This window comes from Bradyrhizobium sp. 132, assembly GCF_023074185.1.
GTDB lineage: Bacteria > Pseudomonadota > Alphaproteobacteria > Rhizobiales > Xanthobacteraceae > Bradyrhizobium.
In genome coordinates this window covers 115344-173014 of the sequence record NZ_JADPKY010000132.1, presented here as the reverse complement: position 1 = coordinate 173014, position 57671 = coordinate 115344, and the positions used below count along the sequence as shown (strand labels likewise).

General features: G+C 64.0%; 46 protein-coding genes (2 of these 46 cut by a window edge). 13 read left to right on the top strand and 33 right to left on the bottom strand.

Translation table 11 applies throughout. The annotated features are described in order from the left end of the window. The 4 genes from IVA74_RS28770 to IVA74_RS28755 form a co-directional block, all read right to left on the bottom strand. On the bottom strand, positions 1-869 hold the 5' end (the start) of the coding sequence (locus IVA74_RS28770; RefSeq protein WP_247349841.1) for an MMPL family transporter. It extends 1498 nt beyond the left edge of the window; 869 of the gene's 2367 nt are visible here — the first part of the coding sequence; the start codon lies at positions 867-869; the stop codon falls past the left edge of the window. A gap of 204 nt (positions 870-1073) precedes the next feature. After that, complete coding sequence (gene eutC / locus IVA74_RS28765) at positions 1074-1859, bottom strand: ethanolamine ammonia-lyase subunit EutC (protein ID WP_247349840.1); 786 nt, start codon at positions 1857-1859, stop codon at positions 1074-1076. A 6-nt stretch (positions 1860-1865) separates the two neighbouring features. After that, complete coding sequence (locus IVA74_RS28760; RefSeq protein WP_247349839.1) at positions 1866-3452, bottom strand: B12-binding domain-containing radical SAM protein; 1587 nt, start codon at positions 3450-3452, stop codon at positions 1866-1868. Positions 3453-3603: 151 nt separating this feature from the next. Further along, on the bottom strand, positions 3604-4986 hold the full coding sequence (locus tag IVA74_RS28755; RefSeq protein WP_247349838.1) for an ethanolamine ammonia-lyase subunit EutB: 1383 nt from the start codon (positions 4984-4986) through the stop codon (positions 3604-3606). Positions 4987-5228: 242 nt separating this feature from the next. On the opposite strand from IVA74_RS28755, the gene IVA74_RS28750 reads away from it, so the two are divergent. Then, positions 5229-6968, top strand: a complete 1740-nt coding sequence (locus IVA74_RS28750) for a HAMP domain-containing methyl-accepting chemotaxis protein (RefSeq protein ID WP_247349837.1) — start codon at positions 5229-5231, stop codon at positions 6966-6968. Positions 6969-7331: 363 nt separating this feature from the next. Here the strand turns inward: IVA74_RS28750 and IVA74_RS28745 are convergent, their stop codons facing one another. Beyond that, complete coding sequence (locus IVA74_RS28745) at positions 7332-8126, bottom strand: hypothetical protein (RefSeq protein ID WP_247349836.1); 795 nt, start codon at positions 8124-8126, stop codon at positions 7332-7334. A 150-nt stretch (positions 8127-8276) separates the two neighbouring features. Then, entirely contained in the window at positions 8277-9506 is a 1230-nt protein-coding gene (locus IVA74_RS28740) for an MFS transporter (protein ID WP_247349835.1), read from the bottom strand. A 130-nt stretch (positions 9507-9636) separates the two neighbouring features. Here IVA74_RS28740 and IVA74_RS28735 point away from each other — a divergent pair, with 130 nt between their 5' ends. Continuing rightward, positions 9637-10545 carry a LysR family transcriptional regulator gene (locus IVA74_RS28735; RefSeq protein ID WP_247349834.1) on the top strand — a complete coding sequence of 303 codons (909 nt, stop codon included), beginning with the start codon at positions 9637-9639 and terminating at the stop codon, positions 10543-10545. A gap of 57 nt (positions 10546-10602) precedes the next feature. Here the strand turns inward: IVA74_RS28735 and IVA74_RS28730 are convergent, their stop codons facing one another. The 18 genes from IVA74_RS28730 to hpaR all read right to left on the bottom strand — a co-directional run bounded on the left by IVA74_RS28730 (position 10603) and on the right by hpaR (position 34583). Then, positions 10603-11094, bottom strand: coding sequence for a septal ring lytic transglycosylase RlpA family protein (locus tag IVA74_RS28730; RefSeq protein ID WP_247349833.1), 492 nt, complete (start codon positions 11092-11094; stop codon positions 10603-10605). A gap of 336 nt (positions 11095-11430) precedes the next feature. Further along, positions 11431-12651: an acyl-CoA dehydrogenase family protein gene (locus IVA74_RS28725; protein WP_247349832.1), complete on the bottom strand. Its 1221-nt coding sequence runs from the start codon at positions 12649-12651 to the stop codon at positions 11431-11433. Between the two features lie 224 nt (positions 12652-12875). Then, positions 12876-14084 carry an ABC transporter substrate-binding protein gene (locus IVA74_RS28720; RefSeq protein WP_247349830.1) on the bottom strand — a complete coding sequence of 403 codons (1209 nt, stop codon included), beginning with the start codon at positions 14082-14084 and terminating at the stop codon, positions 12876-12878. A gap of 194 nt (positions 14085-14278) precedes the next feature. Further along, the gene (locus IVA74_RS28715) at positions 14279-15802 is read right to left on the bottom strand and encodes an FAD-dependent oxidoreductase (protein ID WP_247349829.1); all 1524 of its coding nucleotides are present in this window, start codon (positions 15800-15802) and stop codon (positions 14279-14281) included. Positions 15803-15829: 27 nt separating this feature from the next. Beyond that, complete coding sequence (folE, locus tag IVA74_RS28710; protein WP_247349828.1) at positions 15830-16456, bottom strand: GTP cyclohydrolase I FolE; 627 nt, start codon at positions 16454-16456, stop codon at positions 15830-15832. Positions 16457-16592: 136 nt separating this feature from the next. Beyond that, complete coding sequence (locus tag IVA74_RS28705) at positions 16593-17483, bottom strand: alpha/beta hydrolase (RefSeq protein ID WP_247349827.1); 891 nt, start codon at positions 17481-17483, stop codon at positions 16593-16595. 47 nt (positions 17484-17530) lie between these two features. Continuing rightward, positions 17531-18358 carry a metal-dependent phosphohydrolase gene (locus IVA74_RS28700; protein ID WP_247349826.1) on the bottom strand — a complete coding sequence of 276 codons (828 nt, stop codon included), beginning with the start codon at positions 18356-18358 and terminating at the stop codon, positions 17531-17533. Between the two features lie 218 nt (positions 18359-18576). Then, positions 18577-19455: a transglutaminase family protein gene (locus IVA74_RS28695; RefSeq protein ID WP_247349825.1), complete on the bottom strand. Its 879-nt coding sequence runs from the start codon at positions 19453-19455 to the stop codon at positions 18577-18579. Then, positions 19452-21989, bottom strand: coding sequence for a circularly permuted type 2 ATP-grasp protein (locus tag IVA74_RS28690; RefSeq protein ID WP_247349824.1), 2538 nt, complete (start codon positions 21987-21989; stop codon positions 19452-19454). The genes IVA74_RS28695 and IVA74_RS28690 overlap by 4 nt, the downstream gene beginning before the upstream one ends. Positions 21990-22016: 27 nt before the next feature. Beyond that, positions 22017-25292, bottom strand: coding sequence for a transglutaminase family protein (locus IVA74_RS28685; RefSeq protein WP_247349823.1), 3276 nt, complete (start codon positions 25290-25292; stop codon positions 22017-22019). A 118-nt stretch (positions 25293-25410) separates the two neighbouring features. Beyond that, positions 25411-26934 (bottom strand): altronate dehydratase family protein, encoded by a 1524-nt coding sequence (locus IVA74_RS28680; protein WP_247349822.1) that lies wholly within the window; start codon positions 26932-26934, stop codon positions 25411-25413. A 159-nt stretch (positions 26935-27093) separates the two neighbouring features. Next, positions 27094-27870, bottom strand: a complete 777-nt coding sequence (locus IVA74_RS28675; protein ID WP_247349821.1) for an aldolase/citrate lyase family protein — start codon at positions 27868-27870, stop codon at positions 27094-27096. A gap of 143 nt (positions 27871-28013) precedes the next feature. Continuing rightward, positions 28014-29099 (bottom strand): malate/lactate/ureidoglycolate dehydrogenase, encoded by a 1086-nt coding sequence (locus IVA74_RS28670; protein WP_247349820.1) that lies wholly within the window; start codon positions 29097-29099, stop codon positions 28014-28016. Positions 29100-29171: 72 nt separating this feature from the next. Beyond that, positions 29172-29900 (bottom strand): ABC transporter ATP-binding protein, encoded by a 729-nt coding sequence (locus tag IVA74_RS28665; protein ID WP_148774473.1) that lies wholly within the window; start codon positions 29898-29900, stop codon positions 29172-29174. Continuing rightward, the gene (locus tag IVA74_RS28660; RefSeq protein ID WP_247349817.1) at positions 29900-31678 is read right to left on the bottom strand and encodes a branched-chain amino acid ABC transporter ATP-binding protein/permease; all 1779 of its coding nucleotides are present in this window, start codon (positions 31676-31678) and stop codon (positions 29900-29902) included. Before IVA74_RS28660 ends, IVA74_RS28665 begins: the two co-directional genes overlap by 1 nt. Next, positions 31675-32547: a branched-chain amino acid ABC transporter permease gene (locus IVA74_RS28655; protein WP_247349815.1), complete on the bottom strand. Its 873-nt coding sequence runs from the start codon at positions 32545-32547 to the stop codon at positions 31675-31677. Before IVA74_RS28655 ends, IVA74_RS28660 begins: the two co-directional genes overlap by 4 nt. Before the next feature lie 84 nt (positions 32548-32631). Beyond that, the gene (locus IVA74_RS28650; protein WP_247349814.1) at positions 32632-33774 is read right to left on the bottom strand and encodes an ABC transporter substrate-binding protein; all 1143 of its coding nucleotides are present in this window, start codon (positions 33772-33774) and stop codon (positions 32632-32634) included. A 290-nt stretch (positions 33775-34064) separates the two neighbouring features. After that, positions 34065-34583: a homoprotocatechuate degradation operon regulator HpaR gene (gene hpaR / locus IVA74_RS28645; protein ID WP_247350244.1), complete on the bottom strand. Its 519-nt coding sequence runs from the start codon at positions 34581-34583 to the stop codon at positions 34065-34067. Positions 34584-34694: 111 nt separating this feature from the next. Between hpaR and hpaH the strand changes: the two genes are divergently transcribed. From hpaH to IVA74_RS28615, 6 genes are all read left to right on the top strand, one after another. Continuing rightward, the gene (gene hpaH, locus IVA74_RS28640; RefSeq protein WP_247349813.1) at positions 34695-35501 is read left to right on the top strand and encodes a 2-oxo-hept-4-ene-1,7-dioate hydratase; all 807 of its coding nucleotides are present in this window, start codon (positions 34695-34697) and stop codon (positions 35499-35501) included. A gap of 30 nt (positions 35502-35531) precedes the next feature. Next, positions 35532-35930 (top strand): 5-carboxymethyl-2-hydroxymuconate Delta-isomerase, encoded by a 399-nt coding sequence (locus IVA74_RS28635; RefSeq protein WP_247349812.1) that lies wholly within the window; start codon positions 35532-35534, stop codon positions 35928-35930. Next, the gene (hpaE, locus tag IVA74_RS28630; protein WP_247349811.1) at positions 35923-37461 is read left to right on the top strand and encodes a 5-carboxymethyl-2-hydroxymuconate semialdehyde dehydrogenase; all 1539 of its coding nucleotides are present in this window, start codon (positions 35923-35925) and stop codon (positions 37459-37461) included. The genes IVA74_RS28635 and hpaE overlap by 8 nt, the downstream gene beginning before the upstream one ends. Before the next feature lie 66 nt (positions 37462-37527). Continuing rightward, positions 37528-38511 (top strand): 3,4-dihydroxyphenylacetate 2,3-dioxygenase, encoded by a 984-nt coding sequence (gene hpaD / locus IVA74_RS28625; RefSeq protein WP_247349810.1) that lies wholly within the window; start codon positions 37528-37530, stop codon positions 38509-38511. Positions 38512-38514: 3 nt separating this feature from the next. Continuing rightward, entirely contained in the window at positions 38515-39384 is an 870-nt protein-coding gene (locus IVA74_RS28620) for a fumarylacetoacetate hydrolase family protein (protein ID WP_247349809.1), read from the top strand. A 25-nt stretch (positions 39385-39409) separates the two neighbouring features. Continuing rightward, entirely contained in the window at positions 39410-41035 is a 1626-nt protein-coding gene (locus IVA74_RS28615) for a thiamine pyrophosphate-dependent enzyme (RefSeq protein ID WP_247349808.1), read from the top strand. 128 nt (positions 41036-41163) lie between these two features. Here the strand turns inward: IVA74_RS28615 and alkB are convergent, their stop codons facing one another. The 4 genes from alkB to IVA74_RS28595 all read right to left on the bottom strand — a co-directional run bounded on the left by alkB (position 41164) and on the right by IVA74_RS28595 (position 44722). After that, positions 41164-41817 carry a DNA oxidative demethylase AlkB gene (alkB, locus tag IVA74_RS28610; protein ID WP_247349807.1) on the bottom strand — a complete coding sequence of 218 codons (654 nt, stop codon included), beginning with the start codon at positions 41815-41817 and terminating at the stop codon, positions 41164-41166. 9 nt (positions 41818-41826) lie between these two features. Beyond that, positions 41827-42573 (bottom strand): 2OG-Fe(II) oxygenase, encoded by a 747-nt coding sequence (locus IVA74_RS28605; protein ID WP_247349805.1) that lies wholly within the window; start codon positions 42571-42573, stop codon positions 41827-41829. Positions 42574-42693: 120 nt separating this feature from the next. Beyond that, positions 42694-43380, bottom strand: coding sequence for a DUF2848 domain-containing protein (locus IVA74_RS28600; protein WP_247349804.1), 687 nt, complete (start codon positions 43378-43380; stop codon positions 42694-42696). Next, on the bottom strand, positions 43373-44722 hold the full coding sequence (locus IVA74_RS28595) for an amidase (RefSeq protein ID WP_247349802.1): 1350 nt from the start codon (positions 44720-44722) through the stop codon (positions 43373-43375). Before IVA74_RS28595 ends, IVA74_RS28600 begins: the two co-directional genes overlap by 8 nt. A 193-nt stretch (positions 44723-44915) precedes the next feature. Between IVA74_RS28595 and IVA74_RS28590 the strand changes: the two genes are divergently transcribed. The 4 genes from IVA74_RS28590 to IVA74_RS28575 all read left to right on the top strand — a co-directional run bounded on the left by IVA74_RS28590 (position 44916) and on the right by IVA74_RS28575 (position 48682). Then, positions 44916-45329, top strand: coding sequence for a Zn-ribbon domain-containing OB-fold protein (locus IVA74_RS28590; RefSeq protein WP_247349800.1), 414 nt, complete (start codon positions 44916-44918; stop codon positions 45327-45329). 3 nt (positions 45330-45332) lie between these two features. Next, positions 45333-46472 (top strand): thiolase, encoded by a 1140-nt coding sequence (locus IVA74_RS28585; RefSeq protein WP_247349798.1) that lies wholly within the window; start codon positions 45333-45335, stop codon positions 46470-46472. Positions 46473-46477: 5 nt separating this feature from the next. Further along, on the top strand, positions 46478-47392 hold the full coding sequence (locus tag IVA74_RS28580) for an SDR family oxidoreductase (RefSeq protein WP_247349797.1): 915 nt from the start codon (positions 46478-46480) through the stop codon (positions 47390-47392). A 114-nt stretch (positions 47393-47506) separates the two neighbouring features. After that, positions 47507-48682: an SMP-30/gluconolactonase/LRE family protein gene (locus IVA74_RS28575; protein ID WP_247349796.1), complete on the top strand. Its 1176-nt coding sequence runs from the start codon at positions 47507-47509 to the stop codon at positions 48680-48682. Positions 48683-48745: 63 nt separating this feature from the next. On the opposite strand, the gene ppc is transcribed toward IVA74_RS28575, so the two are convergent. Together ppc and IVA74_RS28565 are read right to left on the bottom strand one after the other, a co-directional pair. Beyond that, positions 48746-51535 carry a phosphoenolpyruvate carboxylase gene (gene ppc / locus IVA74_RS28570; RefSeq protein WP_247349795.1) on the bottom strand — a complete coding sequence of 930 codons (2790 nt, stop codon included), beginning with the start codon at positions 51533-51535 and terminating at the stop codon, positions 48746-48748. 929 nt (positions 51536-52464) lie between these two features. After that, positions 52465-53445, bottom strand: coding sequence for a tripartite tricarboxylate transporter substrate-binding protein (locus IVA74_RS28565; RefSeq protein ID WP_247349794.1), 981 nt, complete (start codon positions 53443-53445; stop codon positions 52465-52467). A gap of 161 nt (positions 53446-53606) precedes the next feature. On the opposite strand from IVA74_RS28565, the gene IVA74_RS28560 reads away from it, so the two are divergent. Then, positions 53607-54533 (top strand): LysR family transcriptional regulator, encoded by a 927-nt coding sequence (locus IVA74_RS28560; RefSeq protein ID WP_247349793.1) that lies wholly within the window; start codon positions 53607-53609, stop codon positions 54531-54533. Positions 54534-55030: 497 nt separating this feature from the next. Here the strand turns inward: IVA74_RS28560 and IVA74_RS28555 are convergent, their stop codons facing one another. From IVA74_RS28555 to IVA74_RS28545, 3 genes are all read right to left on the bottom strand, one after another. Next, a complete protein-coding gene (locus tag IVA74_RS28555; RefSeq protein WP_247349792.1) occupies positions 55031-55435 on the bottom strand; it encodes a YccF domain-containing protein in 405 nt (134 codons plus the stop codon). 88 nt (positions 55436-55523) lie between these two features. Beyond that, on the bottom strand, positions 55524-57068 hold the full coding sequence (locus IVA74_RS28550) for an acyl-CoA synthetase (protein ID WP_247349791.1): 1545 nt from the start codon (positions 57066-57068) through the stop codon (positions 55524-55526). Positions 57069-57194: 126 nt separating this feature from the next. Then, positions 57195-57671, bottom strand: the 3' portion of a protein-coding gene (locus IVA74_RS28545) for a crotonase/enoyl-CoA hydratase family protein (protein ID WP_247349790.1). The gene runs 333 nt beyond the window's last position; only the last 477 of its 810 coding nucleotides appear in the window; its start codon lies beyond the right edge, outside the window; its stop codon occupies positions 57195-57197.

The window sequence follows — 57671 nt, the reverse complement described above, 5'->3', positions numbered from 1 at the left end:
AGATTGAAATTGGCCCAGCCGAGCGCGCCGAGCGCCAGCAGGATCGCGATCATCGGCGGGAACGCCGCCGCCACCATGAACGAAACCTTGCGGAAGAAGATGATGGCGATGACGCAGCCGGCGAGAATGCCCAGGATGTTGTAGGTGAGTCCATCGCGCTCGACCGCGTTGCGGATCTCGAGCTGCATGACCGGCACGCCGGAGAGCTGCACGTTGAGCCCGGTGTCGCTGAGGTCTTCCTTCATCAGCGCACGGATATCGGCGACGGTCTTGGTCAGCTTGTTGGAGGCGACCACCTCCGGATCGAGCGAAAGCACGATCAGCGCCAGCGTGCCGTCCTCCGACAACAGCTTGCCGCGAATGATCTCGTTGTTTTTGACGGTCTCGATGAACTTGTCATAGGCCTCGCCTTCAGGCAGGTCGGCCGGGAACAGCGCGGCCGGCAGCTTGCCCGGCGCCGGCGCCTGACGCGCGGAGAACAGCGAGACCAGGCCGCGCGTGCCCTCGACCAATTGCATGTCGGTGACGAAGTCGCGCAGCTTCTCGAGGTTTTTCCGCGCCAGCAGGGTCTTGCCCTCGACCACGACGAGGACGTCGAACTCCTCGGCCGGGAACTTCTTGGTCACCTCTTCATACTGGTGGAATTCGCGGGAATTGGAGCGGAAGAGCTGCGACAGCGAATCGTCGATCTTGATCCGGTGAATGCCGAACACGGCGCCGATGATAAGCACGAGCAGGACGATGCAGGAAACGATCGGTGCCCGGACGGCGATCAGCCCGATGCGCTCAAGCCCGAAGGCGATCGAGGACGCAGGTCCCTGCTCGACCTTCTCGACATGAACCTCATTCTCACGGTGCTTTTCGAGCATGCCTTGTCCAGTTCCTAAATCGGCTCGGTCTGTGAGCTTGTTGCGCCCCGCGAACGGCTTGAAAATGCCATACCAATGGGAGGCTTGCCTTTGAAAATGCGCGGAAAATCGCCGCGAGGGGTTTAGCAGGACAATCACCCTTCTCGCAAGCAGGCGAAGTGTGGCCAAATCGATCAAGATGTGGCGATTTTGCCGTAATGCCCGTCATAAGGGCAAAGCCATGCCAATTCGACGCGGCGCGCGGTCCGCGCTCTCGTCTTTCAGCGCCACGCCGGTGACCTCCCGGGCCAGCCCTTCGCGAACCAGCCAGGCGATCTTGAAAGCAGCCTCGTCATAGCTCAAACCCGCCTTGTGGATGTTCGACACGCAATTGCGCTCGGCATCGGTGCGGCCCGGCTTCGGTGCGAAAGTCAGATAGGCGCCGAGGCTGTCGGGCGCCGACAGGCCCGGCCTCTCGCCGATCAGCGTCAGGACCATGCGCGCACCGAGAATGGCACCGATCTCGTCGCCGAGCGCGACGCGCACGCCTGAGGCGACGACGACATGGCCGATCGCGACATCATCGTCGGCTGCGAGCAGCCGCACCAGACGTGTCATCAGCGCGGCCGCATGGGCGTGGACCGCTGCCGCCGACAGGCCGTCGCCGATCACGACCACAAGTGGGCACGGCCCCGAGGCACTTCGCGTCAGAGCCTCGACTGATCCGGCATCGAGCTGCCTGCCCAGATCGGGACGCCGCAAATAGTCCCTGCGCTCGACCGCCCGGCTCCGTGCCTCGGTGGCGACGAGGCCAAGCGCGCGGAGATCGGCGACCAGTCGCTGCGCGTCGAAGGCGGCATGCACGGCATCGCGGGCACGGGCATGGTCCAGCGTGAAGTCGAGCAGCGCGCGCGTCGGCACGCTCGCGCCGCTGCGCCCGAGTGCGACGCGCGCAGGCGTGAGCGACCGCAGATCGAGGGTCGGGCGGCGCGGAATGGCCGGGTCAGACATGTTGCGTCATTCGGCGGGAACGGAAGCCTCGCGCAGCCGCAGCGAATAGTTCGACGCATTCGTCTCGCCGCTCGATGCTTCACGCGCGAAGGTGATGAGATGATGCGCAATCAGGGTGCAGCCGATCAGGCCTTCGAGATCGCCGCGCTTGATGCGCCCCAGCGCGAACTTCCAGAACACGCGCTTGTAGTCGCCGAGCACGCCGACCTTCCAGAAGATATTTCGCAGCATGACGAGGCCGCGCCTGATGTTGGGCCAGGTCTTCATCTCATCCGGCGTCCGCACCTTCAGGCGGTGCACGTAAACGTGGTCGCATTGATATTGGAAGCGCGCGTAGACCTTCTCGGGCTCGTAGGCGACGGCCATGGCGTGCTTCCAGGATGCGACGACGTCGTCATAGGGCAACAGGAAGTTGACATTGGAATCGCGGCTGTCGTCCTCGACCAGGCGTCCCTCGCGCTCCAGGCGGTCCCACAGCGGCGTCTTCGGCAGCGCCTGAAGCAGATTGATGGTGAGAAGCGGAATCTGGGACTCCTCGACGAAGTCGAGCAGCACCTCGGACGTGTTCGGCTTGTCAGTGTCGAGCCCCATGATGATGCCGGACACGACCTCCATGCCGTAGGAGTTGATGGTCTGCACGCCCTCGAGGATCGGGACCATCATGTTGTGGTCCTTGTGCATCGCCTTCAGCGCATCGGGGTCGGGCGTCTCGATGCCGCAGAAGATGGTGACGAAATAGGCCTCGCGCATCTTCTCGAGGATTTCGGGCCGCTTGGCGATATTGAGCGTCGCCTCGCAGGCGAGCCGCACCACGTAGCCGGTCCTCTTCTGCCATTCGATCAGGTGCGGCAAGAGGTCCAGCGCCGCCTTGCGGTTGCCGATGAAATTGTCGTCGACAAAATAGACCGTGTCGGTCATGCCGCATTCGCGCAGTCGGTCGAGCTCGGCGATGATCTGCTCGGGCGATTTGAGGCGCGGGTTGCGGCCGTAGAGTCCGGGGATGTCGCAGAACTCGCACTGATAGGGACAGCCGCTGGAATATTGGATGCTGCCGAGAAAGTATTTCTTCACGTCGGCGAGCTCGTAGGCCGGGATCGGAAACTCCGTCATCGGCACACGGTCCTTGGTGGTCAGCACCACCTGGGCCTCGGGACGCGAGATGTCGCGCGACAGGATCTCGAACAGCTGGTTGGTGGCGTCGCCGAGTTCGCCGACATGGAGATAGTCGAACGACGGATAATAGTCCGGACAGGCGCTGACCGAGGGACCGCCGAGCGCGACCGGCAAGTCGAATTCATGGGCGCGCCGGCAGATATCGTTCATGTGCTGGCGCTGGATGTGCATGCCGCTGACGAAGACCGCCTCCGCCCATTCGAACTCCTCCTTCGTCGTGCGGCGAAGATTCTCGTCGACGAATTTGACCTGCCATTCCCTGGGTAGATAGGCCGCGAGCAGCAAAAGCCCCTGCGGCGGCATGAAGGCGCGGACGCCATCGGTCAGGGGATAGGAATGCTCGAACGTTCCGAACGACGAAGTGTATCGCGGAAACACGCAGAGAATCCGCCGGGAGGTACCGTTACTTTCAGCTCGCATCAAAGCTCCCCCGCCACGCTCGACATAGCCGCGGAAATTGCCAGCCCGACGTATAGCGTAATGCTGTCGCCGGAATTTCTCAATATTGTGGCATGAGCATAATTCCCGGAGGGACCAATGGTTTCCTCAAGCCGCCGGGTGCTCCGCCGCGTCACGCGATCAGCCGGGAGGCAAAATCGGGCAGCAGGCCAGCATCGCCGGCAAGCCGGAAGTCAGCGCCCACAATGCCCGACTGCGCCAGCCAGTCGTCGAATTCCGGCGCACGACGCAGTCCGAAGACGTCGCGGACGTAGAGCGCGTCGTGAAAAGACGTGGACTGATAGTTCAGCATGACGTCATCGGCGCCGGGGACGCCCATGATGAAGGTGACGCCGGCGGCCGCGAGCAGCGTCAGCAGATTGTCCATGTCGTCCTGGTCCGCCTCGGCATGGTTAGTGTAGCAGATGTCGATCCCCAGCGGCAGGCCGAGCAGCTTGCCGCAAAAGTGATCCTCCAGCCCCGCCCGGATGATTTCCTTGCCGTCGTAGAGATATTCCGGGCCGATGAAGCCGACCACGCTGTTGACCAGGAGGGGCGCAAAGGCGCGGGCGACCGCATAGGCGCGGGCCTCGCAGGTCTGCTGGTCGACGCCGTGATGGGCATTGGCCGACAGCGCCGAGCCCTGCCCGGTCTCGAAATACATCACGTTCTGCCCGACCGTGCCGCGCTTCTGCGACAGCCCGGCGTCCTGCGCCTCCTTCAGCAGCGCGAGGTCGACACCAAAACTGCGGTTGGCAGCTTCGGTGCCGGCGACCGACTGGAAGACGAGGTCGACCGGCACACCCTGCCCGATCAGCGATAGCGTCGTGGTGACATGGGTCAGCACACAAGCCTGGGTCGGGATTTTCAGCCGCGCGATGATCTCGTCGAGCAGCCGCAGCAATTGGCCGATCACAGCCGGGTCGTCGCTCGCCGGGTTGATGCCGATGCAGGCATCGCCGGCGCCGAGCAGGATGCCGTCGAGGATCGAGGCGGTGATGCCCCTGGCGTCGTCAAAGGGATGGTTGGGCTGGAGCCGGGTGCTCATCCGGCCCCTCAGGCCGATGGTGTTGCGGAAAGCGGTGGTGACCTCGCATTTCCGCGCCGCCAGGATCAGATCCTGGTTGCGCATCAGCTTTGAGACCGCGGCCGCCATCTCCGGCGTGATACCGGGCGCCAGCTTGCGCAGGATTTCCGGCGTGGCGGCATCCGACAACAGCCAGTCGCGGAAGGCGCCGACGGTCAACGAGGCCACCGGCGCGAAGGCCCTGGCGTCGTGGCTGTCGATGACGAGGCGGGTGACCTCGTCGGCTTCATAGGGGATGACGGCTTCCTGCAAGAACTGCCCGAGCAGGACGTCGGCGAGCGCCATCCGCGCCGCGATCATCTGCTCGGCGCTGGCGGCGGCAATCCCGGCCAGCCGGTCGCCGGAGCGCGGCGGGGTCGCTTTGGCGAGCAGGTCGCGCAAATCCGGGAACGTGTAGGTCGTGGCGTCGATGGTGTGGCGGTAGACCAAGGGTCTCTCCGGGGGTTCGTCGGCCAGTGACCGAGTCCAGCACGATCCCAAGACTATCACGAACCCAAGACTATACCTTCAGATCAAGACGCTGAAATATCTTACCTTTCTTTCGACCAAGGGCGAAGGGGGGCAAACCCCGCGTTAACGCAGCGTCCATCTTCATTCTGCATAGTTTTGCATCAATTTTGCACGACCGCGCTCTCCCGGCCGCTCCCGGCCATTCAGGGCCCTTGAACATCATGACCATCAACCAATCTGGGAATGCCGCCGGCCTGGCAGGCCGCTTTACGCTTGCCAACAAGCTGTACGCAATCTTCGCGCTGTTCGCGCTGCTGACGGCGGCGATCGCGATGCTGTCCGACTACAACAGCCGCCGCGGCGCCGACCTGACCAGCGCGATCGAGACCGCGAACGCCGCCGCGCTCAACGTCGAGCGGGTCAACTCGCTGGTCTATGCGGTCGTGATGGAATCGCGCGGCGTTTACATGTCGACGGAGCCTGCCGTCGTCAAGAAATACGGCGAGGGCCTGCTCAAGTTCAACGCCCAGATCCTCGACGTCGTGAAACGCTGGCAAACCATCGTCCGGGCTGACGATGCAGAACAGTTCGCCACCTTCAAGAAGCGCATCGAGCAGTTCGTCGAATTCCGCAAGGAGCTGGTGCGGCGCGGCGTCGAGATCAATGCGGCCGCGGGCCGCGAATGGGGCGACAACGACGCCAACCGCGCCGTGCGCTCGGCGCTGAACAAGGATCTCGAGGCGCTGTCCAAGGTCTATGCCGAGCGCGGCAGGCAGATCGCGCATGAGATCGAGACCAATCGCATCCTCTCGCTCGTCCTGACCTGCCTCGGCGGCGTGGCGCTGGCGCTGGTCGTGATCGGCATCGTCATCATCGCCCGCTCGATCGCCCGTCCCCTCTCCGCCATCACCGCGACCATCAAGCAGGTCGCAGACGGCGCCGAGAACGTCGTGGTGCCGCACGCTGACCGCGCCGACGAGATCGGCGCGCTGGCACGCGCGATCCAGATCTTCCAGGACGCGATGGGGCGCAACCGCAACCTTGCCTCGCAGGTCTCGCAGGACTCCGCTGCGCGCGAGGAGCGCGCCCGCCATATCGAGCAATCCGTCGACATTTTTCGCGAGGCGATCGGCGCGATCATGCGCGGCCTCAGCGACAACGCCTCCGTCATGCGCGAGACGGCGCAGACCATCACCCGCGTCACCGCGGATGCGAGCAGCCGCGCCGGCACGGCGGCGAACGCCACCGAACAGGCCTCCCACAACGTCACGGCGGTCGCGGGTGCAGCGGAGGAGTTGTCGGCGTCGGTGGTGGAGATCGGCCGGCAGGTGCGGCAGTCGGCCAGCGCGGTCGAGCAGACCGGCCAGCGCACCGAGAAATCGATCGCCGAGATCGAGAGCCTGGCGGCCGCCACGCAACGCATCGACGGCGTGCTCAGCCTGATCCAGGCGATCGCCGAGCAGACCAATCTGCTCGCGCTCAACGCCACCATCGAAGCCGCCCGCGCTGGCGACGCCGGCCGCGGCTTTGCCGTTGTCGCACACGAAGTGAAGGCGCTTGCCGGCCAGACCGCGAAGGCGACCGCCGATATCAGCGAGAACGTCTCGATGATCCAGTCCTCCACCCGCAACGCGGTCGAGGCCGTGCGCGAGATCGGCGGCGCGGTCCGCGAGATCAACGACGTCACCTCGGCGATCGCCGGCGCCATCGGCCAGCAGGACGCCGCCACGCGCGAGATCTCGTCCAACGCGCAGTCGGCCGCGCAGGGCAACGAAACCCTCGTCGCCAACATCACCTCGCTCCGCGACGCCATCGGCGAGACCGATACGGCGGCATCCTCGGTGCTCACGGCGGCGAGCAGCCTGACCGCAACCGCGGACACGCTGTCACGCGAGGTGGAACAATTCTTCCAGAACTTGCGCTCGGGGTCGGCGGACAGCGGTATCGCAAAGGCGGGATGACGGCGCGTCCACCGCCAGATGAGCCGGCGGTGGGGTCGCTTCACCAAAAAACGCGAAAACAACCCCATGCACAGTAGCCGGGGATAGCGATATCAATGGCTTGGCGGCCCCCGCGACGCATTGCGGATTTTACGAAGCCGTTTGACTCGTCGGGCAAAACACCGGCAGGATGGCATCATGCAGTCCTGCTCGAACCATCCGTTCAATCCTGCACGCCTCCGGGACTAGGGCGGCACTCTTGATCCGGTCAGCCAGCGAGAGCATCCCTTACCCGCATCCTTCGAAGATGCATGCCAATCGATAGAAGAGTTGGGCTACGAGGCGAAGTTGGAGACATCAGCGACCGCTGTGTCCTCGCCAGGATCATGTGGAACTTGCAGTCGCCGCTGGATGCCTTCCCGCTCTCTGAGGCAGCAACAGCAGGCACGCGAGGATACACGCAGCCAACACCGCTGAGGCAAAGGGCCGGCTTAGATGAAGCCCACCCTGGCTTACCGGCTTATCGAGGAAGTCTCCGACCGTCGCACCGAGAGGTCGGGTGAGAATAAAGGCCGCCCAGAACAGAACCACGTGGGAGATGTTGGTCCAGTAGTAGGCAGCGACAAGGACAGCCAGTCCAGCGCCAAACACAAGTGCGCCACCTTCGTATCCAAGTCCCGCATCCGCGACCCAATCACCAAGCGCTGTGCCGAGCGTCTGGGAAAACGTGATTGTCATCCAATAGAAGGCTTCCACCTTCGGCGTGGCCACCGTCTGAACATTCACCGAGCCGAGGGCAAGATACCAAGCGGCGAGCGAGCACAATACGCAGGCTAACAAAATAGACGAGCCTCCCGTGTAGCCGACACCCAACGAGCGATCAAAAAGGTCGGCCATCGCCGTGCCAACCGTCGTCGAGGCCACAATGGCCAGCCAATAAATCCAGGCGTTGAACCGCCTCATCGAAATTTGCACAATCACTGCCGCAACAAACACGGCAAAGAAGATGGCAGTGCCGATCAAATAGCCGCCATTTTGAGCATTTTGGTCAGCGTGCAGCCAGCCCATCGTAACCAAGTCACCGCCGGTTTCGCCGAGCGTCGTGGCAAGGATCTTGATGATCCAAAATCCAAGTGTGACCTCAGGAACTTTGCTGAGCACCTCATCACTATTCTGCATTTGGATCTCGCAATCGCGGGCCGGTCAAGTCGCTGTCGCACAACGCGCTCAGCCGCTCCAGGATACACTTCGGAAATATAAATCTTCGTGATGTTCCCGGCCTGCGCTGCTGTCTGGTGGTCTCCTTTTCGGCGTGTCGGCGAGGCTGCGTCACAAGGCCGGGCTCGCCGACCCGCAAGCAGCGCATCGAACGTCGGCTGTTGCCTTGCGTCGAAGGGCTCCGACCAAAATGACGGACGATGAGAGAGCGAGGATGGCGGCGCTGAACAGAAAGGTGCTTTGATAGCCGCTGTAGTCGAAGAGAACGCCGCCGCCGGCCGCTCCCGTGGTGATGGCCAGTTGCACCACCGCGACCATCAGGCCGCCGCCTACTTCGGCATCATTGGGCAAAGCCTTGCTGACCCACGTCCACCAACCCACGGGCGCGGCCGTCCCGATGAAGCCCCACAGGAACATCAGCGGGGCAATTGCAATCGGTGACGAACCGAATGCCGTCACTGCGACGGCTATCAGAGCCATCGCGAACGGCATGATAATGAGGGACATGTAGAGACGTTCGCGGATGACGAACCCGATGATCGACGTCCCGATGAGACCCGCAACCCCCATGAGGAGCAGGAGCGCCGAGATCGTCGTGACATCGACGCGCGTTACCGTTTCGAGGAACGGCCGCAAATACGTGAAGAGTGCGAACTGTCCGAGGAAGAACAGCGCGGCTGCGAGCATGCCGTAAGGCACTTGCGGGTGGCGCAAGACCTTGAACGCTACCGCCACGCTGGCCCGCGCCTGGCTCGGCATCGCCGGCAGCGTGAGGAACTGCCAGACAAAAGTTAGCGCGGCGACGGGAACAACACAGAAGAACGCACCGCGCCAGCCGATGTATTGGCCGAGAAAGCTGCCGAGCGGCGCAGCAATCGTGGTCGCGAGCGCATTGCCGCCATTGAGAACCGCAAGAGCGCGCGGCACGTCGGTGGTCGGGACCAGGCGGATCATCGTCGCGGCCGACAGCGACCAGAAACCGCCGATCGTGATCCCGACAAGCGCCCGTCCGGCGATGAAGACTGGATAGTTGGGAGCGAAGGCTACGATGACCCCAGATACCAGCATCAGGCCGGTCAGCCACAGCAAGAGCGAGCGACGATCGAAGCCAGCCGTCGCCGCCGAGATGAACAGACTGGCCAGAACGGCGAACAGCCCGGAAACGGAAATGGCCTGTCCTGCCTGTCCTTCCGTCAGGTGAAGGCCGCTGGCGATCGGCGTAAGCAGGCTGACAGGCATGAACTCGGACGCGACGAGCGTCGAGGCGCACAGCGACAGCGCGAAAACCGCACTCCATGCGGCCATTGGCTGCGTTGTCTTCTGATCGGTTGTGACGTCCATCGGGCATCCATATGTCGAGAGGCGCCCAGGCTGGCGCTGTTCCTGACAACAGATAGAGGCCCGGTCGGTGCTCGATTAGACGATATAATTTGCTTGCATTGATCGATGCGGGCCATGAATAGTCGCAGCCATGGCAAGCCAGGATTTCAACGATCTGCTGGCTTTCGTAGCCGTCGCCCGCGAGCGCAGCTTTACGAAAGCCGCCGCGAAACTGGGCGTCGTGCAGTCGACGCTCAGCCATACGATCAAGCGCCTGGAATCGCAGATGGGCCTGCGGCTTCTCACGCGCACGACCCGCAGCGTCGGCCTGACCGAGGCGGGCGAGCGACTTCAGGCCTCGGTTGCGCCCCGCATCGAAGAGATCGAGCGCGATATCGCGGCGCTGATGTCCCTGCGCGACACGCCGTCGGGGACCGTCCGGATCACGCTCTCCGAACATGCGCTGGAAACGGTCGTCTGGCCAAAGCTGTCGCCGGCCCTGAAAAAATATCCCGATCTCAAAGTCGAGTTCAGCCTCGACACGGCCTTCCGCAACATCGTCGAAGACGGTTTCGATGCAGGCATACGCCTCGGTGAGAGTGTCGAGAAAGACATGATCGCGGTGCGCATCGGCCCGGATTGGCGGCTCGTCGCGGTCGCCTCGCCCGGATATCTGAAAGAGCACCCGAAACCAAAGCATCCGCAAGATCTGTTAGATCACGTCTGCATCAAACGTCGCGAGGCGGCGGGCGGTCATTATGTATGGGAGTTCGCCAAGAACGGTTCTGACTTGCGGGTACGCATCGAGGGACAAGTGACCTTCAATGAGTCGCGCGCGATGATCGACGCCGCCGTGAAGGGCTTCGGCATCGCCTATGTCCCCGAAGACATGGTGGCGCAGCACATCCGGTCCGGCGAACTCGTCATCGTGCTCGACGACTGGTCGCCGAAATTCGATGGCTATTATGTCTATTATCCGACCTCGCGGCAGAACTCGGCTGCATTCAAGGTGATCGTCGACGCGCTACGCCATCACGACGCGCGAAGGAAGCGCGGTTAGTACGAAGCTTTTCCGCCATCCCTGAGGGCTGTGCTGTGCCTCCTTCGGGTATAGCGTTCAGCCAACAGGCCCAGGAATCCAATCGTCGCCGGACAGTGGCTTGACTGTGACGTCAGGAATGACACCGAGCTCCATGCTCGGATCGAAATGGCGCATCGTCCGCTCATTGAGGTCAATGATGCGGCCGGGCCTGAGCGGCCCCACGTCATTTATCTTGACGATGACCTTCTTGCCGACGGCCTCGACGAGAGCATATTTCGGTCGCGCCCCGAATTGGACCCCACCAAATTTCCGACGCAAGCTCGTCTTGATGGCAGCCGTCCATACCGAGGGATCATAACGCTCGCCGGAGGCTGTGCTCGGGCCGCCTTCCTCTTTACCGGGCTTGAATGGATTATACGTGGATGCTGCGCCAACGATCGCATCCCCAGAGGCGGCATCGACGACAGCGCTTGGCTGAACCTCACTTGTTGCACTTCGAGCAACGGTAACGGAAACGGCAAGCGCAACCAGGGCGCCGCAAATTGCGGCGCTCGAGCGGAACAACATCAGATCTCCTTTGATTTTCCGGATCGTGCGGTTCCCGATGCCGCAGAACATGGTCAAGCGAACGCGGAGGCGTTTCGAACTTGCGCCAATTCTTTGCGGATTCGAGAACCCCGGCTGCGGAACCTTTGTGGGAACCAGATCGGTCCCGCACAGTGTTTTAGTTGTAGCCGTCTAAGACAGGAATTGCGTCAGCAGCATGACTCCGAGAGCCGCGGATTTCGACTTCCGGAGTCTTACGTGCTCAGCGATAGAAGCGAATTGCGGGACTTCCGTGAAAGCCGCAACAGCGCGAGACTGCAGGAGACGTTGCATATCGTCGTTCGGCAGCAGGAGGCTCTAGCCTACGCCGATCACCCCGCCGCGCTTGATCAGCTCCTTCCCCACTGCCGCAAGATGCACCTGATCCGGTCCGTCGCCGATACGGATGAAGCGGGCGTAGACGTAAGCACGCGCGAGGAACGTATCCTGCGAGACGCCGGCAGCGCCGTGGATCTGGATGGCGCGGTCGATGACGCGGGCGGCCATGCTGGGCACCACGATCTTGGCGGCCGCGATCAGGTCGCGCGCGGCCTTGTTGCCTTCGCGGTCCATCCTGTCGGCGGCCTGCAACGTGAGCAAGCGCGCCTGCGCGACCTCGCAGAATGAATGTGCGATGTCCTCGCGCACCGAGCCCTGCTCCGCGAGCGGCTTGCCGAAGGCTGTGCGGGAGACCGCGCGCTGGCACATCAATTCCAGCGCGCGCTGGGCGCAACCGATCAGCCGCATGCAATGATGGATGCGGCCGGGGCCGAGCCTACCTTGCGCGATTTCGAAGCCGCGGCCTTCGCCGAGCAGGATGTTCTCGGCGGGCACACGGACGTTCTCGTAGACGATCTCGGGGTGGCCGACCGGCGCGTCGTCGTAGCCGTAAGTGAGCATGTCCCGGACGATGCGCACGCCAGGCGTCGCCTTCGGCACCAGGATCATGGATTGCTGGCGATGACGATCGGGATCGTCGGGCGCGGTCTTGCCCATCACGATCAGGATATCGCAATCCTCGTTCATTGCGCCTGACGTGAACCACTTCCGGCCGTTGACGACGTAGTCGCCGCCGTCTCGCTCGATCTGGCACTGGATGTTGGTGGCGTCGCTGGAGGCGACCTGCGGCTCCGTCATCGAGAAGCCGGAGCGGATGCGTCCTTCCAGCAGCGGCTTCAACCAGCGCTCCTGCTGCGCGGGCGTGCCGTAATTTGCCAGCACCTCCATGTTGCCGACATCGGGCGCCGAGCAATTGAAGATTTCGGGCGCCCAGAGGATGCGGCCCATGATCTCCTTCACGGGCGCATATTCGAGGTTCGTCAATCCGGGTCCGTGCTCGCCGGATAGGAACAGGTTCCAGAGCCCCTGCTCGCGCGCCAGCCGTTTCAGGTCCTGCAACACTTGCGGCGTCTTGTAGCGCGTCGCTTCCGGCTTCACCTGCTCGTAATAGAGCTCTTCGACCGGCTCGACATGCGTCCGCATGAACTGACGGACGCGCTCCTGCAGCTCCAGCGAACGGTCGGAGTGGTGGAAATCCATTTTGCTCTCCTGTTCGCTGAAGGTGATCGCACTTTGCTTCCGTGGTAGGTGGACGCACGCTTCGCCCTTCGTGACGACCGCTCCGCGGTCTCCTCAGGGTGAGGCTAAGCGGCATTCGCGCCTGTTGAACCTGCCGCTACGCATTCCGCCCTCATCCTGAGGAGCCCGCGAAAGCGGGCGTCTCGAAGGATGCGCCGTCACCAACCGCGATAGCCGGCTTGCCATCACGTGCCGCGCAACAGCTCGCTCGCCACGATCCAGTCGTTGCCGTCGAACTGGAGCATATAGCCGTCCTTGATCGGGCGGAAATCCTGCGGCGTGGTGTTGAGCGTGATGCCGGGCATCAGCAGCGACAGCGGCACGTTCTTCAGGTTCGCCGCCTGCGCCATGATGTTCTCGCGCGTCAGATTGTCCTTGCACTGCTTGAGCAGCACCACCAGCGCCTCGGCGACGGTGTAGCCGTAGAGACCGGCAACATTGTTGACGTCGGCATTGGGCAGGCGCTTCTTCATGAAGTCGATATAGATCGTCATCGCCGGATCGTCCTTCGGCACCTCGACGAACGGCTTGAGCGAGCCGAGCGAGAGCACGCCCTTGCCTGCGTCGAGCCCGGCCGGCACCATCACAGTCGCCTTGTTGGCGCAGCCGGAGGCGAGGAAGCGCGTCGCCTGCCAGCCGACCTCATGCGCCTTGCGGATCGCCTGGGCGCAAGCGCGCGGCGTCACCGAATAGATCATGAAGACGTCGGCCTTGGTGTTGGCGAGCGTCAGCACCTGGGAATCGACGGTGGGGTCGGCGACCTCGAAGCTCGACGCCATCGCGATCGCCTTGTCTGCATCGGCGCCAAGCGCTTCCTTGACGCCGCGCAGATACTCCTTGCCGGCGTCATCGTTCTGATAGAGCACCGCGAAGCGCGCATTGGGGTTCTTGGCGCGGGCATAGGCGACGTCGATGGCGGCTTCGCTGGTGTAGTTCGGGGCCCAAGGCAGCGCCATCGACCAGGGCATGTTGGCGGGGTCGTTCCACTTCGAGGCCGAGCTGATCAGAAATAGCTGCGGCACCTTGTTGCTGTTGAGATATTTCGCGATCGCCGAGCTCGGGGCCGTGCCCATGGTCGCGAAGATGAAGGCGACGCCATCGCCCTCGACCAGCCGCCGTGCCGCTTCCATGGTCTTCGGCGGCGAGAACGCGTCGTCGAGCGACAGCAGATTGAGCTTGCGGCCGTTGACGCCGCCCTTCTCGTTGACCTCGTCAAAATAGGCCGCGATCACCCTGCCGGTGATGCCGAGCGGCGACGCAGGCCCGCTATAGGGCATGGTGTTGCCGATCTTGATCTCGGTGTCGGTGACGCCGGGACCATAGGATTTTTGTGCGGAGGCCGGCGCAGACAGGCAGGCAGCCAGCGCTGCGGCCAGGACAAAAGCGGCTTTCATGCTTTCTCCCCGGTGATGGTCGTCCGCGCGAGGCAGGCGCGGCGTGCTGCTTCTGTCAGCGCGTCAGATCAGCGGAGTTCCGCGAGGCGGTCTTGCGTCGAGTTGCTGGTTAGCGGCGCCGCCGGGACGACAGCCAGCACAGCAGCCCTCGCGGGCAGCATACATTGACGCAAACCAAGCTCGGAAGCGGCGCCTCAGCCGCGCGTCCGCTCCATCTCCAGCTCGGCCTTGAGGTTGTCGAGATCGCGATAAATTGAAGCAACCGCAAGGACGCGGCCGCCCTTGCGGTACTTCAGCAGGCAGTCTTTGCCGGAAATGCTGCCGTCGATCGCGATGTCGTCGAAGCTCTCGGCGTGGCCGACATAGTTGATCGGCACGTCATAGTGCTGCGACCAGAAGAACGGCACGGCGTCGAAGCGCTCGCGCTTTCCGAGCATGTTGCGCGCCGCGGTCTGGCCCTGCCGCTCCGCCACGACCCAGTGCTCGACGCGGATGGTTTGCCGTGAATGCGGATCGGGCCAGCGCGCGATGTCGCCGGCCGCGAAGATGCCGGATACGCTGGTCTCCAGATATTCGCTCACGCTGACGCCCCGGTCGGTCGCAAGCCCCGCCTGCTCGGCGAGCGCGAGGCGCGGCCTGACGCCGATTCCGACCACGACCAGTTCGGCCTCGATCACGCCGCCGCTCTTCAACGTGGCGCGCGTGCCGTCCAGCTTTTCCACCGTGTCCTTGAGATGGAAGTTGACGCCATTCTCCTCATGCAGCGCGCGCACGAAGTCGCCCATCTCGGGACCGAGCACCTTCTGCATCGGCCGTTCGTCCGGCGCGACCACGTGCACCTCGATCTTGCGTGCCCGCAAGGAAGCCGCAACTTCGAGGCCGATGAAGCTGGCGCCGATCACCAGCGCACGATTGGCGCTGCCAGCCGCCTTGATGATGGCGCGGCTGTCGGCGACGGAGCGCAAGGTGTAGACATGAGGCTGGTCCGCACCCGGAATCTGCAATCTGACCGGCTCGGCGCCGGTCGCGAGCAGCAGCCGGTCGAACGGCAGCCTGTCGCCGTTGCCCAGCGTCACGCCGCGCGTCTTCGCCTCGATCGCGGAGACTTTCGTGCTGAGTCTGAGGTCGATGCCGGCGTCCTGATAGTAGTCTTCGCCTCGCAGCGGCAGCCAATCCTCCGGCGCGTTGCCCGCGAGGTAATCCTTGGAGAGATTTGGCCGGTCCGCCGGCATCGCGCTGTCATTGCTGAGCATCGTGATAGCGCCGGCAAAGCCCTCGCGACGGAGCGTCTGCGCCGCCGCGAAGGCCGCCGCGCCGCCGCCGATGATGACGAATTTTTCCGGCGCTGGCGCTGTACGGTGAGGCACCGAAGCCTTCGGCATCTCGCGCTTGCGCTGAACGATGATCTTGTCCTGATCGCGCGAGACCTCCCACACCGCCAGCGCATTCAGCGCCGGCGGACGGGTCGCCTCGCCTGACCGCAAGGAGAAGCAGGCGTGATGCCAGGGGCAGCGGATGGTGTCGTCAACCACCAGCCCTTCGGCGAGCGGACCGTGATAGTGGCTGCAGGCCGGCTCGATCGCAAAGATCTCGCTGCCGGCCTCCACCAGCAGGACATCTTCCTCGCCGACATGGCCGAGCAATTTGCCGTCCTTGAACTCGGCGAGCGACACGCCCCTGCACAGGTCGGGCCCGCTTGGCTTCTTGTCCTCGGTCATGGCGTCGCCTCCTTGAACTGTCGCGGATCAATCGACCGAATTGGCCAGCCCCAGCAGCTCCTGGCGTGTCAACGCATTGTCGCGGAACACGCCGAGCATGCGGCTGGTGACGAGATCGGTCCCGGGCTTGTGCGCGCCGCGCGTGGTCATGCAGTGATGCGTTGCCTTGATGATGACCCCGACGCCTTCGGGCCTCAGCACATCGTTGATCGTGTTGGCGATCTGCGCGGTCATCTTCTCCTGGATCTGAAGCCGTTTGGCGTAGATGTCGACGAGACGCGCGAGCTTGGAGATGCCGACTACGCGCCGTTGCGGGATATATGCGACCCAGGCGCGGCCGACGATCGGTGCCATGTGGTGCTCGCAATGGCTTTCGAAGCGAACGCCGCGCAGGACGATCATCTCGTCATAGCCTTCGATCTCCTCGAACGTCTTTTGCAGAATTTCGGTCGGATCCTGTGCATAACCGGAGAAATACTCCTCGAAGGCGCGCGTGACCCGGTCCGGCGTGTCGCGTAGACCGTCGCGCGCGGGATCGTCGCCGGCCCAGCGGATCATGGTGCGGATCGCCTGCTCGACGTCGGCCCTCTCAGGCCGTTCGCTCGGCGCCTGCGCGACCGCGACACGTTCCAGCCTGCGTGTTTGTGTCTTCATCGAGAACCTCCCCTGCAACGAACCGCATACAGAAAGCGGCCCCACAGCTTGGACGGCTGCGATTGGAAAAGGTTCCCGGAATCAGGAAAAATCGGAAGCTGGCAGGCGGCGAGACAGTGGGACGAGAAACCCGGCTCTATGACGCCGCTTGCCGCACATCAAGCACGGCCTGCGCCCATTCCGCCGGCCGCTCCTGCGGCAGGTTGTGACCGGCATCCGTGAGCACGCGTGCCTCGAAAAAGCCCTCGAACTTGCGCGCGTGATGCGCCGTGCCGAAATTGACGCCATCGCTGTCGCCGTCGACCGCGATGGTCGGGACACGGATCGGCGGCTGGCCTGCGAGCCTTGCCTCGATCGCGGCGTATGCGGGATCGCCCGCGACCAGCGCGTAACGATGTCGATAGGAGTGGATCACGACATCGACGAAATCAGGGTTGTCGAACGAGATTGCGCTGTTCTCGAACGTCGTGTCGTCGAAAGTCCATTTCGGCGACCACATCGCCCAGAGCTGGCGCGCAAAGCCGCGCCGATTGCGCTCCAGCGCGCGGCGGCCGCGCTCGTTGTGGAACAGATATTGATACCAGAGTGCCGCCTCCTCCGGCGGTGAGGCCGGCTCCATGGCGCGGGCGATGTTCTGGATGTTGTAGGAATTGCCGGAGACCAGCCCGATCACGCGCTCGGGATACAGCACCGAGACCACACAGGCCGCGCGGCCGCCCCAGTCATAACCGCCGACCACCGCGCGCTTGATGCCGAGCGCATCCATGAAGGCCAGCAGATCGGCACCAAGCGCCGCCTGCTCGCCGGAGCGTAGCGTCTCTGGAAAGCGGAACCGCGTCGGTCCGTAGCCGCGCAGCCAGGGCACCAGCACCCGCGCGCCCGCCTGCGCGATGATCGGCGCGGTCTCGGCATAGGCGTTCACGTCGTAGGGAAAGCCGTGGCCCATGATGCAAGGCCAGCCGTCCGGCGCGCCGTATTCGCGATAGGCGATGTCGAGAATATCCGTGCTGATTGTTTTTTGTTGCATGATTGGCTTGCGGACTCGCTCGAAGACCTAGCCCGACTACCCGGTCGTTACTTCTGCGGGCCGGACAGCGAGATGTCGCGCTCGGCCCGGAATACGTTGCTGTAGAGATTGGCGATCCACTGCCGGCCGATCTCGGTCTTGTTGAGATAGCCGATCTCGGTCTGGATGTGCGGTGCGACGCTGTTCCAGTAAAATTGCGGATAGCGGTTCACGACGTCGGCCGGCGAGTCATAACCGAGCTGACGATTGATGCCGACCTCCTCGAACTCGTAGTAGAGCGCGTTGGCCTTGCGCAGATAATTGGGGTCGCCGAGCTGGCCGATGAAGTCGGCAGCGCGCAGGATCGAGGCCTCGTCGTCATAGTCCTGGCCTTCCTGGGCCGGAAACCGCGTGCCCTCAATGGCGCGAGCAATGCGTTCCGGATCCAGCCCGGGAATATGCCGCAGCCGCCGCGTTACATAAAGCTTGGAACGATCGACGTGATACATCATCAAACTCGCGTCCGATGCACCGCGCGGCAACGAGATCTTGGTGTCGGCCGCATCGATCACGAAGCCGTCGGCGTCATCCTCCTCGAACAGGCCACGCACATAGCCGATGTCGTGGGCGAGGCAGGCGATCAGGACATGGACGTAGTCCGCGGCCGACAGATGCGTATGAAGACTTCGGCCGCTGAGAATGGAATGGCCGACCAGCGTCACCAGCATCGTATGCTCGATATTGTGATAGAGCGCATCGCTGTTGCCGATGCATTCCATCGCGGTGCGGGTCGCGCTCTCGACAATACTTGCGGACGTCTCGTCGTACCGGCGACGCATGAACGTACCGAGCAACTTCTCGAGGGACTCGGCCGCCAGTCTCGGCAACGTCATCATGGATGCAGCCCCGCTTGTCGGTGGTGTCCCACGCCTACTCCCGACGTCTCATTGTTGTCCTCGACGCAACCGTCAGCATAGCCCATCTTGGGCCGCGTGACCAAATGCCGTGACGAAAATACGGAAATATGTTGCCGTGGTGTCTCGCGATATCGCGGTTGCGGTGCCGGTTCGATACACCCAGTCCTGGGGCGGCGCCGCGACGGCAGGACCCGCAATCATTCCACCAGCAGCACGTCGACGGCGACGTCGAGCTTCTGCTTCGGCGAGCCGACGATGATGCCGTCGACCGGCGAGACGTCGGAAAAGTCGCGGCCGACCGCGAGCACGATATGGTCGCCAGCGACCATAAGATCGTTGGTCGGATCGAAATCGACCCAACCAAGCTCCGCCCCGCACCACAGCGACACCCAGGCATGGGTGGCGTCGGCGCCCTGCAGGCGCGGCTGGCCCGCCGGCGGAATGGTGCGCAAATATCCGCTGACATAGGCCGCGGGCAGGCCCAGCCCGCGCAAGCCCGCGATCATCACATGGGCAAAATCCTGACAGACGCCATGGCGCTTGGCGAAGACCTCGTCGAGCGGCGTCGAGATCACCGTCGCCTTGGGGTCGTAGCGAAACTCGGTGCGGATGCGATGCATGAGATCGACCGCTCCCGCGAGGATGCCCGCGCCGGGCGCAAAGCTGGTCGCCGCATAGGCGCTGACCGGCCCCAGCACCGGCACCAGCGGACTCGCAAAGACATAGCCGACCGGCGAGGACGGCCCGAGGCTCGTCGCCTCGAAGGCGATGTCGCGAACGCTCTCCCAGGCCGGGCTCGCAGCGGCGCGCGCCGGCGGCTGGCGCGACACCTTCACGCGCGAGCGCGAGTCGATGCGCAGAGTGCGATGCGCGGCCTCGATCACGACGCTCTCGGTCAGGGTGCCGAAAAAATCACGGCGAACATGACGCTCAGCGGGGCGCGGACGGATCTCGACATTATGCGAGATCAGCTCCTGGTCGTTGCCGCCCCTCGGCTCCAGCCGCAGCGTGCAGCGGGCGAAGCTGACCGGATTCTCATACTCGTAAGTGGTGACGTGACGGATGTCGTAGATCACGCCAGCCCCGTCAGCTTTTCCGGGCGGCTGGCATTGGGGCCGTGCGGGAAATAGTGCTGCCCGACCGCCTCGGCGAGGCTGAGCAGATCCTGCTCCAGCGCGAACAGCGTCTTGACCTCGAGCTTCTCGGCCTCCGCGGTCGCAAGCATTGCCTGCATCGCGACCGCAAGCCGTTGCGGCTTCTCGATCAGGCCGTGCTCCTTCAGGCTCGGCAGCGCCGCAATGTGCTCGTTCAGCGCCGTCACCTGGAACGCAACCGAACGCGGATTGTAGCTGTCGAGCACGGCGAGGTCGCGCACCGGCGCCAGGATCGGCGCCAGCAGATAACGCGAACGGTAGGTGATCTGGCAATCCACCAGCGTCAGCAGGATATCGAGATCCTCGTCGCCGGCCTCGTCATAGGCGAACTGCCGGGCAAAACGCGTGGTGTTGATGGCGCGCTCGGTGCGGCGGCCGATATCGAGGAAGCGCCAGCCGGCGGCGCGGTTCATGTTCTCATGCGCAAGGCCGGCAAAGCTCGCGAGTTCCTGCAAGGTCAGCTCGGCCGCGCTCAGCACGCCGTCGTCGCCCTCGACCTCCAAAGCCAACCGCTCGGTCATCTCGGTGATGACTTGCCAGGCATCGGGCGATAGCCGCTCGCGCAGGGAGGTCGCCGTGCGCTGGGCCGCGCGGACCAGCGACAATGCCGAGCCGAAACGCTCCGGGCTCTGCAGCGCTTCGGCAACGATGCGGCCGGGCGCCGCGCGCGATGTTTGCGAGATCGCGCCCCAGGCCACCAGCAGGCGCTGGATGCGCTCGGCAGATTGCAGCGAGGCGGCAGTACCCTTGTTGGGCCCGCTCGGCGAGCCCAGCGCCCGCACCAGCCGCAGCGTCGCCTCGGCGCGTTCGAGATAGCGGCCGAGCCAGTACAGATTGTCGGCGGCGCGACTCGGCAGCACGCCGGCGATGCGGCGGATGCGCACCTTGTCGGTCGCAGGCAGCAGTGTCGCGGTCGGGACCTGCTTGTCCGAGATCACCCAGACGTCGGCGGAGCGCGCGCCGTCGCCCATCGACACCGCGCGCGCATCCGACTGCTCGGCGATCCGGCAGAAGCCGCCGGGCATGATGGCCCAGCCGTCGGGCGTCGCAGCTGCGAACACGCGCAGCACGAAAGGACGGGGCGTGATCTGCCCCTGCTCCCACACCGGCATGGTCGAGAGCCGCACCACCTCCTGGCCGACATAGTCCATGCCGCGCGCAGCGATGGCGTCGGTCAGGCGCCGGCGTGCGCCGGCATCGAGCTCGCTCGCGAGCACCGGACCGTTGTTGTCGAAACCGGGAACGCCGCGCCGGTAGGCGCCTCCGATCGCGACCTCGTCGAGCCGCGACAGCACCTCATCGCGCGCCGAGCGCTGGCCGCACCACCAGGTCGCGATGTGCGGCATCTTCAGTTCTTCGCCGAGCAGGCGGCGGCTGAGCGCCGGCAGGAAGCCGAGCATCGCGCGCGCCTCCAGCACGCCGGAGCCCGGCATGTTGGCGACGACGACGCCGTCCTTGCGCAGCACGTCGATCAGGCCGGCGACCCCCAGCCGCGAGGAGGCATCGAGCTCGAGCGGATCGAGTGAGTTGGAATCGACCCGGCGCAGCAGCACGTCGAGGCGCTTGAGGCCCGCAACCGTGCGGATGTGGATATGGTCGTCGCTGACGGCGAGATCGTCGCCCTCGACCAGCAGGAAGCCGAGATAGCGCGCCAGCGTCGCGTGCTCGAAATAGGTCTCGCTGAAGCTGCCCGGCGTCAGCACGCCGATGCGCGGCTCGTCGCGATCGGCGCGCGCACGAAGACTATCTCGAAACGCCTCGAAGAACGGCGCGACGCGCGGGACGTTCATCGACTTGTAGAGGTCGGAGAAGGCGCGCGAGAGCACCAGGCGGTTTTCCAGCGCATAGCCCGCGCCCGACGGTGCCTGCGTGCGGTCGCCGAGCACCCACCAGCGGCCGTCGGGTCCGCGGCCGACGTCGGCGGCATAGAGCGAGAGATAGCGCCCGCCGGGAGGCTCCACGCCGCAGACGGGACGAAGATATTCGGGACTGCCGGCGATCGCGGCGGCCGGCAACGCGCCTTCGGCGACGAGCCGGCCCTCGCCATAGATGTCGCGCAGCACGAGCTCGAGCAGCTCGGCGCGCTGGGTGATGCCGTCGGACAGCTGCTTCCAATCGGCCTCGTCGATCAGCAGCGGCAGATGGCTGATCGACCACGGCCGGTCGGCGCTCTCGCCGGGCGCGCGATAGGTGACGCCGGCCTCGCGCAGATGTCGGTCGGCCATGCCAAACCGCCGCTCGACCTCGTCGGGCGCGAGCGCGCCGAAGGCGTCGAAGAACCGGCTCCAGACCGCGCGCGGGGCGCCGTCGGGCCCCAGGAATTCGTCGGGGATGCCGGGCAGGCGGCGATAGTCGCGGACCCATTGCGCGAAGCGGCGCTGGCCTTGACGTTGGCCTTGACGTTGGCCTTGCGCCCTACCCGCCCTGTCGTCCTCTTCGGCTGCGCCCTCGGCCATGCGCCTCTCCCTGCCCCGGCATCATACTCATTGCAGGAGCGGGGTCCGCAAGTCGAGGGTCAGCGGAAACTCACTTGTGCGTTCTTCGGGCGGCGGCTGCATCGGCCCCGGCGTGTGGCCATGGTCCTGGAAGCGCGCCAGCCGCCTCGCCTCGGCCTCATAGGTGTTGACGGGCTTGGTGTCGTAGCTGCGGCCACCGGGATGGGCGACGTGATAGACGCAGCCGCCGAGCGAGCGGCCATTCCAGGTGTCGATGAGGTCGAAGGTCAGAGGCGCGTGCACCGGAATGGTCGGATGCAGGCCGGAGGCCGGCTGCCACGCCTTGAAGCGGACACCGGCCACGGCTTCCCCGGAGCGACCGGTGGAGGTCATCGGCAGGCGGCGGCCATTGCAGGTGACGATATGGCGACCCTCGACAAAACCCTCGGTCTTCACCTGGAGCCGCTCGACCGATGAGTCGACATAGCGCACGGTGCCGCCGGCCGAGCCCTCCTCGCCGAGCACGTGCCAGGGCTCCAGCGCCTGCCGCAATTCCAGCGTCACGCCGCCATGATGGACGCGGCCGAAGGCGGGAAAGCGGAATTCGAGTTGGGCCAGATACCATTCCGGCTCGAACGGATAACCGAACTGCTTCAGCTCGCTGAGCACTTCGAGGAAATCTTCCCAGATGAAGTGCGGCAGCATGAAGCGATCGTGCAGCGCGGTGCCCCAGCGCACGAACTTGCCGGCCTGCGGCTCGCGCCAGAGTTTTGCGATCAGCGCGCGGATCAGCAACTGCTGCGCCAGCGACATGCGCGGATCGGGCGGCATTTCGAGCGCGCGAAATTCGACGAGGCCGAGCCGGCCGGTCGGTCCATCCGGCGAATAGAGCTTGTCGATGCAGATCTCGGCGCGATGGGTGTTGCCGGTGATGTCGACGAGGAGATGCCGGAACAGGCGGTCCACCAGCCACAGCGGCGCCTGATAGCCCGGCGGCGGAACGTGGGAGAGCGCGACCTCGAGCTCGTAAATGCTATCGTGGCGGGCTTCGTCGATGCGCGGCGCCTGGCTGGTCGGGCCGATGAACAGGCCGGAAAAGAAATAGGACAGCGACGGATGACGCTGCCAGTACAGCACCAGACTTTTCAGTAGATCCGGCCGGCGCAGGAACGGCGAGTCCTGCGGTGAGGAGCCGCCGAGCACGACATGATTGCCACCGCCGGTGCCGGTGTGGCGGCCGTCGACGAGGAAGCGATTGGCGCCGAGACGAATCTTGGCGGCATCCTCATAAAGCCCGACGGTGATGTCGACCGCCTCACGCCAGTTCTTTGCCGGTTGGACGTTGACTTCGATCACGCCGGGGTCAGGCGTCACCTTGATGACGTCGATGCGCGGATCGAACGGCGGCGGATAACCTTCGACATGGACCTGGAGCTGCATCTCCTCGGCGGTCGCTTCGAGGGCTGCGATCAGCTCGAGATAATCCTCGATGCGCTCGACCGGCGGCATGAAGGCGCAGAGCACGCCGTCGCGGACTTCGATCGACATCGCGGTGCGGACCGGCTCCGATTTGTCGAGACTTTCCAGCGCGAGCTGCGGCGCCGCAGATTGCGGGCGCGGCATGCGGCCGAACACCGGCAGCTTGGCCCGCGTCTCTATCGGGTCCTGTTCGACGATATAAGGATAGCGATCGGGCGGAACATATTCGAGCGCCTTGAGCGGCAACCGCAGTCCGAGCGGGGAATCGCCGGGCATCAGGAACAGATGGTTGCGACGCAGACTCCAGCGCTCGCTGCGCCAGCGCGGCGCTTCCGCGTTCCAGCGCTGCACCGGCAGCACGAAGCCCTTTGGCGTAGCGAGCCCCTCGTCGAACACCCGCGCCATACGCGCGCGCTCTTCCGGATCGGACAGCTTGGAGTCGGAAGGATCGACGTTGACGGGAAGCTCCCCCTCCTTCTGCAACCAGTAGGCGGGATCTTCATAGGCCGGCATGATGTAGCCAGGATTTAGGCCGAGCCGTGCCGCCGTGCCCTCGATAAAGGCTTCGGCGTCCCTGACCTCGGCACGCCGCGGCGTCCCGACCGTGGCGATGAGGTCGGCATTCTTCCAGATCGGCACGCCGTCCTTGCGCCAGTAGAGACCAAAGGCCCAGCGCGGCAGGCTCTCTCCGGGATACCATTTCCCTTCGCCGTAATGCAGCAGGCCGCCCGGCGCAAAGCGGGTGCGGAGGCGGCGGATCAGATCGTCCGCCAGCGCGCGCTTGGTCGGACCGACGGCGTCAATGTTCCATTCGGCCGCTTCGAGGTCATCGACGGAGACGAAGGTCGGCTCGCCGCCCATGGTGAGCCGGACGTCCTGCGCAGCGAGATCTCCGTCGACCCGCTCGCCGAGATCGTTGAGCCGCGTCCAGGATTCGTCGGAGAAAGGCTTTGTGATGCGCGGCGCCTCGCGGATGCGCCGGACGCTCATGTCGAAGGCGAACTCGACCTCGGCGAAGCCGGCGCCGCCGGAGAGCGGCGCCGCCGAGCGGTAGTGCGGCGTGGCGGCAACCGGGATGTGCCCCTCGCCCGCAAGCATGCCCGAGGTCGCGTCGAATCCGATCCAGCCCGCGCCCGGCAGATAGACCTCGGCCCAGGCGTGCAGGTCGGTGAAATCATTCTCGACCTCCGGCGGCCCCTCGATCGGATCGATGTCGGGACGGACCTGGATCAGATAGCCGGAGACGAAACGGGCGGCGAGACCGAGATGACGGAAGGTCTGGATCAGAAGCCAGGCGGAGTCGCGGCACGAGCCGGCGCAGGAGGTGAGCGTCTCTTCGGGCGTCTGCACGCCCGCCTCCATGCGAATGACGTAGCGAATCTTCTCCCGCAGCCGCTTGTTGAGATCGACCAGGAAGTTGACCGTGTTCGGGGCTTCGTGCGGGATCGTGTCGAGGTATTTCGCGAACAGGCGATCGGGCTTGATCGTCTCGAGATAAGGCGCGAGCTCTGTCTTCAGATCCTGGGTATATTCGAACGGAAAGCTGTCGGCATAGGGCTCGACGAAGAAGTCGAACGGATTGACCACGGTCATCTGCGCCGTGAAATCAACCTCGATCTTCAGCTCCGTCGCCTTCTCTGGGAAGACGTAGCGCGCCAGCCAATTTCCCTGCGGATCCTGCTGCCAATTCACGAAGTGATTGGCGGGGGTGACCTTGAGCGAATAGCTCAGGACCGGCGTGCGTGTGTGCGGCGCCGGCCGCAGGCGAATGGTCTGCGGGCCGAGATCGATCGGGCGATCGTATTTGTAGTGGGTGACGTGGTGTAATGCGACGTAGATCGACACGGGGTGCGGTGCTCCAGCAGCTTTTTTGAGCAGAACACCGCTGGTGACCTCGATCAAGCATGAACAACGGGCAGACCGTGCCTATGAAAGTATCCGCCGTAGCCCTACGCGGCGACCGTTACATCGTCGCGCCCAGCACCCAGGGCGCGAACTCGGCGCCGCCGAAATCGAAGCTCTCGCTCTTGGTCGGCTGGCCCGACGCCGTCTTGAGGATAAGATCGAAGATGCGCTGACCGCATTGCTGGACGCTCTCCTCGCCTTCGAGGATGGTGCCGCAATTGACGTCCATGTCCTCTTCCATGCGCTTGTACATGGGCGTGTTGGTGGCGAGCTTGATCGAGGGCGCCGGCTTGCAGCCGAACACACTGCCGCGGCCCGTGGTAAAGCAGACCAGATTGGCGCCGCCTGCCACCTGCCCGGTCGCAGCGACAGGATCGTAGCCGGGCGTGTCCATGAACACGAAACCCTTTTTGGTGACGGGCTCAGCATAGCGCAGCACCTCGACGAGGTTGGTGGTGCCGGCCTTCGCCATCGCGCCGAGCGACTTCTCCAAGATGGTGGTGAGGCCGCCGGCCTTGTTGCCGGGGCTCGGATTGGCGTTCATCTCGGCGCCTTCGCGCTCGGTATATTCGTCCCACCAGCGCATAAGATCGACCAGCTTCTCGCCGACCTCGCGGCTGACGGCACGGCGCGTGAGCAGATGTTCGGCGCCATAGGTCTCCGGCGTCTCCGACAGGATCACGGTGCCGCCGTGACGCACGATCAGATCGCTGGCCGCACCCAGCGCCGGGTTGGCGGACACACCGGAATAGCCGTCCGAGCCGCCGCATTGCAGCGCCACGGTCAATTCACTCACGGCGACGCTCTCGCGCTTGACCTTGTTGGAATCCGCGAGTGCCTCGCGCACAAAGGCGATGCCGGCTTCCACCGTCTTGCGGGTGCCGCCGACCTCCTGGATGTCCATCGCGCGCAGGCGGCCGGCGAGCTTCTGCTCTTCCATCAGGCCGCCGATCTGGTTCACCTCGCAGCCGAGGCCGAGCACGATCACATGAGAGAAGTTCACATGCCGCGCGTAACCGCCGAGCGTGCGGCGGAGCAGCGCCAGCGGCTCGTTCTGCGTCATGCCGCAGCCGGTCTTGTGGGTCAGCGCGACCACGCCGTCGACATTGGGGAAATCGGCCAGCGGATTGTCGCCGGTGAACGGATTCTTCTTGAAGACGTCGGCAACAAGGCTCGCGACATGCGCGCTGCAATTCACCGAGGTGAGGATGCCGATATAGTTGCGCGTGGCAACGCGGCCATCCGGGCGGCGGATGCCTTCGAAGGTCGCCGGCAGGTCGAAATTCGGCGTCGGCTTGACGTCGACGCAATAGGCATAGTCCTTGGCGAAGTCGCCCATGCCGCAGTTCTGCACGTGCACATGCTGGCCCGGCGCGATCGGCGTGGTCGCGAAGCCGATTATCTGGCCGTAACGAATGACCGGCTCGCCAACGGCGATCGGCTTGATCGCGACCTTGTGGCCGGAAGGAATCCGCTCGACCGTGGTCACGCCGTCGGCCACCAATTTGCCCGGCGGCAAGCTTGCGCGCGCGATCAGCACGCCATCATCGGGATGCAGGCGAATGACGGGGCTGATGGTCATGGGAGTCTCCTATATCGCAACTATCGTGCCCCGGACGCTGCGAAGCGCGAAAGCAATGCGCAGCGTCCAGGGCCAATTTGTCGTGTCTCTCGCAAGCGACTGGATCCCGGCTCTGCGGAGCGGCACTGCGCGCCGCACCGCGTCCGGGACACAGAGAGCTCACGCCTTGCCGGACGAATCCTTGCGGGTCGCGTTGACCTGCATCTTGGCGTAGGTGGTCATCAGGCCGACCTCGTTCGAGAGCGTCACCAGCTTGAAGCCCATGTTGACGGCGCGCGCGGCACCTTCCGCACCGCTGCAATGGATGCCCGGGTTGAGGCCGCGCTTGCCGCACTCCTTGATGATCTTCTCATAGATCGCGAGGATCTCCGGCTCGGTGCGATCGAGCTTGGGCTCGAGGCCGTAGGAGAAGCCGAGATCGGACGGGCCGATATAGACACCATCGATGCCTTCGACGTCGAAGATCGCTTCCATGTTCTCGACCGCGGTCCTGGTCTCCATCATCGGCAGCAGGACAATGTCGTCGTTGGCTGTCTTCTGATAGGAGCCCGCGGTGCCGTACATGCCGGCGCGGATCGGGCCGTTGGAGCGCACGCCCTTCGGCGGATATTTGGCATAGGAAACGAGGTTCCTGGCTTCCTGCGGCGTATTGACCATCGGGCAGATCACGCCATAGGCGCCGCCGTCGAGCACCTTGCCGATGATGCCGGGCTCGTTCCAGGGCACGCGGACCATCGGCGTGACCGGATGCTTGTCCATCGCCTGGAAGCACTGCACCATCGACAGATAATCCTGCACGCCGTGCTGCATGTCGACGGTGACGCTGTCGAAACCGCATTGTGCGACCATCTCGGCCGAGAAGCCGGAGGGAATCGCCAGCCACGCGTTGACCACGGCCTTGCCCGACTTCCAGATTTCCTTGACCTTGTTCGCCACGTTGCCTTCCTTCTTTGTTGTTTTGATCGTGTTTATTTGGACCGTGTTATTTGGACCTTCGTCACCATGACGAGCGTCGCGACAGCACAATCTGCTGTTACCGCGAACCGGGGCGCCGCGCTACGCTCGCAATGACGCAAGACCTATGCGGTTGCCCGCTGGATGCTGACTTCGCTGACGCCGACCTCGCGGGCGGTGTTCACTATTGCCGCCCAGGTGTCATCCGGCAAGGGGATGCCGTTTCGGGTCCGCTCAGCCCGGGTTTTCCGCTCGGGATCGCCGGGAATCAGCACCTGCTCGACCCCGGCCACCGGCTTGGTGGCACGGATGAACTCGGCATAGCGCGACACCTCTGCGTCGAAGACATGGGAGGTATCGACCACTTTCGGATCGACGTAAAACGCCAGCATGCCGTTGGCGAAGCGGCGACCGCCGGAAGTGGCCCCGGTTCCGGTCAGCGCGCCGCCGAGCAGCTCGCACATGAAGGCAAGCCCCGAGCCCTTGTGCTCGCCGAAGGCGCGGATCGCCCCGGTACCCTTGGTGTGATCGCGCGGACCTTCCGGCGTATAGGGGCCGTAGAGCACGGCGGGGTCCTCGCTGAGGCTGCCGTCGGCATCGACCAGCGCGCCCTTGGGCAGCTTCTTGCCGCCGCGGCTCGCGACCAGCACCTTCCCCTCCGCCACGACCGAGGTCGCAAAATCGAGCACGATCGGGTCCTGGCCCTCGCGCGGGATGCCGACGCAGTAAGGCGCAGTGGAGAGCCGTTTCTCAACGCCGCCGAACGGCGCCACCAGCAGCGAGCCCGCGGCATTGACGAAATGCACCGAGATCAGCCCTTCGGCGGCGGCCATCTCGGCCCAGTCGCCGACGCGGCCGATATGGCCGGCATTGCGCAACGCGACCGCGGCGAGCCCCGCCTTCTTGCATTTCTCGATGCCGATCCTGACCGCCTGCGGAGTCACGGTCTGGCCGTAGCCGAACTTGCCGTCGACCACCGCGAGCGAGGGCGTATCGAGCACGATTTCGGCGTTCTGGTTCGGGACCACAAAGCCCGTCTTCTTCCAGCGGATGTAGACGGGCACGCGGATGACGCCATGGCTGTCATGGCCGGTGAGATTGGCCGTGGTCAGATAGGTAGCAATCCGCTTCGCCTCCTCCGGAGAGGAGTCCGCGTGGCCGAATACCTCGCCGACGAAATCGATGAGGTTCTGGACCTGGATCGTGACCATGAATTGACCTCCCGGTTATTGTCTGGGCATGATCTTTTCGGAAAACCGCTGCAGACTTTTCCGGATCATGCCCTAAGCACTCACCTTGGCATGGCCGCCGAGATAGGCGGCACGGATGGCTTCGTTGCCCCAAAGCTCGTCGGGTTTGCCGCCGAGCACGATACGGCCGGTCTCGAGAACGTAGCCGTAATCAGCCACCGACAGCCCCATGCGCGCATTCTGTTCGACGAGCAAGACTGTCGTGTTGCGCCGGATCTCGGAAATAATCTTGAACACGGCCTGCACGATGACAGGCGCAAGTCCAAGCGACGGCTCGTCCAGCAGCAGCAGCCGCGGCTTGGCCATCAGTCCGCGCGCGACAGCCACCATCTGCAACTGGCCGCCGGACAGCGTCCAACCCAGCGCATTGGTGAATTTCCGGATATCCGGAAACAGATCGAACATCGCATCCGCCTCGCGCGATATCTCCGAAGTCGCTGCTCGGCGATTGGACGCACCGAGCATGATGTTCTCTTTCACAGTCAGACCCGGGAACACGCGGCGGCCTTCCGGCACGTGCGAGATACCCATGCGGACGATGGCTTCCGGGCCGAGGCCTGCGATCGATTTGCCATCGTACAGGATGTCGCCCGAAGTTGGTTTCGCGAGCCCCGAGATCGCGCGCAGCGTCGTCGACTTGCCGGCACCATTGGCCCCGAGCAAGGTCACGACCTGCCCCTCCTCCACGGCGCACGTGACGCCGCGCAGCGCTTCGATCTCGCCGTAGCGCACCACCAGATTGCGGATTTCGAGCAACGGCATCATTCGCTCCCGAGATAGGCGGAGACGACGTCGGGATGACGCAGCACGGCCATGGATTCGCCGTCCGCGATGCGGCGTCCGAAGTTGAGCACGGTGATGTGCTGGGCTGCTTCCGAGACCAGCGTCATGTCGTGATCGATGATCAGGATGGTCAGCCCCTGGGCGGCGATGCGCTTGAGCAACTCGTGCAGCTCGAGCTTCTCGGTCGAGTTCAGCCCGGCCGCGGGTTCGTCGAGCAGCAAGAGCGTCGGGTTCGAGGCCAGTGCACGTGCGATCTCGATCAGGCGCTGATGGCCATAGGAGAAGCTCGATATCAGCTCGTTGGCACGATTGCCGAGGCCGACGAAGGTCAATGCCTCCATCGCGCGCTCGGTGAGGGCATCGTCGCCCTTCCCGACCATGGTGTTGCCGGGCCGCTCTGCGCCGATCTCGACGTTCTCCAGCGCCGTCATCGAACGGAACAGGCGGATGTTCTGGAACGTGCGCCCGAGACCTGACGCCGTGCGCTGATGCGGCGGCATGTTGGTGATGTCGGTGCCGTCGAGCACGATCTTGCCCGCCGTGGCCACATAGAGGCCCGAGAGCACGTTGAGCGTGGTGGTCTTGCCCGAACCGTTCGGCCCGATCAGCGCGTGCACGCCGCCGCGCTTCACGGCGATGTCGACGCCGTCGACGGCCTTGAGGCCGCCGAAATATTTCGAGAGACCGGTGACTTCCAGCACGGTATCGCCGCCGGTCATCGCCGGCTTCAACTGCAAGGCACCTGCTACCGGAGGCGCCGCGAGCTTGGCGCGCCAGCGCGCGAAGGCATCCGCGACAAAACCCCAGATGCCGTCGGGCATGAAGCGGATGATCAGGATCACGAACAGGCCGTAGATCGCGAGATAAAGGCCCGGCACGCTCTTGAGGAAGCGCAGCCACTCCGGGATCAGGATGAGCAAACCGGTGCCGATCGCCGAGCCGATCGGCGAGGCCACGCCGCCGAGCAGCGACATGGTCAGGAACACGATCGATTCCGCGAAGGAGAACTGATCTGGGCTGACATAGGCGAAGCCGCCGGCGAACAAACCGCCCGCAAGCCCGCCGAGAAGGGCGCAGAGCGCGAACGCGTAGATCTTGGTGCGGAAGACGTCGATGCCGTTGACGCCGGCCGCAAGCTCGTTGTCGCGCACCGCTCGCATGGCGCGCCCGAGCTTGGTGTCGGAGAGATGCCAGACGAGATAGCCGACAATCGCCAGCATCGCGACGCAGAAGGCGAGATAGCTCTGCGACGACTGGAACAGGTCGGGACGCCCGATGTTGGAGACGCCGTCGGGACCATGCGTCAGCCAGATCGCGTTGATCATGACCAGCGTGACGATCTGCTGGAACGAGATCGTCACCATGGCGAGGTAGTGCCCGCCAAGCCGCAAGGTCGACATGCCCAGGAAGGCGCCGGCCAGCAGCGAGATCACGCATCCGCCGACGAGGCAGAGCCAGAAGCTGACATGCAGATCCGTCGTCCCGATGCCGACCGCATATGCGCCGAGCCCGAAGAACGCGGCCTGCGCCAGATTGATCTGGCCGCACAGGCCGAGCACGACCGACAGCCCGAACACCGCGATCGCGAACGTGGTGGCCTGGAGCAGGATGTTGTGAACGTATCCGTCGAAGCGCATGTTGGCCGCGAGCGCGACCAGGATCGCCGCACCGATGAAATACGGCAGGTGCCGGATCAGCAGCGGCTTCGAGTGAATGGCGGGCGCCGGAATCGGCATGTTGTCGCTGGGGGCGCTCATGCCTTCTCCGCCACGCGTTCGCCGAAGATGCCCTGCGGCCGGAAGATCAGGAAGGCGATCAGGACCAGGAAGGCGAAGCCGTCCTTGTAGGGCACCGAGATATAGGCTGCGCCAAACGTCTCGATCACCCCGAGCGCGAGCCCGCCGATGATGGCGCCGGCGACATCACCGAAGCCGCCGATGATGGTTGCCGCAAACGCCTTCAGCGCGATCGTCGAGCCCATCTGGATCGAGACGAACAGCACGGGCGCGACGAGGATGCCGGCAAGGCCGCCGAGCACCGCCGAATAGATGAAGGTGATCATGATCATGGTGGAGACGGAAATGCCGAGCAGCGAGGCCATTTCCTTGTCCTGCGAGGTCGCCTGCAGCTTCTTGCCGAGTAGCGTCTTCTCGAAGAACCAGAAATTGAAGATCACGAGGCAGATGGTGACGCCGATGATCAGGAGATACTGGCTGTCGAGATAGACCGGGCCGACCTGGATGCCGGGCGTTTCGAACCAGCCTTCCAGCACCTGCGGCTGCGGGCCGTAGATCGCGAGCACGGAATTGGCGAGCAGGATCGAGGCGCCGATGGTGGCGATGATCACAGGCAGATAGGTACGGTGGCGCAGCGGATAATAGACGCCGAGATTGAAGACGACGCCGACCAGCGCCATGCCGAGGAGCGCGACGATGAAGGCCGCCCAATAAGGCAGACCGGCCTCGACCGCGACGACCATCAGATAGGCCGCAACCATGGAGAATTCGCCCTGGGCAAAATTCACCACATTGGTGGCACGGAAGATCAGCACGAAGCCGAGCGCGACAAGCGCGTAGACGGCGCCGATCCCGATCCCGGTAAAGAGCAGTTGTAGGGCGAGATCCATGACAAGCGTTCTGTTGGAGGTCGGATGCGTTCGCCGAAAAACGTTCCGACCTCCCCGATGATCATCGGGGAGGTCGCGTGAACGTCAGTCGTTGAACTCGATGTGCTTGTCGAAGACGATGGCGCCCTTCTCGTTCTTCACGATGTTGTAGCCGTGAAGCCCATCGCCGTTCTGGTCGAAATTGTATTCGCCCTCGGCGCCCGGGAACTTCTTGATCCCGAGGATGGCTTCGCGAATCTTGCCGGGATCGGTCGAGCCGGCCTTGTTGATGCCCGCCGACAAGACGTTGATTGCATCGAAAGTCCAGGAGCTCTGGTTGTCAGGCGCGACCTTGACGGAATCGCGGTAGATCTTGCCGAACGCCTTCGAGCCTTCGCTGGAATTTTCCGCGTAGTCGGCAACGCCATAGGTGTTGTGGAGCGCGGGACCTGCGAGCTTCAAAGCAGTGATGTTGACGATCGAGGGGGAGCCGACCCAGGGGATGTTCACGCCGAGCTGACGAAGCTGGCGGGCGAAGATGCCGAGATCGTTCTCGAAGGTGAAGTAGGAGCCGAGAATGTCGGCGCCGGACTGCTTGATCGCGAGCACGACCGGCGTAAAGTCCTGGCTCTGGTTGGCATAGCCCTGATCGAAGGTCGTGCAGCCAAGCTTCTCGAGCGCACCCGTGAGCGCGTTGCCGCCGGCGGTGCCGAACGCGTCGGTCGAATGCAGCACGGCCCATTTCTTCTTGCCCAGCGTGTTGACGCCGAATTCGGCGATGACGCGGCCGGAATAACTGTCATTGGGACGGAAGCGGAACAGCCACTGATTGCCCATATGAGTGAGTTTCGGATCGGTGCCGCCGATCATCACAGGCTTTCCGAGCTTGATGACGTCGGGTGCCATCGCATGGACCTGAGTCGAACGGATCGAACCGAGGAACCCGACGATGTCAGGTTGAGAGGCGAGCTTGGAGAAGGCGAGCACGATGCCGGGATTGGTGGTCTGATCATCCTCGACGATCAATTCGCCCTGCTTGCCCAGGATGCCGCCGGCCTTGTTGACGGCTTCGAGTGCAAGCTTGGCGCCCTTGATGGCGTAACCGCCGGATTCAGCGGCAGGTCCCGTGACTGGCGCGCACATGCCGATCTTGATGGTGGCGCCTTGCGCATTTGCGCTTCTGATGAGGTAGGGCGCGGCAATGCCGGCAGCAATTCCGGTCGCGAAGTCGCGTCTCGTCAGTCTCATTCATTCCTCCCTGGGGCCGGGCATCCTTGTCGGCCCTTCTTGTCTTGGCTCTATTACTGAATACAGAGCCGGATGCTAGTTACGAATTCTGCCGATACGAGTAAATTGATATTGCGCCAACATCGGCCAAGTGCGCAGAGCTCTCGTCCCGCGATGACTACCCGCGATGGTTATCTATTCTGAGCGATTTTTACGGGCTTTTTGCGGATTTCGCTTCGCTCGGCCTGCCCAAGGGACAAGCAATAATGGCAGTCATGCGTGAGCAGACAAGTCATCATGCAAATTTGCAGTCACATATTGTCAGTGATCTCGTCACCCGCGTCGCTGGAAGCGAGACACAACTCCAATTGTCCGAGCATCTCCTGCAACTCGGCGAGCTTGCGTGCCCCGAAGCGTCGCGTGATCTCGGCATAGATCGCTTCGGAGGACGGCGCCACCGAGGCCATCAGCTTCACGCCCTTTTCCGAGATCGAGACCATGCTGCGGCGCTGGTCCGCCTTCGCAGTCTTGCGCTCGATCAGATTGCGCGCGTCGAGATCGCGCAGGATGCGCGACAGGCTCGGTCCGAGCAGGAACGCCGTGCGCGCGAGTTCCGTGACCTCGACGGCATCGATCGCCGCGAGCGCGCGCAGGATGCGCCATTGCTGCTCGGTCAGGCCATGCGCACGCAACGAGGGACGGAATTGCCGCATCACCGCCTCGCGTGCCCGCAGCAGCGACATCGGCAGCGAGCGCGAGAAGTCGCGCATCGGCACCTGTCGCGGGGCGGCGGCGCCGTCGTCCGCTGGATCAGCCGGTCTCTTCAAGATGATGTCCTTTCAACCCGCAAAATGTTTGCACTGCAGCAAGCCGAAATTGTGTTTGACGCATTCACTTAACATGTTAAGTATCTTCGGGCACCACGATTTGCAAGATCACAAATGGCGCTTTCCAACGACGATATCCGAGCTTGCGCGAGCCGTCTGCACCAGGCGGAGAGGACCCGTACGCAAATCCGGCAACTCTCGCAGGACTTTCCCGGCATCACCATCGCTGACGCCTACGCGATTCAGAAGGCGTGGATCGAGGTCAAGATCGCCGAGGGCCGCATCGTCAGGGGACACAAGATCGGCCTGACCTCGAAAGCGATGCAAAGCGCGCTTGACATCAACGAGCCGGATTCAGGCGTGCTGCTCGACGACATGTTCTTTGCCGATGGTGGCCTCGTCCCGACGGAGCGCTTCATCGCGACCCGCGTGGAAGCCGAGCTCGCCTTCGTCATGAGCAAGCGCCTCGCGGGGCCCGACTGCACGCTGTTCGACGTGCTCAACGCCACCGACTTCGTCGTGCCGGCGCTGGAGATTCTGGATACGCGGATCGAGCGCGTCGATCCCAAGACCAAGGCGACGCGAAAAATCTTCGACACCATCGCCGACAATGCAGCGAATGCCGGCATCGTGCTCGGCGGACGGCCGATCCACCCGCTTGACGCCGATTTGCGTTGGGTCGGCGCGCTCTGTTTCAAGAACGGCCAGCTCGAGGAAACCGGTCTTGCCGCCGGCGTGCTCAATCATCCCGCGACTGCAGTCGCCTGGCTCGCCAACAAGATCGCGCCGCTCGGCCTTGCGCTTGAGCCCGGACAGGTCGTGCTCGCCGGCTCCTTCATCCGTCCGATCGAGACCCGCAAGGGCGACACAATTCAGGCCGATTACGGCGCATACGGCTCGGTCAGCTGTTACTTCGCTTAGGCGAACAAAAAGACAGGGAGTGAAACCGCGATGCCGCATTTCACGATCGAATATTCGGCCAATCTCGACAGCCGCCTCGACATCGGCGCTGTCTGCGAAATCGTGCGCAAGGCGGCGGTCGAGACCGGCATCTTCCCGCTCGGCGGCATCCGCGTCCGAGCTGTCAGGTGCGAGCATTACGCGATCGCCGATGCCCGACAAGACTACGGTTTTCTCGACATGGTGCTGCGCATCGGCGAAGGCCGCGACCTCAAGACGCGCAAGACAGCCGGCGAGCACGTTTTCCAAGCGCTCTCCCGACACCTCGATCCCGTCTTTGCAGCCAGCAAATTCGCTTTGTCGTTCGACATGCAGATCAACGACAAGGACACCAGCTGGAAACGCAACAACATCCACGACGCCCTGAAAGTGGAGGCCTCCCATGGATAAGTCCACGCCGAAAGCCGATGTGTTCCAGGCCAACCGCGACCGCGTCGCGCCGCTGCTGAAGACGCTGCGTGCCGACGGTATCGGCCACATGATCGACGGCAAGATCGTGCCGTCGATATCAGGCGAGACGTTTGAGACCAAGTCGCCGGTCGACGGCGCGACGCTCGCAAGCGTCGCCCGCGGCAAGGCCGAGGATGTCAATCGCGCCGCGACCGCTGCCGCCCTTGCCTTCAAGTCCTGGCGCGACATGGGGCCGGCGATGCGGAAGAAACTGCTGCATCGCGTCGCCGACGCCATCGAGGACAATGCCGACGACATCGCCGTGCTTGAATGCATAGACACCGGCCAGGCCTTTCGCTTCATGGCCAAGGCCGCGATCCGCGCCGCCGAAAATTTCCGCTTCTTTGCCGACAGATGCGGCGAGGCGCGCGACGGCCAGAACACGCCGAGCGACGAGCATTGGAACGTCTCCACCCGCGTGCCGATCGGCCCGGTCGGCGTGATCACGCCGTGGAATACGCCGTTCATGCTCTCGACCTGGAAGATCGCCCCTGCCCTCGCAGCAGGCTGCACCGTCGTGCACAAGCCGGCGGAGTGGTCGCCGGTCACGGCCGCTGTTCTTGCAAAGCTCGTCAAGGAAGCCGGCGTTCCCGACGGCGTGCTCAACACCGTGCACGGTTTTGGCGAAGAGGCCGGCAAGGCGCTGACCGAGCATCCCGCCATCAAGGCGATCGGCTTCGTCGGCGAAAGCGCGACGGGCTCCGCGATCATGATTCAGGGCGCGCCGACCTTGAAGCGCGTGCATTTCGAGCTCGGCGGCAAGAACCCGGTGATCGTGTTCGACGACGCCGATCTCGATCGCGCGCTCGATGCTGTCGTGTTCATGATCTACTCGCTCAACGGCGAGCGCTGCACCTCGTCGAGCCGCTTGCTGATCCAGGCCAGCATTGCCGAAAAATTCATCGAGAAGCTGACCGCGCGCGTAAAAGCCTTGAAGGTCGGTCATCCCCTCGATCCCGCAACCGAGATCGGTCCGCTGATCCATGAGCGGCATTTGGCAAAGGTGTGCTCCTATTTCGACGTCGCACGCCAGGACGGCGCGACGATTGCCGTCGGCGGCAAGACCTATGACGGCCCGGGCGGCGGACATTATGTCGAGCCGACACTGGTGACCGGCGCGCATGGCAAGATGCGAGTGGCGCAGGAAGAGGTGTTCGGCCCCTTCCTGACCGTGCTGCCCTTCAAGGACGAAGCAGACGCGATCGAGATCGCCAACGACATCCGCTATGGCCTGACCGGCTATGTCTGGACCAACGACGTCGGCCGGGCGCTGCGCGTCGCTGATGCACTCGAAGCCGGCATGATCTGGCTCAACTCGGAAAACGTCCGGCATCTGCCGACGCCGTTCGGCGGCATGAAGGCCTCGGGCATCGGCCGCGACGGCGGCGATTACTCGTTCGACTTCTACATGGAAACCAAGCACGTCTCGCTGGCGCGGGGCACACACAAGATTCAAAAGCTGGGAATCTAACGCTCGCGATTCCCAGGCGCGCGGAGCGCGAACGGGGAATGACGGGATCTAGAGAGGGGAAACGAAATGCCCGTGCCGCAACATATCTTCGAGCCGCCGTTCAACATCATCCGTTCGAGTCACGTCGTCCTCGATGTGACCGATCTGAAGCTCAGCAGCGCGTTCTACGAGACCACCGTCGGCCTGCATGTCGAGGACGCCGACGACAAGGTCGTGTATCTGCGCGGTTCGGAAGAGCATCAGCATCACTCGTTGGTGCTGCGCAAGGCGGCAGTGCCCGCCTGCAACCGGCTCGGTTTCAAAGTCGGCAATGACGGGGATCTGGACAAGGCCGCAAAGTTCCTGTCCGAGAACGGCCTTGGCTATGCCTTCGTCGATCAGCCGTTCCAGGGCCGCACGCTGCAATTCACCGATCCCTTCGGCTTCCAGATCGAGCTGTATGCCTCGATGGACCGCCGGCCACATCTGCTCCGCCGCTACGACCTCTACAGGGGATGCCATCCGCAGCGGCTCGACCATTTCAACGTGTTCGCAGCCGAAGTGCAGGACACCGTCGAATTCTATGCCCGACTCGGCTTCCGCCTGACCGAATACGCCGAGGAAGACGGACCGAGCGGGCGCATTGCGGCTGCCTGGATGCATCGCAAGGGCAATGTCCACGATTTTGCGATCACCAACGGCAAGGGCCCGCGGTTGCACCACTTCGCCTACTGGACGCCAACGGCGATGAACATCATCCATCTCTGCGATGTCATGGCCTCGCAAGGCTTCGTGAACAACATCGAGCGCGGTCCCGGCCGCCACGGCATCTCGAATGCGTTCTTCCTCTACGTCCGCGACCCCGATGGACACCGTCTCGAACTCTACACCAGCGACTACTTCACCGGCGATCACGACCACGAGCCGCTGCGCTGGTCGCTGCGCGATCCGCGCCGGCAGACGCTGTGGGGCGCGCCGGCCCCGCGCTCCTGGTTCGAGCAGGGTTCGCCGTTCGCCGGGCAGGCCGTGCGCGAGCCAAAATTCGTGGCCGACGTGCTGGTGGCGGATTAAGCAATGACCCTCCCTCGCCTCGCCACCTATTCCGTCAAGAGTGCTGTCCGCTACGGCGCAGTCGTCGACGGCGGCATTGTCGATCTCTCCGCGCGCCACGCAAAAGACTATCCGACGCTGCGCGAGGTGGTCGCGGCAGGAAAGCTCGCGAGCCTCGCCGAAGAAGCCGCGTGCCACACGCCCGATCACGCGCTCGGTGACATCATTTGGCTGCCGCCGGTGCCCGCGCCGGAAAAGATCATCTGCATCGGCGTCAACTATCCCGACCGCAACGCCGAGTACAAGGACGGCCAGGACGCGCCGAAATATCCGAGCATGTTCATGCGCTCGCCGCGCTCGTTCGTGGGCCATGACACGCCGCTGGTGCGCCCGCGCGCCTCAGCGCAGCTCGACTACGAGGGCGAGATCGTGCTGGTGATCGGCAAAGCCGGCCGGCACATCCCCGAAAGTTCCGCGCCCGATCACATCGCCGCGCTCACGCTCTGCAACGAAGGCTCGGTGCGCGACTGGCTGCGCCATGCCAAGTTCAACGTCACGCAGGGCAAGAACTTCGATTCCAGCGGCAGCCTCGGCCCGTGGCTGGTGCCCTACACGCAGGAATCGCAGATCGCCGACATCCGCCTCACCACGCATGTCAATGGCGAGCTGAGGCAAGACGACCGCACCAGCAGGCTGATGTTTCCGTTCCGCTACCTCATCAGCTATATCTCGACCTTCGCAACCCTCGTTCCCGGTGACATCATCGTGACGGGCACGCCGACCGGCGCCGGTGCGCGGTTCGATCCGCCGCGCTATTTGAAGCCCGGCGATGTCGTCGAGATCGAAGCCGAGGGCATCGGCAGCTTGCGAAATGGCGTCGTCGACGAAGCCTGAACAATAATCGAAATGGAATAGTGCAATGACCACCCTCACCGGCGGCGAAGCGATCGTAAGCGGCCTTGTCGCCCATGGCGTCGACACCGTGTTCGGCCTGCCCGGCGCTCAGGTCTACGGCCTGTTCGACGCCTTCCACCAGGCCCAGCTCAAGGTGATCGGAGCGCGGCACGAGCAGGCCTGCGGCTACATGGCGTTCGGCTATGCGCGCTCCAGCGGCAGGCCCGGCGTGTTCAGCGTGGTGCCCGGCCCCGGCGTGCTCAACGCCAGCGCGGCGCTGCTCACGGCGTTCGGCTGCAACGAGCCGGTGCTGTGCGTCACCGGCCAGGTCCCTACGCAATTTTTGGGCAAGGGCCGCGGGCATCTGCACGAGATGCCGGACCAGCTCGCGACGCTGCGCACCTACGTGAAGTGGGCGGACCGGATCGAATATCCCGGCAACGCGCCGACCACCGTCGCGCGCGCCTTCCAGGAGATGACGTCCGGACGGCGTGGCCCCGCCTCCGTCGAGATGCCCTGGGACATCTTTACTCAGCGTGCGGACACGGCTGCAGCACAGGTGCTGGAGCCGCTGCCGGCGCCGCTCGCTGATCCTGACATGATCAAGCAGGCTGCCGCACTGATCAAGTCCAGTAAAGCGCCGATGATCTTCGTCGGCAGCGGCGCGATCGAAGCGCGCGAAGAGATCCTTGAACTCGCCGAGGTGATCGATGCGCCCGTCGTCGCCTTCCGCAGCGGCCGCGGCATCGTCTCCAACGCGCATGAGCTCGGCCTCACCATGGCCGCGGCCTACAAGCTGTGGCCGAACACCGATTTGATGATCGGCATCGGCTCGCGGCTGGAGCTGCCGACCATGTCGCGCTGGCCGTTCCGTCCCGATGGCCTGAAGAGTATCCGCATCGACATCGATCCCGTCGAGATGCGGCGCTTCATCCCGGACACGGCCATCGTCGCCGACGCCAAAGCCGCGACCGCCGATCTTGCTGCCGCCGTCAGCAAGACGGGCTACAGCAAGACCGCCGGCCGCCGCGCCGCGATCCGCGAGGCGACTGCGACCGCGCAACAGGAAATCCAGCGCATCCAGCCGCAGATGGCCTATCTCAACATCCTGCGCGAGGTGCTGCCGGCGAACGCGATTGTGACAGACGAACTGTCACAGTTCGGCTTCGCCTCCTGGTACGGCTTTCCAATCTACGAGCCGCGCACCTTCATCACCTCAGGCTACCAGGGCACGCTCGGCTCGGGCTTCCCCACTGCGCTCGGCGCCAAGGTCGCCAATCCCGACAAGCCGGTGGTGGCGATCACCGGCGACGGCGGCTTCATGTTCGGCGTGCAGGAGCTTGCCACCGCCGTGCAGTTCAATATCGGCGTGGTGACGCTGGTGTTCAACAACAACGCTTACGGCAATGTCCGCCGCGACCAACGCGAACGTTTTGACGGCCGCGTGGTGGCGTCCGATCTGGTCAATCCGGATTTCGTCAAGCTCGCGGAGTCGTTCGGCGTCGCTGCTGCGCGCGTGACCGCGCCGGATCAGTTCAAGGCGGCGATCGAAAAGGCGCTCGCCCATAGTGGGCCGTATCTGATCTCGGTGGAAGTGACGCGGGATTCAGAGGTCAGCCCCTGGGCGTTTATCCACCCGCCAAAGCCGTGATGACGATCCTCATGGTGAGGAGGCGCGTGAGCGCCGTCTCGAACCATAGAGGCCCGGGTCTCGCAGCTCGGGCCTCTATCCTTCGAGACGCGCGCGAAGAGGCGCGCTCCTCAGGATGAGGAGATAAATTAGCGCGTCCTGCGGAACGTCAGATTGATCCGCTGACGCCCGAGCAGCGCGTGCTCGCCGTCGGCCAGCGGCGCCACGCCGTGATAGGCGAGCCTGCTGGGCCCGCCCCAGACCACGACGTCGCCATGCACCAAGCGGAACCGGCGCGGCTTGTCGCTGCGCGCCATGCCGCCGAACAGGAAGGTCGCGGGCAGCCCGAGCGAGACCGAGACGATCGGCGCCGAATAGTCCAGCTCGTCCTTGTCCTGGTGCAGCGACAGCCGCGTGCCCGGTTCGTAGCGATTGACGAGACAGGCATCGGGCGCGAAGTCATTGAAACTGCCCTGCTCCGCCGCACGGCGGGCGAGATCGCGGAGCACGGGCGGCATCGCGGGCCACTGCGCACCGGTTCGCGGATCAATCGGATCATAACGATAGCCGGTGTGATCGGTGATCCAGCCGCGCTCGCCGCAATTGGTCATGGCCACCGACATCTGATAGCCGCCGGGCGTGGTCATGCGCCGGAACGGCGACTGCGCCACGATCGCGCGTACAGCTGCAATCAGCTCGCTCTCGATCGACTTGACGAATCCGCGCAGCAAAACGGCGCCATCGGCGATCTCCTCGCGTGACGGCTGCGCCTCGGCGACTGTCTCGAACAGATCACCCGTCAATCGCAGTGCTCATTTGGCATCATGAAAGATCACACCCAGCGTGTGGCGCTGGCCGGAGCGAATCCGGCTGACGCCATGGCGCAGATTAACGCGGTAGGTGCCGCGTGTCCCCTGCACCGGACGGTGATGCACGGCAAAGGCGACCGCATCGCCCTGCGTCAGCGGCACCACCTCGGCGCGGGACTGCATGCGCGGACGCTGCTCGGTCAGCACGAACTCGCCGCCGGTAAAGTCGCGTTCCGGCTCCGACAAGAGGATCGCAACCTGGAGCGGGAACACGTGCTCGCCGTAGAGATCCTGATGCAGGCAATTGTAGTCGCCAGCCTCGTATTGCAGCAGCAGCGGCGTCGGCCGCGCCTGTCCCGTCTCGTGGCAGCGTTTCAGGAACGCCGCATGCGCGGCGGGGTAGCGAATGTCGATCCCCATCGCCTCATTCCAGCGATTGGCGACGCCCTGGAGATGCGCGTAGAGCGTCGGGCGCAACTGCGCGATCAGATCGGGCAGCGGGTAGGAGAAATATTTGTACTCGCCGCGGCCAAAGCCGTGGCGGCCCATGACGATGCGGCTGCGGAAGTGCGTGTCGTGAGGATAGAGCGCGGCCGTGGCGCGGCATTGCTCCGGCGTCAGTAGACCCTTCAGGACGGCGCAGCCCTGGGCGTCGAGATCGCCGGCGATCTGCGGCCAGTCCAGGGCATCGACGCGGGCGGCGAGGTCGATTGGCGACTGAAGCGTCGATTTGCGTGCTGTTGCTGTCATGGCTACGACCTTCGCAAGCTTGGTCCGCCGGGCGCCACCCGATTCCCGACTATCTCTCCGTCATCGCGAGCGAAGCGAAGCTTCGTCGCAAGGGCTCCTCGCAATGACGGTGGCGATAGCTCAGCCCAGCACCGGCAGCGTCACCACATCATAGCCGTGCTTGATCGTCCGCTTCAGCACAGGGTCTTCCAGCTCGAACTCGAAGCGGTCGGCGGGGCGGATGCCGCCCTTGGCTGCGAACGTGCCGCCGAACATGGCGCAGCCGTCGGGGAATTTCCCACCTTCGAAGCCGCGCGCGATGAGATCGGTGATCGGCAGCATCGCGTCCAGCGTGCCCTCTTGGTAGAGCACGCGCTCGCCCTTGATGAAGGCGTAGGAGCGCAAAATCATCCTGTCCCAATGGCCGATGACGTCCTCGATCTCCCACAGCGTGGATGCGATCGGCTTGTCGCACATTTGCTTGGACACGGTGACGCTGTAGGCCTCGACCTTGCGATCAGTGTGGTCGGAGCCGCAGCCGACGAACATGCGGCCCTGCCAGCCGATCAGCACGAATTCGACCTCGCCGCTGGAATCGCCGCCAGTGCATTCGATGCGGTCTTCCATGGTCAGCCGCCGTGCCGAGGCGCGATAATAGATCGGCGTCGAGGCCGGCCGGGCAATGCCCATAGCCTCCAGCTCCGTGATGTGCTTGTCGCGCGCGATCGCGTCGCGGCCGGTCCAGCCGGCGATGACCATTTGGTCGATCGCCAGTGTCAGTGGCGTTGTGGTGTCCTGGGCGTCGACGGTGAAAGTCAGGTCAAACACGAATTACGGCCTCCATGCCGGCAGCAAGTTCAAAGATACGGCGGTCCGATCCGCCCGCGCCCGCCAGCATCAGGCCGACCGGGACGTCGCCCTCGCGATGCGCAGGCAGCGAGATGGCGCAGCCGTCGATCATGTTGATCAGGGTGCAATTGCGCAGCGCGCGCAGGTTTTCCCTGGTGAACGCCTTGTCGTCGGCGAGATCGGCGATCTTCGGCGGCGTATTGGCGGTGGTCGGCAGCACCAGCGCGTCATAGGGCGCAAGGCGCGCATTGACGCGGGCGATCAGCGAGCGGCGCTCGTTGAGGAGATCGATGTAGTCGGCCGCGCTCTGCGCCTCGCCGCGCATGATGCGCACGGAAACGCGGGGATCGTAGACGTCGCCCTTGGACGTGATGAGGTAGCGGTGCCAGGCGAAGCTTTCGGAAGCCGCAAAGCCGCCCTTGGCGTTCATCGGGCCGATGTCGTGGAATTCGGCCATCGCGATGCGCTCGATGATCGCGCCATGATCGGCGAGGCTCTTGAGCGCACGCTCGAACGTCTTGGCCACGTCCGGATCGAGGTCGTCGAGCGCGATCGTGGTCGGCACCGCCAACCGCATGCCCTTCACCGGGCGAGGCTTCAGCGCAACGACCGGCTCGTTCGCGAGCACGGCGTCGAGTATGGCACAGCAACTGACCGATCGTGCCAGCGGCCCGATGCTGTCGAGCGAGAACGACAGCGGCACAGCCCCGTCGAGCGGCACGCGGCGCTGCGTCGGCTTGTAGCCGACGATGCCGTTATAGGCCGCCGGAATGCGGCAGGAGCCGCCGGTGTCGGTGCCGAGCGCGCCGTGCGCCATGCCGTCGAGCACGGACACCGCGGCGCCCGAGGACGAGCCACCGGGCACATGGCCCTCGGCCCGGTTCCAGGCGCCCTTCGGCGTGCCGTAATGCGGATTGATGCCGATGCCGGAATAGGCAAATTCGGTCATGTTGGTGCGCCCGATCACGACGAAGCCCGCCTTGCGCAGCCGCGCCACCGTGGGGGCATCCTGCTCGGCCGGCGAGGAATCGTCGAGCGCGCGGGAGCCGGCGCGCGTCACCTGGCCCTTGATGTCGAAAAGATCCTTGATCGAGACCGGGATACCGGCGTAGCGCGAGGGCGCCGCCTTCACCTTGCGCAAACCGTCCATCGCATCCGCCGCCGCGAGCGCCGCGTCCTTGTCGACATGGATGAAGGCACGCTGTCCCTCGCCGGCCGGATCGGCAATTCTGGCGATGCAAGCCTCGACCAGCTTGCGGGAAGTGGTGCGGCCGCTTTCGAGGTCTTCGGCGAGCTTCGCCAGCGTCGGAAAATCGGGCATGTCTGTCTCACGGAATATTTGCGTGCGCAATCTATAGCGCTGCCTCGGTTCGACACAAGCATTGTGCGCATGATGGCATGCATGCGCATTGCTGGACCGTTGACGCGCCATGGTCGATTGTCGCATCAAGATTGAAACAGGCGAGCTTGAGACCCGCCCCTTGACAAAACAAGCTCTGGGAGGACCTTCCGAGATGGCCGAACCGCAGCGCGCGCGACCGAAACCGACGCCGGAGACCCAGCATTTCTGGGACGGCACCAAGGCGGGCGAGTTGCGCCTGCAGCGCTGCGACGCCTGCGCGCATGTCTATTTCCCGCCGCGCCCGTTCTGCCCCTCCTGCGCCTCGCGCAAGGTCAGCATCTTCAAGGCGAGCGGAAAAGGCTTTCTCTACAGCTACGTGATCAACCACCGTCCCGCCGCGCCCGGCTTCACGCCGCCTTACGCGATCGCGGTGGTCGAGCTCGACGAGGGGCCGCGGCTGATGAGCAACATCATCGACTGTCCGCAGACGCCGGAGGCGCTTGAGCTCGATATGAAGCTCGAGGTCGCCTTCGAGGCGCTCGACGACAAGATCACCCTCCCCGTGTTCCGTCCGGCGAAGGGATAGGCCATGCGCAGCAACCAGGTTGCCGTCGTCGGCGCCGCCGAGACCACCGAGCTCGGGGTCATCCCCAACATGTCGCAGCTCCAGCTCCACGCGGACGCGGCGCTCAATGCCATTGCCGACGCCGGGCTGAAGCTGTCGGACATCGACGGCTTCGCCACCGCAGTCGAGACACCGCAGCAGGTCTGCCACTATCTCGGCATCAAGCCGACCTGGGTGGACGGCACCTCCGTCGGCGGCTGCTCCTTCATGCTGCATGTCCGCCACGCCGCGGCTGCGATCGAGGCCGGCCTGTGCAAGACCGTGCTGATCACCCACGCCGAAAGCGGCAAGTCGATGATCGGCAAGGCGCCGCGCTCGACGGCGCCGGACAGCCTCAACGGCCAGTTCGAACAGCCGTTCGGCGTCTATGGGCCACCGAGCATGTTCCCGATTCCCGTGCTGCGCTTCATGAAGACCTACGGCATCACGCACGAGCAGCTCGCCTCGGTCGCGGTGGTGCAGCGGGAATGGGCGGCAAAGAATCCGCGCGCGATGATGAAGGACCCGATCACGGTCGCAGACGTCCTCAACTCGCGCATGATCGCCTATCCGTTCCGCCTGCTGCAATGCTGCCTCGTCACCGACGGCGGCGGCGCGCTGATCCTGACCTCGGCTGATCGCGCCAAGGACTTTCCGCGCAAGCCCGTCTACATCATGGGCACCGGCGAAAGCGTGGAGACGCCGATGGTCAGCCAGATGGAGACTTTTAATTCCTCGCGCGCGTTCAAGACCGCGGGGCCGCTGGCGTTCAGGGAGGCCGGCATCGCCCACAAGGACGTCGACCATCTCATGATCTACGACGCCTTCGCGCATCTGCCGCTGTTCGGCCTCGGCGATCTCGGCTTCATGCCGCACGAGGAAACCGGCAAGTTCATCGCCGACGGCAACACGCGGCCGGGGGCTAAGCTTCCGCTCAACACCAATGGCGGCGGATTGAGCTACATGCATTCGGGCATGTACGGCATGTACGCGCTCCAGGAGAGCGTACGCCAGATGCGCGGCATCGCGCCGGCGCAGGTGGCCAACGCCAAGATTTCGGTGTGCCATGGCGTCGGCGGCATGTTCGCCGCGTCGGGCACGATCGTGTTTACGAACGAGAGGTAATCCACATGACAAAATCACTGCAAGACAAGGTCATCATCGTCACCGGCGCAGGGCGCGGCATCGGGCGGGAGATCGCGCTGCTCTGCGCGGCGGAAGGCGCCAAGGTCGTGGTCAACGATCCCGGTGGCGCCTCCGACGGCGCCGGTTCGAGCGCATCCCCCGCTGAGGAAGTGGTCGAGGAGATCAAGAAGCGCGGCGGCACCGCGGTCACCAATTTCGAGTCGGTGGCGGAGGCAATTCCCGCGAGCAAGATCGTGAAGACCGCGACCGATCATTTCGGCCGGCTCGACGGCGTCGTCAACAATGCCGGCATCTTGCGCGACATGATCTTCCACAAGATGAGCGTGGAAGCGTTCGAGGCCGTCATCAAGGTTCATTTGATGGGCTCGTTCTACGTCTCGCACGCCGCGGCGCGGCTGTTTCGCGAGCAGGAGTCCGGCTCCTTCGTGCACTTCACCTCGACTTCCGGCCTGATCGGCAACTTTGGACAAGCCAACTACGCCGCCGCCAAGCTCGGCATCGTCGGCCTGTCGAAGTCGATCGCGCTCGACATGGGCCGCTTCAACGTCCGCTCCAACTGCGTCTCGCCGTTCGCATGGACCCGCATGATCGGCACCATCCCGACCGAGACCGATGCCGAGAAGGCGCGCGTCGAGAAGATCAAGCAGATGGGACCGGAGAAAATTGCGCCGATCTGCGCCTATCTGCTCTCCGATGCCGCCAAGGACGTCTCCGGGCAGATCTTTGGCGCGCGCATGAACGAGCTGTTCCTGTTCAGCCAGAACCGTCCGCTGCGCTCGGTGCATCGGAGCGAAGGCTGGACGCCGCAATCGATCGCCGAGCACGGCATGCCGGCGTTGAAGGGATCGTTCTACAAGCTCGACCGCTCCGCCGACATCTTCCCGTGGGATCCCGTGTAAGCGAACTCCACCTGTTGCTGCATTGCGATCTCCGGTTGTCCGGCCGGAGATCGCCCGCTTTACGCCCGATTGCAGGCGGATCGTTCCCTCCCAACACAACTTCGGGAGGAAACCATGACAAGAATACTGACCAACTCCAGCGACACGATTGCAACAGAGCGCGATGGCCTCGGCCGTCGTGCCCTCTTGAAGGGCGCAGCGGCGGCAGTCGCCGCGACAGGCTTTACCGCCAACGCAAGCTTGGCAGCCTCCGTCATGCCATTGGGCCAGACGGGCGCTCCAACGAGATCGACGGCGCCGCTGCCGTTGGGACCGCTGCCAGGCAGCCGCTACCCGGACTCCCATTTGGAATCGGCCAAGAAGGGGCCACCATCGTTTGGGCCCTCTGGTTTTCCTGCGTTCGCGGGCACGATGGCTGTTGAGCGCGTAGCAACCGGCTTCCGATGGGCCGAGGGTCCGGTCTACTTCCCGGCCGGCCGGTACGTGTTGTTCAGCGATATTCCCAACAACCGCATCATGCGTTTCTCCGAGGATGACGGTCATACGAGCGTCTACCGCCAGCCTTCGATGAACTCCAACGGCAACACCATCGATCGCGAAGGACGCCTGCTCACTTGCGAGCACAGCGGCAGGCGCGTCACCCGGACCGAGCTCGACGGCTCGATCACCATCATTGCCGACAGTTACAACGGCAAGAAGCTCAACTCGCCCAACGATCTGGTCGTCGCTTCCGATGGATCGGTCTGGTTTGTCGATCCCGGCTACGGGATCGGCGGCTATTATGAGGGTATCAAGGCCGAGAAGGAGCAGGCAAAAAACAACGTCTACCGGGTCGATCCAAGATCCGGGGAGATCAAGGTTGTCGTCGACGACTTCGTCGAACCCAACGGGATAACCTTCTCGCCCGACGAGAAGAAACTCTACGTCATCGATACCGGCTTCACTGATGGCCCCGATAATCCCTCCCATATCCGCGTATTCGACGTGGATATTGGGTCCGGAAAGGTCTCGAACAGCAAGGTGTTTGCGGAGATGCCCAAGCCCAGCATTACCGACGGGATGCGAACCGACACGGCCGGGCGCGTTTGGTGCTCCGTGGGCTGGGGCGATCCGAACGAGGACGGCGTGCGCTGCTATACTCCAGAGGGCGAATTGCTCGGCAAGATCCACCTCCCGGAAACGGTCGCCAATCTCTGCTTCGGCGGTCAGCAGCGAAATCGACTGTACATCTGCGGCTCGAGTTCGCTCTATGCTGTCTACACGAGTGCACAGGGTTCGATGAAGCCTTGAGCCAATAAGCGCGTGGCGAGTAGCGAACGGTTCGGACACGCATCTGTTCGCTACTCGCCCTCATCAACCCGTATTTCTCAACCCCGCCGAAATCCCGTTGATCGTCAGCTGAATCCCGCGCAGCACCTGCTCGTCCGGGTTCTGCGCGCGGTGCTCTTTCAGCAGCTCGACCTGCACATGGTTGAGCGGATCGAGATAGGGGAAGCGGTGGCGCACCGAGCGCTCCAGCAGCGGATTGCCCTGGAGCAGACGGTCCTGGCCCATGATGTCCAAGAGGGTCTCGATGCAGGAATGCCATTCGCGGCGGATGCGACCGAAGATCTTTTCGCGCAGTGCTTCATCCGGCACGAGCTCGGCATAGCGCGAGGCGATTGCGATCGAGCTTTTCGCAAGCACCATGTCCATGTTCGACAACAGCATGCGGAAGAACGGCCATTCCCGGTAGAGCTCTTTGAGGAACGGCATGCCCTTGTCGGGATGCTCCGCGATCCACTGCTCGACCGCGCTGCCAAAACCGTACCAGCCCGGCAGCATCAGGCGGCATTGCGCCCAGGAGAACACCCAGGGAATCGCGCGAAGGTCCTCGATCGCCCGGGTCTTCTTGCGCGAGGCCGGGCGGCTGCCGATGTTGAGCGTCGCGATCTCGTTGATGACGGTTGATGCCCAGAAGTAATCGACGAAGCCGTCGGTCTCGTAGACGAGACCGCGATAGGCCTTGAAGGCGAGACTTGAAAGCTCGTCCATCGCGGTCAGATATTCGCGGCGCGGCGCGCTCTGGCGCGGATGCAACAGGCTTGCTTCCAGCGTCGCCGCGGCAAGGATTTCCAGATTGTTGCGGCCAACTTCGGCGTTGGAATACTTTGACGAGATGATCTCGCCCTGCTCGGTGATGCGGATCTGGCCGTTCACGGCGCCGCCGGGCTGGGCGATGATGGCATCATAGCTCGGACCGCCGCCGCGGCCGACCGAGCCGCCGCGACCGTGGAACAGGCGCAGCCGCACGCCGTGGCGCTCGAACACGTCGACGAGGCCGATCTCGGCCTTGTAGAGCTCCCAGCCCGAGGTGACGAAGCCGCCATCCTTGTTCGAGTCGGAATAGCCGAGCATGACCTCCTGCACGCTGCCGCGGCTGTCCACCAACCGTCGGTAATCGTGCAGCGACAGCATGCGGTCCATGATGCTGGATGACGCCTGCAAATCCTCGATAGTTTCGAACAGCGGCACGACGTTGATCGCACTGCGCCCGGAGGGATGGACGAGGCCGACCTCCTTGAGCAGCACCGCGACCTCGAGCATGTCGGACATGCCCTTGCACATCGAGATGATGCATTGGGGAATGGCGTCCGAGCCGAACTTCGCATGCGCCTCCGCGGCGGCATGGAACACATTGAGCTCGCCCATCGTCTCGTCGCTGTACTTGACGAACGGCGACACCAGCGAGCGCGTTGAGCGCAGCTCGTTGGTGAGCAGCGAGATGCGCGCCTCCTCGCCAAGCGCGAGGTAGGACATGCCGGGGTTGGCGGCGTCCATCAGCTCGGCGATGGTGCGCTCGTGCACCGCCGAGTTCTGGCGGATATCGAGCCGCGCCAGATGGAAGCCAAAACAGTCCACCGCGCGGCGCAGCAGCCGCAGCCGGCCGCGGGCGATGACGCGGGCGTTGTTGGAGATCAGCGAGCGGTGCAGCACGTCGAGATCGGCCTTGAGCTCCCTGACGCTGTCATACGGCGCGCCCTTGCCCACCGGCCGGCGCGTGATTTCGACCTCGAGCTTTTCGGCCGTGGCCGTCAACCGCGCATAGATGCCTGACACCGAGAGGCGATAGGGCTCGCCGCTCCGGTGCGGCGATGTATCGGGCGAGCGCTCGGCCAGCGTCCGCAGCTCCTCGGAGACGTCGGCGAGATGCGCAGCGATCGACAGCTCCGAGCCGAGCACATGCAGCTCTTCGAGATAGAACTGCATGACGCGGCTCGACTGCAGCCGCAGCGTACCGCGCATCACGTCGGCGGTGACGAAGGGATTGCCGTCGCGGTCGCCGCCGATCCAGCTTCCCATCCGCAGGAACGAGGCGAGTTCGCCGGCTGCCTGCTCGCCGCCCTCCTCCAGCCGGTCCTCCAGCGCGTTGACCAGCCGCGGCACCTCGCGCAAGAACGTGTAATCGTAGAACGACAAGCCGTTGGCGACCTCGTCGAGCACCGTGAGCTTGGTCCGGCGCAGCAAATTGGTCTGCCACAGCGTCAGCACCTCGCGGCGGAGCTGCTCGTCGCTGGCGGCGGCCTCATCGGCGGTCAGCGCGACGCGCTCGCGGCGGTCGAGCAGGGCTGCGACCTCCATCTCGCGGTCCATGGTGCTCTTGCGGCGGACCTCGGTCGGATGCGCGGTCAGCACCGGGCTGACGAGCGCGCTCTTGAAGAAATTGCGTAGTGCATCGGCACCGATGCCCGCCGCCCTGGCATGGGCGAGCGTCTCGGCCAGCACGCCGGAGCCGCCACCCTTACCGGCGCGCATCTGGCGGATGTTGTTCTGGTCCTCGGCGATGTTGGCGAGGTGGGAGAAATAGCTGAAGGCGCGGACGATCCGCACGGTCTCCGAGGTCGACATGCTGTCGAGGATCTGCTCGAGCTCGCGGCGGGCCAGCCGGTCCTCGTCGCGGTGAAACCGGATCGAGGTCTGCCTGATACGCTCGACCAGGTCGAACAATTCGGCCCCCTCCTGGTCGCGAACGGTATCGCCCAGGATGCGCCCGAGCAGGCGGATGTCGTCGCGCAGCTGCGTATCCGCCTCCAGCGCCTGGACGTCCTCAGGGCGGTTGGGGCGAAGATCGGTGGCGTCGGATGGTACGGTCTGGAGGGACATGGCTGGCTCCGCTTCTAGAGCACCCTGTGGCTCCCCGGTGGCGACGAGTGTGCAAGTTTTTTGCCGCAGCGCAAGATGAAGTTGGGGGCGGCGCGGCAACGTCATCGATCATCGTGCGCGTCGCTGGCGGGCGCGCGCATATCCGCGGCCTCGCGGCGCAGGCGCCCGAGTTTTGCTGTCCGTTTCGCCCTTATCGAGAAGAAAGGGCGCAGGGAAGGCCGGGCGCCGGCTGGCACCCAGGGTCCGCACGCGAAAAACGCACGCGGGGTGACCCACAGGTGATGCCGGGACATCCCGGCCTTCCCTGCGCAATGGTTTTACGGCTTATGGCGCGCTCTCCCCGGGGAGCGATGCACTATTGCCCCCGTCGCCTTGCGGATGATCGATGCGCGCACCCGGTCGGGCCGCACATCACCGCAAGCCTTGACGCACAGACCCCGGGCGTCAGGACCACACGCTTTTGCCGTCCGCGGACGTCCCTCCCCGGACATCCGGAAGCTCGCGCGTGCTCGCCACCGAAGCCGAAAAGAAACGCTGTGACCGCGCCGGGTCGTTCGCGCAGAGCGCGATGGCTCACAGGCGTAGCCCGCCCTGCCACCTCGTCACGCGCCGGCGCTGCCGCGTCCATCGCATCCCGGCTCACGTATCGTGACGATCGCGAAACGCCCTTTTGGCGGGCCGGGATGTCTTGCGGTTTACCCGAAGAGATAAATTCGGTCAATCAGAATATTTGGGAGCGCCACCCTTGACCTGCATGCGGCGTGTTTTGCCCGTCGGGCAACGCGGGGAATTGTGTGCGCAGCACCAGCGATGCGCTCTCTCATCGCAGCGCAGAGCGCCGAGGATGGATAGAACGCCAGCGATACCCATCAATCCGTTCGCCGATGACGAAGCATGGGTTTCGCAAGGGCTCTACCCATCTCACGAGCTCAGTCGTTCGGGCTAAACCCGGTTGCTTGCACGATCCCTTTCCATCGAGCCGATTCCGATGCGAGTAGTTGTGCAAAGTTGTCCATTGAGATCGAGTCGATCTCGACTGATAATTTTGCCAGGCTGCGCTCTATGACACTCGTTCGCAGAGCCGCCTGAATAGCTCCATTGAGGCCTTCAATGATATCTGGCGGTGTCTTGGCCGGAACGAAGAACCCAAACCATGTGACGTCCTTGAGCAAGGGATAGCCGGCTTCTACCATCGTCGGCACATCGGGAAGAAACCGGCTACGGGCTGGACCGGTGGTTGCTAAGGCGCGCAGTTCGCCGGCTTGCACGAGACCTAAGGAACTGTCGATTGGCATGATCGCCGATGCGATCTCGCCCTTGAGGAGGTCTTGGATTGCCGCCCTACCTTGATACGGTACGTGAAGAAACTCGAAGCCTGCCCCGCGTCCCAACGCTGCACCGATTAGGTGCATACTGGTTCCAACTCCTGGCGTGCCATAGGTCGCATCCTTTGCGTTAACACGGCACCACGAGACGAAATCGGCAAGCGTCCTCGCCTCCTCTGGCACTCGCGGCCCCACCGTCAAAGCTGCAGCGAACGACGCAACGGTCGACACTGGGGCAAAATCCTGAGGCTCGTATCTCAGCTTCTTGTGGGTATGAGGAAAGAGCGTGAGGAAACCAGTCGGCGCGAACAGAACGACCGATCCATCCGGGGGAGCGGCTTTCACGGCTTCCACGGCGACACGACCACTCGCGCCTGGTCGAGGTTCGACGACGATCGACGTTGCATAGGTCTTCATCTGTTCCGCAAGGAGCCTCGCGACAGAATCAGGCAACCCGGCTGTGAAGCCTGTTAGGATATGCGCCGTTTTCACACGCGGTTCGGCAATGATTTGCGGCACGGGACCAGCGACGGAGAAAGCGACACCGGCCGCCGACGCTATCAAAAAGTCACGACGCGTCCCCATAAGCCGCCTCCCGTGGCTCCCCTATTTCCGCAACGTGTTCTCAGCACAAGGCCAGACATTCGATTTCGGATGCCTCATCAATCAAAGCGTGCATCACGCAGACATTTCTGTCCAATTCTGATATGTGATGGTTCGATAACCGATTTGGCAGGTTCGTGGTCATGTCGTTGGTCGATCGCATTCGGCGCCGCCTGAAGCTGCGCGAGCTCCGTATTCTGCTCACGGTCGTGGAGCGCGGAAGCATGGGAAAGGCTGCGGCAGAGCTGGCGATCTCGCAGCCCGCCGTATCGAAGGCAATCACCGACTTGGAACACACGTTCGGACTTCGTTTGCTCGACCGCAGCCGAGGCGGGATCGAGCCGACGGCATACGGCCGCGCACTGGTCGCGCGAGGCCGAGTGATTTTCGACGAACTCAAGCAGGGCGTCGACGAAATCGCATTTCTCGCCGACCCGTCTGTGGGAGAGTTGCACATCGGCAGTACTGAGAGTATTGCGGCCGGTCTCTTGCCGGCAGTCATCGAGCGCTTCACACGTGAGCAGCCCCGAATTCACTTGGACGTCGCGCAAGCTGTCATTAGCAAACTGCATTATCGTGAGTTGCGTGAGCGCAGCATCGATCTCATGCTGGGTCGCATTCCGACGCCATTCAAGGAAGCCGATCTAAAGGCGGAAGTCGTGTATGACGACCAGGTCGTCGTGGTAGCCGGCCGTCAGAGCAAATGGGCACGGATGCGTAAACTCAAGCTTGCCGATCTAGTCGGCGAGCGTTGGATTCTGCCTCCCGCGGATACCATGCACGGGTCACTCACCGCCGAGTTGTTCCGCGCGAGTAGTACAGAGTTGCCACGTGCGCCCATTACGACGCTCTCAATGCATCTGTGCTGTCGACTGGCTGCCAGTGCACAATTTGTGACGATGCTTCCAACATCGATTCTTCGCTTTGGCAACCATGGCGGCTCTCTCAAGGTACTTCCAATTCGACTTCCCGCGCAGCCGCGGCCTGTCGCAATTGTGACACTCAAGAATCGCGCGCTCAGCCCAGCCGCAAAGCTCTTTATCGAGTGCGTTCGTCGAACTGCGAGATAGGAAGGGTTCAATATCCTGAGTGCAACGCGGGGAATTGTGTGCGGAAGGCAATTGAGCGCACCCCGCCTCGCTAGATGGGGCGACGATGCACGGATCATCAGACCGTATCCTAAGGCAGCCGGATAGCCGCTAACTGTTGCGAATCGCGCCTGCCATGACTCCCGCCAGTAGGATGGGCTGAGCCCTTGCGAAACCCATCATCCTTCGTCACCGGCGGGCGGATTGATGCGTTTCGCTCTACCCATTCTACGAGCTATGAGCTGAGCAAGCGCCTCATCCTTCGAGACGACCGCTTCGCGGTCTCCTCAGGATGAGGCTGAGCTACGTCGGGTTTCGTTGAAACTGCAACCACGTGTTCCCCCCTCATCCTGAGGGCCCGCCAACGGCGGGCGTCTCGAAGGATGGGCCGCGGGGAAGCCCCTCAAATGCGATAGCCCTACCCAAAGCCGGGCGACTTCCGCTCTGCAGCCGGAGGCCGACATTGACGGGTCCACGCCTTAAGCCGGCACGATCACCTTGCCGATCGGCCAGAGCGCGATGCCCGCGAGCTTCAAATGGGCCCAGGCGAAGGGAATGCCGATGATGGTGATCGCGAGGGCCAGGGCGGTGAGGACATGGCCGAGCGCCAGCCACCAGCCGGCCAGCAGAAACCAGATGATGTTGCCGATCACCCCGAGCGGGCCGGTGCCGATATCGCTCATTCCGGTGACCTCGTCGCGGCTGACCGCCTTCGAACCGAACGGCAGCAGCGTGTAGACGGCGATGTTGAACGCCGCCCGCGCCCACGGCAGGCCGATGATGGTGATGGCCATGATAACGGCAGCGATCAGCCAGCCGACCGCCATCCAGGCGCCGCCGATGAGGATCCAGAGCAGGTTGAGCAGGATGGAAACAGGGGCCATGGGATGATCCGGAGGTCGATGATCCCGTTAGTATAGCATGACCGGTGGTCCGTGACGCCACTCAGGTCGTTGGCCATTCTTGTAGCCGCTAGATCTTCCGCCCCGCCTGCTCCCAATAGGGATCGCGCAGGCGGCGCTTGAAGATCTTGCCGGAATCTTCGCGCGGCAGTCCGGCGCGGATCTCGATGTGTTTTGGGACTTTGTAATCCGCGAGCGACGCCTTCAGGCGCTTACGAATGTCGCTGGCGTCCAGCGTGATGCCCGCCTGCGGCTCGACCACGGCCATCAACGCCTCGCCGAACTCGGCATCGGGGATGCCGAACACCGCGCAATCATGCACGCCGGGCACGGCATGCAGCACGGATTCGATCTCGGCCGGATAGATGTTGACGCCGCCCGAGATCACCATGTCGCGCTTGCGGTCGCAGATGAAGACGTAGCCCTCTTCGTCGATATAGCCGACGTCGCCCGAGGTGATGAAGCCGTCCCGATCGATCTCGGCGCGCTTCTCCGGCTTGTTGTGATAGGTGAAGTCGGCCGTCCCGGCCATGCGTGAGTAGATCTCGCCGATCCCGCCCACGCCCAGCACGCGGCCGTCATCGCCGATGAAGCGCAGTTCGGCGCCCGGCGAAATCTTGCCGACGGTGCCGGGCTTCCTCAGCGCATCCTCGGAGGTCGCGAAGGTGACGGCGCTGGATTCGGTCGAGCCGTAGAATTCGTAGATCACCGGCCCCCACCACTCGATCATGGCGCGCTTGACGTCCGCCGGGCATGGCGCGGCCGCGTGGATGATGTGGCGCAGCGAGGAGACATCGTATTTCTTGCGCACCTCCTCCGGCAGCTTCATCAGGCGGATGAACATGGTCGGCACCATGAAGATGGTGTCGATTTCAAAGCGCTCGATCAGCTGCAAAAACTCTTCCGGCTCGAAGCGCGGCATCAGCACCAGCGCGCCGCCGAGCTTGCCGGCGCGGATGCCGAACGAGTTCGGCGCGGAATGATAGAGCGGGCCCGGCAGGATCGTGCGGGCGCCGGGCTTCAGCCCGTAGATCATCGCGCGCATGCGCTCGCCGGCCGCCGCCTGTTCCGGCGTCGGCGCGTTGCGTCGTACGCCCTTGGGATGGCCTGTCGTCCCCGAAGTGTAGATCATGTTCATGGGCTGCGGCACGATCGGGCCGTCATAGGGCTGGCGCTGCGCGACCCAGGATTCGAAATCGATCGCGAAATCCGGCGTCTTCAGATGATCGGGATCGATCTTGTAGTTGGCCAGAATCTCCGGCGGCGTCGGCACGCTGAGCACGGTGACGCCTTTCGGAATGGCGTCGCGCAAGGCATGCAGCATGTCGGCATGCCCGATCAGCACGGACGTGCCAGTATCCGCGAGGATGTAGTCGATCTCCTCCGGCTTGAAGTGCCAGTTGATCGGCACCCCATAGGCGCCCAGCCGCATCGCGGCATAGGCGGCCTCGAGGAAGGCAATGTCGTTGCGCATCAGCATGCAGACGCAATCGCCCTGCTTGACGCCGATCTGGCTGAGGCCGGCGGCGATCCGATCGGCGCGGCCTGCGACCTCGGCATGGGAACGGCGGCGGTCGCCGGAGACGATGCCGAGGAAATTTGACGTTTCGCTCATTTGTTTTTCTTTATGTTTGACGTTGTCCCTCATGGTGAGGAGGCGCGCAGCGCTGTCTCGAACCATGAGACCCCGTGGCCCATCCCTCGAGACGCCGCTTCGCGGCTCCTCGGGATGAGGTCTGCCTCAGTCCGCAAACTTCGGCGCGCGCTTCTCCAGATTGGCACGCACCGCTTCGGTCTGGTTCGCGCTGCCGATCAGCTTCTGCTGCTCGACGGACTCGGCGAGCAGCGCGGGGCCCGGATCGACCGAGAGATTGTTGAGCAGGCGTTTTGCGGCGCGGATTGCATCGGGGCTCTTGCCGGCGATCTCGCGCGCGACTTCGAGCGCGGCAGCGCGCGGGTCGTCGCAGATGCGCGTGGCGAGACCATAAGCCATCGCCTCCTGCGCGGAGAAGATGCGGCCGGTGTAGGTGAGATCGCGCAAAATGTCGTCGCGCACGAGCGAAGCCAGGATCGGCGTGCCCGCCATGTCGGGCACCAGACCCCATTTGATTTCCATCACCGACATCCGTGCGTCGGGGGTGAGGAAGCGCATGTCGGCACCGAGCGCGAGCTGGAAGCCGCCGCCGAAGGCAACGCCCTGGATCGCGGCGATCACGGG

Coding starts and splice junctions, on each gene's coding strand:
- IVA74_RS28635 (WP_247349812.1), top strand. CDS start 35,532: ATGCCGCATTTCACGATCGAATATTCGGCCAATCTCGACAGCCGCCTC.
- IVA74_RS28660 (WP_247349817.1), bottom strand. CDS start 31,678: ATGAGCGCCCCCAGCGACAACATGCCGATTCCGGCGCCCGCCATTCAC.
- IVA74_RS28735 (WP_247349834.1), top strand. CDS start 9,637: ATGGCAAGCCAGGATTTCAACGATCTGCTGGCTTTCGTAGCCGTCGCC.
- IVA74_RS28720 (WP_247349830.1), bottom strand. CDS start 14,084: ATGAAAGCCGCTTTTGTCCTGGCCGCAGCGCTGGCTGCCTGCCTGTCT.
- IVA74_RS28745 (WP_247349836.1), bottom strand. CDS start 8,126: ATGCAGAATAGTGATGAGGTGCTCAGCAAAGTTCCTGAGGTCACACTT.
- hpaD (WP_247349810.1), top strand. CDS start 37,528: ATGCCCGTGCCGCAACATATCTTCGAGCCGCCGTTCAACATCATCCGT.
- eutC (WP_247349840.1), bottom strand. CDS start 1,859: ATGTCTGACCCGGCCATTCCGCGCCGCCCGACCCTCGATCTGCGGTCG.
- IVA74_RS28590 (WP_247349800.1), top strand. CDS start 44,916: ATGGCCGAACCGCAGCGCGCGCGACCGAAACCGACGCCGGAGACCCAG.
- IVA74_RS28760 (WP_247349839.1), bottom strand. CDS start 3,452: ATGCGAGCTGAAAGTAACGGTACCTCCCGGCGGATTCTCTGCGTGTTT.
- IVA74_RS28575 (WP_247349796.1), top strand. CDS start 47,507: ATGACAAGAATACTGACCAACTCCAGCGACACGATTGCAACAGAGCGC.
- hpaE (WP_247349811.1), top strand. CDS start 35,923: ATGGATAAGTCCACGCCGAAAGCCGATGTGTTCCAGGCCAACCGCGAC.
- ppc (WP_247349795.1), bottom strand. CDS start 51,535: ATGTCCCTCCAGACCGTACCATCCGACGCCACCGATCTTCGCCCCAAC.
- IVA74_RS28730 (WP_247349833.1), bottom strand. CDS start 11,094: ATGTTGTTCCGCTCGAGCGCCGCAATTTGCGGCGCCCTGGTTGCGCTT.
- IVA74_RS28550 (WP_247349791.1), bottom strand. CDS start 57,068: ATGAGCGAAACGTCAAATTTCCTCGGCATCGTCTCCGGCGACCGCCGC.
- IVA74_RS28705 (WP_247349827.1), bottom strand. CDS start 17,483: ATGCAACAAAAAACAATCAGCACGGATATTCTCGACATCGCCTATCGC.
- IVA74_RS28595 (WP_247349802.1), bottom strand. CDS start 44,722: ATGCCCGATTTTCCGACGCTGGCGAAGCTCGCCGAAGACCTCGAAAGC.
- folE (WP_247349828.1), bottom strand. CDS start 16,456: ATGAAGACACAAACACGCAGGCTGGAACGTGTCGCGGTCGCGCAGGCG.
- IVA74_RS28565 (WP_247349794.1), bottom strand. CDS start 53,445: ATGGGGACGCGTCGTGACTTTTTGATAGCGTCGGCGGCCGGTGTCGCT.
- IVA74_RS28700 (WP_247349826.1), bottom strand. CDS start 18,358: ATGATGACGTTGCCGAGACTGGCGGCCGAGTCCCTCGAGAAGTTGCTC.
- IVA74_RS28740 (WP_247349835.1), bottom strand. CDS start 9,506: ATGGACGTCACAACCGATCAGAAGACAACGCAGCCAATGGCCGCATGG.
- IVA74_RS28750 (WP_247349837.1), top strand. CDS start 5,229: ATGACCATCAACCAATCTGGGAATGCCGCCGGCCTGGCAGGCCGCTTT.
- IVA74_RS28680 (WP_247349822.1), bottom strand. CDS start 26,934: ATGACCATCAGCCCCGTCATTCGCCTGCATCCCGATGATGGCGTGCTG.
- IVA74_RS28665 (WP_148774473.1), bottom strand. CDS start 29,900: ATGCCGTTGCTCGAAATCCGCAATCTGGTGGTGCGCTACGGCGAGATC.
- IVA74_RS28650 (WP_247349814.1), bottom strand. CDS start 33,774: ATGAGACTGACGAGACGCGACTTCGCGACCGGAATTGCTGCCGGCATT.
- IVA74_RS28605 (WP_247349805.1), bottom strand. CDS start 42,573: ATGACAGCAACAGCACGCAAATCGACGCTTCAGTCGCCAATCGACCTC.
- IVA74_RS28670 (WP_247349820.1), bottom strand. CDS start 29,099: ATGGTCACGATCCAGGTCCAGAACCTCATCGATTTCGTCGGCGAGGTA.
- IVA74_RS28560 (WP_247349793.1), top strand. CDS start 53,607: ATGTCGTTGGTCGATCGCATTCGGCGCCGCCTGAAGCTGCGCGAGCTC.
- IVA74_RS28555 (WP_247349792.1), bottom strand. CDS start 55,435: ATGGCCCCTGTTTCCATCCTGCTCAACCTGCTCTGGATCCTCATCGGC.
- IVA74_RS28655 (WP_247349815.1), bottom strand. CDS start 32,547: ATGGATCTCGCCCTACAACTGCTCTTTACCGGGATCGGGATCGGCGCC.
- IVA74_RS28715 (WP_247349829.1), bottom strand. CDS start 15,802: ATGACCGAGGACAAGAAGCCAAGCGGGCCCGACCTGTGCAGGGGCGTG.
- IVA74_RS28620 (WP_247349809.1), top strand. CDS start 38,515: ATGACCCTCCCTCGCCTCGCCACCTATTCCGTCAAGAGTGCTGTCCGC.
- IVA74_RS28615 (WP_247349808.1), top strand. CDS start 39,410: ATGACCACCCTCACCGGCGGCGAAGCGATCGTAAGCGGCCTTGTCGCC.
- hpaH (WP_247349813.1), top strand. CDS start 34,695: ATGGCGCTTTCCAACGACGATATCCGAGCTTGCGCGAGCCGTCTGCAC.
- IVA74_RS28580 (WP_247349797.1), top strand. CDS start 46,478: ATGACAAAATCACTGCAAGACAAGGTCATCATCGTCACCGGCGCAGGG.
- IVA74_RS28725 (WP_247349832.1), bottom strand. CDS start 12,651: ATGGATTTCCACCACTCCGACCGTTCGCTGGAGCTGCAGGAGCGCGTC.
- IVA74_RS28690 (WP_247349824.1), bottom strand. CDS start 21,989: ATGGCCGAGGGCGCAGCCGAAGAGGACGACAGGGCGGGTAGGGCGCAA.
- IVA74_RS28585 (WP_247349798.1), top strand. CDS start 45,333: ATGCGCAGCAACCAGGTTGCCGTCGTCGGCGCCGCCGAGACCACCGAG.